This window comes from Rathayibacter sp. AY1F3 (genome assembly GCF_002931975.1).
Lineage (GTDB): Bacteria > Actinomycetota > Actinomycetes > Actinomycetales > Microbacteriaceae > Rathayibacter.
On the sequence record NZ_PSVF01000021.1, the window covers coordinates 1 to 53,095 of the forward strand.

The following is a 53,095-nucleotide window of genomic DNA, read 5'->3' on the forward strand; positions in this document are numbered from 1 at the left end:
GACGTCGGCGCGGGCGCGGGCGCGGGTGGCTTCGCGGTCGGCCTCGACGCTGCGGCCCATCGCGTTGTGGGCCTTCTCGATCGCGTTGCGGTGCCGCGTCTCGGAGTGGTGGCCGATCTTGATCGGCTCGCCACCCTCCGGGAGCCGATCGAACGCGCGGCGCGCGGCCGCGTCGGCGGTATCGGCGTCCGCGGCGCGCCGGTCGGCCTTCGCATCGAGCGCGTCGACGCGGGCGGCCTGGCGCTCGATCTTGTCCGCCTCGGCCTCGGCCGTGGGCCGGAACGTCTCGGCGGCGTCGATCGTGACGACGTGCCCGGCCTCGCGCAGCGCGGTCGCGGCGCGGTTGATGGTCCACCACTTCGGCAGGCGATCGCGGGACTGCGGGACGTACCAGGCGCCGATGGAGCGGCCCCAGCGCCAGCCGGACGCCTTCAGGATCTCGGCGGTGCCGTCGCCGCGGCTGGTGCCCTCGATGATCGTTCCGGCTTCGGGGGTGTGGGTGATGGTGAGCATGTCGGTTCTCCTTCTCGGTTCGGGGGTTCAGTCGTTGTCGCGGTAGTCGGCGGGCGTCTCGCTGCGGTCGTGCAGCGCGTAGGCGGCCGGGTACAGGTCGAGCGCTCGCGCGACGTCGACCGGAACGATGACGTAGGCGCCGGAGGCCATGTAGCCGACGCGATCCGCGGGCACCGGGTCGACGGGCTCGAAGTGCTGCAGCGTCACTCCGGAAAGCCCCGCGCGGCCCTGGCGGGTGACCAGGTGCACGGCGGGGGTCTGCTCGGTCACCGGGTCGCGGCCACCGGCGCCGACGATGACCACCTGACGGGCGGTCCGGCTGATGCCCTCCGCTCCGGGTCCGTGGTTCTCGCTTTTGATGACTTCGGTACGGGTGCCGCGCTGCTGGCTCATGGTGTCTCTCCCTCTGGCTGATCGTTTTTCTTTGCCTCTCCGGCGGGAATGACCGTTTGAGTGGAGGCGGCGGAGTGACGCCGATCACGGGCGAAATAAGCCCGGAGGGCGCGTCCGGGATCGGTGGCACGCAGCCGGTGGAGCGAAATAGGTTGAGACCGCGGAGAGGTGAAGAAAACCCGAAGGATGGGCCGCTGTGCGGCCTCCTCACGGCGTCGCGGAGCGACGCTGCGCGAGGACCCTCGCGCCCCCGGAACGGGTGTCTACGCCGCGCTGAGCGGGGTACAGGGGATGACAGAGCGCCCGGCCTGCGAAACGTGCCGGGTGTGGTGGGGCTGGGCTAGCGGCCGAGGCCTCCGAGTTCGGGGCCGCGGGCCGGCTTCCGGGTCGTGGGGAAGCTCTGAGCGGCTGCGGCGCGTGTCTGCACGAGGGCCGTGTCGACCAAGGGGCGCCCGAACGCGGTGCGGGACTGGTCGACGTCGAGAGTGCGCGGCTGTCCTTCGCCGGGGGTGTTGAACCGGCGGAACCGCATCACGGTCGCTGCGGTTTCCGCGAGCTGTTCAGCGGCGAACTCGGGGAGGGAGCGGCCCTCGGGGCCGGCGTAGACGTTGCGGGCGTACTCGCTGGGCACCCATCGGCCGCCGAGCTCGTCGGCGCCGGCGAGGGCGCGTTCGTAGGACTGCTGCCACCGTCCGGCGATGCGCGCTTCGGACAGCTCGAATGGGACCTCGACGTCGATCACTTCGACGCTGTAGCCGGCGGCCGCGAACTGTTGCCCCAGCTCGACTGCCTTGTCGGGCGAGGAGAGCACGGTGTCGATGACGACGTTCTGACCTTCTCGCATCGCTACCTGGCGCAGCTCCGTCGCAAGGAGGGAGGATTCTTCGTGCACGAGGGAGGCCAGCTCGAGCGGGAAGAACTTCTCCCCCGCCGCCTCGGCGGCGCGGACCTCCGGCGGCAGGATGGCGCGGTCGTAGCTGCCGTCCTTGATCGCTTCGGTGAGTAACGCCCGCTTGAACTCGTCGGCGTCGACGGTGAGCCAGGCGCTGCGGTCGGAGCCGAGCACGTCTGCGAGGACGGTCGACTTCCCGGCTCCGGGCGGGCCGGCGAGGATGATCGCCTTTCGCTCGTGACGCACGTCAGGGAACTGTGCGCGGTACTCGGCTAGGAGGCGGTCGTGGAGCAGCTGGCGTGCAGCGCGCGGCTCGAATACCCCGTCAGGGTCCCGGCGGAACCAGTCGCGATTGTTGACCGTCGCGCGCTCGCTCGCCGGGCTCAGTGGGCCTCCCGCTCGCGCCCACGCGCGCACCGTTTCGCGGTGCGTGGCGATCGCTGACGAGTCCTCCCCCGTCACCGACCTTGCTCGCAGTAGCGGTCCAGGATCTCGTCGTAGGTGTCTGCCTCGATCAGGTGCTCACTGAGCGCACGCCGGACCTCCGCGAACTCCCCCGGGTCCAAGGTGGTCCAGTCGTAGCCGTCGCTGGGCGATCCGGGGCGATACGGCCAGCGGCCAAGCTCATCGATGACCTGCTCCCGCGTCAGCTCTCCCGCGTCGTAGCGCTGGGCAATCTCGTAGGGCGTCGCGCCGGAGAATCCGGGGCGCACGTCGGGAACCGCGGCCGCGGACTTCAGGGCGCTGTTGACGGAGGGTTGAGAGATACCGATCTGACTGGCGAGCTGCTTTTGCGTGGTGTCCTGGGCCACGGCGCGCAGCGCGCGAAGGTAGGACACGCGAGTCACGACCTGCAAGCTGCGCAGCCGGCGAACGGTGTCCCCATCGGGCTTCTCAGCGATTGACATGGCAACCACCTCCTATAGAACATTCTATCTCAGCGCGAGAGCCGCCGACAGTGGTTACCGTGCGTGCGCTGTTGCCAGCTCTCCCCAGTGCGTTGTCGCGCGCAGTGACAGCGCTTCGCGTTTCATCGTCCATACCGGTCCTTTGCGGATGCCGGCGAGGCCGAGCCCGACCGCGGAGCGGCCGTGACGCTTCGTCACGGCGTCGATCGTGGCGCCGATGCCCTTGGTGTCGAAGTCGTTGTCGAACACGTCGAGCAGGGCGTGAGAGCCCTTCGCGGACAGGTTGGTGAGGATCACGCCGGCGCGCACGTAGCGCGCGCCTTCGCGCAGTCTGGGCACGAGGGTGCCGGTGGCGGCCTTGACGATAGTCACCGGATCGTCGGTGGGGACGGGGAAGCCGGCCATGCCGCCGGCGGACTCGTAGGGCGCGTCGGCGTAGGGCGACGTCGACGCGAACACGCTCATCGTCTTGGTGACCGACCCCTGCGCTCGGAGGCGGTGCGCGGCGCGCTGCGCGTAGACGGAGAGCACCTGTTCCATGTCCGCGATCGTCGTCACGGGTGAGGAGAACGAGCGCGAGAAGATCAGCTGGTCCCGAACCGTGCGTGCGGCCTCGAGCGGGATGCAGTCGATTCCGCGCAGCTCGTAGACGGAGCGCTGCAAGACGACGGAGAACTTCTTGCGGATGAGCGCGGGGTCCGCGTCGCGGAGGTCGCGGATCGTGTGGATGTTCAGCTCTGCGAGGCGCTTGGCGGTGCGGCCAGCGACGCCCCACAGCTCGGTGACGTGCTGGGAGGCCATGAGGCCGTCCATCTGCTCGGGTGTGTACCAATCGGTGTCGCACACTCCCCCGAGGCTCGGGTGCTTCTTCGCCCCGCCCTTGTTGACGAACTTCGCGAGAGTCTTGCTCGGCCCGAAGCCGACGCACACCGGCAGGCCGACGTTCTTCGCGACGGCCGCGCGCATTGCTCGGCCGATCTTCTCCCGCTCCGTCACATCGCCGTCGACTCCGACGAAGCTCTCATCGATCGAGTACACCTCCTGCCAGGCGGAGTACCGGCCCAGCAGCTCCATGACGCGCGCGGACAGCTCGCCGTACAGCTCGTAGTTGCTCGAGCGGGCGATGACCTCCGGGAGTCGGCCGGCTCTGATCAGAGGTTCGATCTTGAACCAGGGGGTGCCGTTCTCGATGCCGAGCTGCTTCACCTCGTCGGAGCGGGCGACCACGCAGCCGTCGTTGTTCGACAGGACGACGACGGGCCGCCCGCTCAGCTTGGGATCGAACAGGCGCTCGCACGACACGTAGAAGGAATTGACGTCGATGAGGCCGATGCGGCGCTCAGAGCGCACGGTGGAGCCGGTGCAGGCAGACGGTGACGACGCCCCACACCTGGAGGTCGCTCAGCTCGGGGACGACGATCGGGGGATAGTCGGGGTTCTCGGCACGCAGCACCACTCCCCCGCGGTGCAGTTCGAGCCGCTTGACGGTCAGCTCGCCGTCGAGAATCGCGATGACGACGCTGCCGTGGGTCGGTGTGATCGAGCGGTCGACCACGAGCTCGTCGCCGTCGCTGATGCCGGCGCCGGTCATGCTCTCGCCGGACACGCGGACGATGAACGTCGAGGTCTTGTCGCGGATCAGGTGGTCGTTGAGGTCAAGAGAGCCGTCGAAGTAGTCCTGCGCCGGCGACGGGAAGCCTGCGGCCACCGCGTCGCCGGTGACGAGGAAGGCGATGGAGACGGCCTCCTCGGCCGGTGTGGCTATGCGGTCCACGACGGTGACGCTCATGCCACCCTCCCTCGCTTAGTCGAACGTGTGTTCGAATGCGTTCGAGTGTATGTCGACTCCACCGACATGCGATCACGGCCCAGGCGGCGGGCGGCTCGACAGGTTTCGGTCGGGCGTGTCCTACCCAGATACCTATATAGGTATCTGGGTAGATTGCTATCTGTGTAGGTATCAAGATAGGTTGCGACCATGCAGACGATGATGATCTACAGCGAGAGCGGTGGTGCGACCAAGAGCACCACCGCCGTCTCCCTGGCGACAGTGGCGGCGGAGGACGGCAAGCGCGTCATCCTGATCGACCTCGACCCGCGCGGGGCGACGACCAAGTGGCTCGACGCGCAGCCCGTCGACGTCGGCCTCGACGTCGGCGCGATCCTCGGCAACCAGGACCCGCGGGGGTGGGCGGACGAGCTGGCCGTGCCGTCACCGTTCCACGAGAACCTTCGAGTCATCCCGTCCGACCGCAGCGTGAGTGCCCGCGAGACGGACGACCCGGGGGAGGTCGGGCATCGTCTGGCCGACTCGCTCGAGGGAGTGCCTGCCGACCTGGTGATCATCGACTGCCCGAACCGCCAGGGCGGCTCACTGATCTTCAACGCTCTGACGGCGGCCGAATCGGTGATCTACGCGGCCACGCCGACCGCGGACGGCGTAGACGGGTTCCTGGGGGCACAGGAGAGCGTGATGCGCTACAACGCCACCAGCGGCCGCCAGGCGGTCGCTGAGGCCGGCATCATCGTCGGCGGCTACAAGGAGACGGTAACGCCGCGCGAGGCGACCCACAGCATCGAGCAGATGCGGGGGACGGGCCTTCTGCTGACGCCGCTCATTCCACATCGGACGATCGTGGGGGAGGTCCGGTACTCGCACGACTGGTACGGCCGCTTCCGCAAGGGAGCCCCCGTCGCCCAGGCATACCGAGAACTCGCACGAAAGGTGATCCGATGACCAACGAGGACCGCCCCCAGAGCCTTCCCGCTCGACGGGCACAGCCGGCGCCGGACCGGCGCGACCCGATCGACTCGAAGCCGCGCCCGGCGCCGGCTCCTGCTGTGGCCGCACCGGCGACGTCGGCCCCGGCGCGAACGGGTGCCACGGCTCCTCGTTCTCGGCCGCGGAAGGCGCCTACGGAGGTTCTGCACGCCGATATCGAGGCGGAGCTGTCGTACTACGTCGAGGACCTGCGCGTCGCAACAGGACGAACCAAGCGCGACATTGTGGAGTCGGCGCTGCGCGAGTACCGCGATCGCAACCCGCTGGCCTAGCCAGCCGCGTGGTACTAGATAGCCAGATACCTATATAGGTATCTGGCTATCTTGCTTTTGACGGGGCGTCAGAGCGTGGCTGCGCACCAGGTTGTGACGGCCTTCTCGAAGACAGCCGGGTCAGCGTTCCATTCGAGGGCGTGAGCGGAGGGCCGGGCGGGCACGAGAGGAGCCTGCTCGTGCGTCTGGCTGAACGCACGGGAGTCGCTGAACGGGGTGGTGCGGTCACCTTCGGAGTGGATCAGGAGTGCGGGCACGGGGACTTGCACTGACGCTCGGGTCCAGTCGAGAGCGTGGAAGTCCAACGGAACCGGCGACCCGAGGAGGCGGCTGAGGATCGGCGTCGCGAGGGCGGCTATGGCCGCGGAGGCGATGACGCGGGGGACGCCGGCATTGGCGGCGCTGTAGAGCACGCTGCTGCGCCAGCTGAGGACGGGGGAGACGAGGATCAGCCCGGCGATCTGCGAGCGGTGCGCCGAGCTCGTAGCGAGGCGCAGAGCGATCGACGCTCCGCTCGACCAGCCCACGAGCAGGACGCGGCGGGCTCCGCGCTCGAGCGCGAGAGCGATCGCGGCGTCGACGTCGGGCCACTCCGTCTGCCCCAGGGTGAAGGCATCCAGCGGCGCAGGCGGGCCTTCTCCGTCGCCTCGGAACGAGGGGACCAGTGAGGTGTACCCGGTCCTTCTGAGGGCGTGAACGGAGCGGAAAGCGCCGTCTCGTCCGGACAGGCTGCCGTGAACGTGGATCGCCCAGGTGCTCGCGGCGTCTCCGTCGCCGGGGAACAACCACGCGGGCGCGTCGCCCAGCTCAGTTGCGACCGGAACCTCCCGGGCCTCGGGGTCAAGTTCTTTCGCCGTGGCAAACACGTTGCCGATTGGTCGGCTGACGGAGCCGGCGGCGGGGGAGGGGCTGCCGGGAGGGACGGTCAGCGTTCGCTCGATGCCGTCCGCTCCGGTGCGCAGAATCGGGCCGAGAACAGCGTGCCGAGATTCGTCGTCGTAGAGCAGCCCGAGGGTACCGTCCTGCTTGGTGATCGGCGTGGGCGCGAGCACGATGCGATCGGGCGCCGGAACGGCGGCGATTGGTGTCGGCTTGCTGCGCTGGGGTCGGATGACGCGGCCGGCCACGGTCGCGACGATCCCGACGCCGGCGGCACCGACGACGGCGGCGGGGATCGCGATCCAGAGGGCTCCCACGAGGGCTACGCGGCCTTCCCGATGCCGTTGCCGCCGATGACCCGAGGGGTGAATGCCCGGTCGGGTGAGATGAGCGCCCGCAGGCGCTCGAGCGCAGCACACGCGGCGGGAGTGAGGTCGATGTCCCCTCGAACCTGAGCGTTCTTGGTGCTCACGAGCACCTGCTGAGCGTGAGCGATGAGTCGGCGCTCTCCGAGATAGGTGGTGATGGTCGGCCGCTCAATGAGGTTGTGGCGGAGGGCGTAGCGCGACGCGCGAGCGACGACGAGGCGGTGGCGGATGGGGAGAACGATCGCGGTCCATCCGATGCCCAGCATGATGATGAGCAGCCCGAGGAAGAAGGGGATTTCTGCAGCGTTCCATGCGGAGTAGCGGAAGGCGTCTCCGCCGTATCCGAAGTGCGAGGCGGTAAGGAAGCCGATTTCGATCAGGCATCCCACGGTTGTCACGGCGAAGCCGGTGGTGAACACGACCTGCACTCCGCGCCAGTTGCGGCGGGCGTTGATGATCGAGGAGACGGACAACCACACGAGAGTCGCCATGTAGGCCGATCCGTAGAGCCACACGGCCGTCTGGTCGAGGCGATCGATGATGAAGTCCTTGCTCGTGTCTCCGCGGTCGCGGATGAGCAGGAACGGGACGATGTAAGAGCCGAACATGAGGGCGAGGCCCCACCGGCTGCCGATGCGGCCTTCGCCGCCGGCGCGACGTCCGAGAGCTTCACGGAAGAACCAGAATGCGGACGTGGCCGCGAGGTCGCGGACGAGGGTGATCACGTTGGATCCACCCAACAGGGTGTCGTAGGTGTCGAACGGGACTGGCCAGCCGTAGGTGGAGAGGGCGACGATGCCGCTGACGGTGGCCCAGAACGCGGGGCGACCGGCGGGTGACGCGATGGCACGGGGCGCGCGCACCATCACCAGGGCGATGAGGAGCGCGAGGCATACCTGCTGGATCATCCGAAATACGTTTCTTCGCTCGTCCTATTGAGTGTTTGGATGCGGCGGACCATGGCGAAGGCTACTTCTTCGATTGCAATCTCCGCCTTGGCTTCCACACTGTCCGGATCGTCGGTAGGCGCGCAGGGGTGCGTGGCGCCGGCCCTGCGGTCGGGGTGCACCAGGCGCGGGATCTGCTCGCTGAACCAGGCGTCGGGAGCGTAGACGAAGAGGATGTGAGCGAGCTCGTGGCAGGCGTTCTGGCTTTGGTAGTGCAGCTCGTCGCTCTCTCGGCAGACGACGGTGCCGAACTCGGCCGTGTCGATCCACAAGCCGGTGACCGTTTTGAGGGCAGTGCTGGCGGAGGCGATCAAGTAGATGGGCTTGCCGTAGACCTTCTCGACAGCCGCTTGCAGGTCATCCCACGTCGCGGCCGCGGGAAGGGCGAGCTGCGCTACGAACTCGTCGGCGGCTTGGACGATGGAGCCGCTGCGACCCTGGCCGTTGCGGCGGAGCATCCGCCACCGGCCGCGGCCTCGTTCCGTGGAGTCTGACGCCATAGGTGGACTCCGTTCGCCTGGCCGGGACAAGCTCATCCACTTTAGACGGCATTGCGCGCAGGGCGAAGCTGCGAGCCCGGCGGGGCGGAGCGTGCGCTAGCGGCGCAGCTCGGTGACGATTTCGGAGACGACGGCAGCGATGCCGCGCAGCTCGGCGGGCTCAATCGTGCCGAGGGAGCGCGCAGCGACGCGCTCGATGCCGAGGGTGCGCATGGCACCGTCGAATCCCAGCCGCGCCTCCACGGCTTCGACCAGCTCGGGATCGTCGCGAAGGAGGTAGTCAGGGTCGATGTCGAGTGCTTCGGCCACGGCGAAGAGTACGTCGACTCTCGGCGCGGAGGGGAGTTGCCCGGTCATGAGCAGGCCCCATTCTTGGCGGTCGATCGAGGCCCCGCTGAGGAGAAGGATCTCGGAGATTTTGGTGCGGGAAGAGGTCGCATCGAGGCCACGTGAGTTGAAAACGAGCGAGAGACGGCGCGCCAGTTCGGCGGGCCGGAGTGCGCTGGATTCTTCACCCGTGGTGTTTCCGTCTACGACGTAGCCAACCAACTCCTTGAAGGCTACGCGCCCGCGAAGTTGCTTCACGAGTGCATCCAGGTCGGCGTTGGTGGCGTGCACGAGGGCAAGAAGTACCGGTACCGGCATATCTCGCTCGCCCTTGATGTAGCGGAGGACGGTCCGATAGGGGAGGCCGGCTCTTTCGGCCGCGGCCTTCACATTGAAACCGGCTTCGTAGATGGCGCTCTTGACGGCCTCGCCTATTGCGGCATTGACGTTCGTTGAGTCCACCTCCACACCACGATTCTAGGTCGGCGGGTGTCGCCTGCCGTCAGTGTAGACAGGCAGTGTCCCATTTGGGCAACTGGCGAGTGTCCAAACGGGCATTTCTGGTCTAGGTTGGTGCTCACGGCGATGAAGGGGACCACCGGCATGAAGCACACACGGCAGCGCAACAGCGTTCAGCTCGGCGCGGTCGCCGTCGCAGTCGGGCTCGCCTTGGCGGGTTGCTCGAGCAGCGAACCGGCGGTGCAAACGTCCTCAGGCTCGACTCCTTCTGTATCGGCCACGCCCTCCGTTGAGGCATCCGCTGAGGAGACGCCCGATGCCGAGTCGGTGCCGCACGACCACGACGCCGAAGCTGACCCGGATGCCGAAACCGACTCGACGGCTCTCGCGACCCGCGCAGTGACACTGTTCTGTCGTCCGTCCCTCGACTACGACACGTGGATCGCTGAGCTGTACCCGGTGCTGTCGCAGGCTGCGGCGGTTGCTTACGAAACCGTCGACCCGGCGAACGTGCCCTGCACGGGCGTCACCGGTACCGCGCAGATTCGGGACACCGACGGTGCCTACACCGCGCGCGTCCTGGTCCCCACGGATGCCGGCGACTACTCGGTGTACGTGCACCGCCCCCTCGACACCTCTCCGTGGGCTGTCGAGCAGATCACCCCCTTGGCATCGGAGTAACCCGGTGGCGAAGGGGGGAGTGGGGGTGCTGGCAGCGATCATGGTGCCCGTCGTCGCGATCGCGATGCTCCTGTGGGTGCTGTTCTTCGGCGGCTCGGCCGCTGCGGCATGTCTGCCGGGCGGGGGACCGGTCAACGTGGCCGCGATCCCGGCAGATGCTCGAGTCGGTGGCTACGGCCACGATCAGCTCGTCAACGCGGGCCTGATCGTCAACGCCGGGGCCGCGAAGGGCCTCGGCGCGGACGGGCAGACGCTCGGCGTGCAGACGGCGATCGGTGAGTCCTCGCTGGTGAACATCAACTACGGGGACGGGGCGATCAACCCGGACGGCTCGGTCGCTGACTCGATCGGCCTGTTCCAGCAGCAGTCGAGCTGGGGCACCGTCGAGCAGCGCATGGACCCCACGACCTCCGCGGGCTTCTTCTACGACCGCCTCGTGGCAGTCGAGGGCTGGCAGACGATGGAGCCCTCCATCGCGATCAACAAAGTCCAGCGCAACGCCGACCCGAACCACTACACGAAGTACCGCGCCGACGCCGTGGCGATCATGGCCTACCTCGCCGGCCTCGGCAGCACCCCGGCCGCGACGACCGGGGCCGCAGTGCCCGTGTCGACGTCGACAGCCACGCCGCCCCCCGTGGCCGCCGGATGCGCGGCTATCTCCGGCGATGCGCAAGCTCTCGCGCAGGGCCTCGTGAAGGCGATGGATGAGGGGCGTCTGCGCTTCCTCGAGGACCGCTACGCGCAGCAGGTCCGCGACGTCGCCGCGGGCACCGCGTCGGCAGACTGCGGCCTCGACGTCCGCATCCTCCAGATCATCACCATTGCGCTGAACACGTTCGACACGGTGGGCGTCTCCGACCTCAACCGCAAGTGCACGAACGAGACCGGGCTAGGGGCGGGCACCGCCTCCTCCCACTACATCGACGGCGGCGGTCACGCGGTGGACTTCACCGCATTCAACGGCACCGCCACTACGGGCTGCGACGCGAACGCCTTGCAGCTGCTCAGCGTCCTCGACCCCCAGGTGCCGAACGGCTCGCGGGCCGGCCAGATCCAGTGCCGCTCGACCCACTACACGAACATCGGCGGGTTCTACGACACCCCGAACCACCTGCACTTCGACATGGGCTTCACCGACGCCCCTCTCACCCTCGCCGGATAACCGGACCTTCTCGGCGCCCCAACCGGCGGCACCGATAACCCCGCACCACCAACCAAGAAAACGGAGCACACCATGTCTGTTCTCGCTCTCTCCTCCGAGCTGATCACCGCCGCCGGCGCCCTCGCCGGTGTCGTGCCCGACCCGGGCCCCGGCGGCATGCCCCCCGGGTTCGAGGCCTTCACCACCGTCATGGGCTGGGCCAAGTGGGTCGGCCTCGGCGTCGCCGTCGTCGGCCTGATCATCCTCGGCGTCACCATGACCGTCTCCGCCCGCCGCGGCGAAGGCGGAGAAATCGGCGGCTGGCTCGGCCGCCTGCTCGTCGGCGTGATCATCGTGTCCGCCGCGTTCACGATCGTTGGCTTCCTGATGGGCGCGTAGCGTCCCGGGGAAACCAACCGATCAACGAAAGGCACGACGTCATGAGCGACACGGGATCCCGCAGCCCCTTCACCAGTCGAGGATTCATCTTCGGAGCGATCATCTTCGGAGTCCTCGTACTGGCGGCGATTCTGCTCGCTGTCACGTCCCTCGGCGGTGGTGGCGGGCAGCAGAGCGCGCCCGCCACCACCGCGACGCCGACGAGCGCGGCGACGCCCGAGGCCGACGCGGACGCCGCAAGCGTCTGCGGACTTCCCGGGTACGAAGAGAGCGGCACCCTCACCGCCGCCCCCGTGACCGAATGGACCATCGTCGGCACGATGGCCGCTCCCGGAGGCGCCGACGTCGGCCCGGGTGTGACCGACAGCGACGGGCTCCGCCGCTGCTACGCGCACACGGTGGAGGGTGCCCTGTTCGCCACGGCGAACATCTGGGCGATGGGTACCAACGGAAGCCTTGGCGACTCCATCACCGACAAGCTCTCGGTCCCCGGGCCTGGCCGCGATGCGGCAATGGCTCGCCAGAGCTCCAACACAAGCAACGGACTGAGCGCTCAGATCATCGGTTTCAAGACGCTGGCCTACACCGGCGACGCCGCGACGATCGATATCGCGTTCCGCCTGAACACGGGAGTACAGATGAGTATCGCAACGGAGCTGCGCTGGTCGGAGGGCGACTGGAAAGTCCAGCTCACCGACGACGGTCAGAGCTCCTACCGCCCGGTCACCCTGCAGAGCCTGGGTGGCTACGTGCCATGGGCGGGTGTTGAGTGAACCCCGCCGCCGCTACGGACGCCCCCTGCGACTTCTGGGACCTCGGATGCCAGGCCGGTCAGGGCCTCGGTGAAATCGTCTCTCAGGCATCGAACGATGCCTTGCAGCAATTCGTGAACAACATCCTCGAGGGCTACGGCAAAGCGATTGTCTCGCTAGGCACCCTCTGGGTGAACGTCCCCTCCCCGGTGACCGTGGTCGACAGGGGAGGCGGCGTCAACGGCGGCGGAACCCCGCCGCTGCCTGAGGCATTCGAGACGATCCTCGGTTACGTGACGTGGGTCGCCGCGGGCCTCGCCGTCATGTCGCTCATCATCGCTGGCGTGATGATGAGCAGCCGTCGTCGCCACGGCGACGGCGAGGCGCACATGGGCCGCATCGGCGTCATCATCCTCGCCGTGTTCCTGCTCTCCTCGGCATCCGCGCTCGTAGCTGGGTTCCTCCCGCTGGCGATGCACCTCAATGAATCCTCGAGCGTGGTCGGCTGGGTGCAGGGGCAGCTCGAGTGGTACGCCGGCGGCCTTGCAATCCTCTCGATCCTCGTCGCCGCGGGCCGCATGGTCTGGACGCAGCGCGCGGGCGAGCTGCGCACCCTCGCCCGCTCCGTGCTGACGCTGATCGCTGTCGCCGGGGCCGGCCTCGTCGTAATCCGTCTCGCCACGCAGGCGGGTGACGCCTTCTCCATCTGGATCCTCAACAACTCCACCAACTGCGACGTCACCAACGGTGAGAGCAACTGCTTCGGCACCAACATTTTCGCGATGATCAGCCTCACCGCGACCGCGCCCATCGGCCTGATCGGTCTGTTCTTCCTCGGCATGCTCGCCGTCCTGATGACCTATATCCAGATCGCTCTGATGATCTTCCGCGGCGCGATGCTCGTCGTCCTCGCCGGCATCTTCCCCATCGCCGCGGCCGCGACGAACACCGAAATCGGTCAGCAGTGGTTCAAGAAGGCGATGGCCTGGACTCTCGCCTTCATCCTCTACAAGCCCGCCGCCGCGATCGTCTACGCGATCGCGTTCCGGATGACCGGCACCGACCTGTTCAAGTCGGACGGCACTGGCCTCTTCCAGATTGTCACGGGCCTCGCACTGATGCTGATCGCGCTCATTGCCCTACCTGCGCTGATGCGCTTCCTCGTTCCTGCTATCGCCTCGGTTGGTGGCGGCGGCGGCGCAGGTCTCCTGCTCGGCGCAGCAGCGGTGAGCGGGGCCGGAGACATTGCCACCGGTGCGATCCGGGCTAGCAACGGGGGCGGAAAGTCCGGAGGCGGAGGCGGCGGCTCGTCGACGAACGGACCGACCGGAAGTAACTCCTCTCCGGGATCGCCAGCGTCGTCATCCGGGATGGGTGCCGCGGGTGCGGCGCCTACCGGCGGTGCGGGAGCTGCAACAAGCGGAGCGGGTGCCGGAGCGGGTGCCGGAGCGGGTGCCGGAGCGGCAGCCGGAGGCGGAGCGGCAGCCGGAGGCGGAGCGGCCGCAGGTGGCGTGGCCGCCGCTGGGCCGATCGGCGCCGGTGTCGCCGTCGCGATGAAGGCCGCCGAAGGCGCCAAGCACGCGGCGGGAGCCGTGAAGTCGGCCACCGACGACGCCACGGGCAGCAATCAGAACGGGAGCTAGACCATGACCACTACCGCACCTGAGCCGGTCAAGGCTCGCACCTACGGCAACTGGCGAAAGCCCCAGACCGCCGGCCTCGGCGGGCTCGGGCAGCTCGCCACCCTCGTGATGTTCGTGGGCATCTTGTCCTCGATCGTCGCGTCCATGTTCGCCGGCCTCGGGCCGGCACTCATCGTCGCTGGGATCTTCGGCGGCATCCTCCTGACCGTCTCGGTCAAGGACAAGCACGGGCAATCAGCCCTGGGAAGGACGGTGGTCCGCGTGAACTGGTGGCGCACCAAGAGCAAGGGAGCGAACATCTACCGCTCCGGCCCGATCGGCCGCGCGAAGTGGGGGACGTTCCAGCTGCCTGGCCTGGCCGCACCCTCGCAGCTCACCGAGCACGAGGACTCCCACGGCCGCCGGTTCGCGCTGATCAGCACCCCCATGACGAAGCACTTCACCGTGGTCCTGGCGACGGAGCCGGACGGCGCCGCGCTGGTGGATCAGGAGCAGATCAACAACCAGGTCGCGGAGTACGGCATCTGGCTCGCCAACCTCGGAGACGAGCCCGGTATCGAAGCCGCCTCCGTCACTGTCGAGACGGCTCCGGACACCGGCACCCGGCTGCGCGGGGAGGTCGAAGGGTCGATGGACCCCGACGCCCCGCTATTCGCTCGAGCGATGCTCGCTGAGGTCGTGGACAGCTACCCGGTCGGCTCCGCGACCATCCGCGCGTACATCGCGCTCACCTTCACGGCCACGGCTCGGATCGGCGGAAAGCGCCGCAACGCCAAGGAAGTGGCTGCGGATCTTTCCGCGCGCATTCCCGGCCTGACGAACTCGCTCGCAGCGACCGGCGCCGGTGCTGCTCGGCCTCTGAACGCGCAGGAGCTGTGCGAGGTCATCCGCACCGCCTACGACCCCGACGCTGCGGTGCTGATCGACCAGGCCCGCGCTGCGGGCGAGACAGCCGACCTCTCCTGGACCGACGTCGGCCCCGCCGCGGCCGAAGCCCACTGGGACTCCTATCGGCACGATGGAGCCGTGTCGACGTCGTGGACGATGACCGCCCCGCCGCGCGGCGTCGTGCAGGCCGGCATCCTCGCCCGTCTGCTCGCCCCGCATCGCGACATCGCCCGCAAGCGCGTCACCCTGCTCTACCGCCCCATCGACCCCGCCCGCGCCGCAGCGCTCGTGGAAGCGGACCTCAACGCTGCACAGTTCAACTCCTCGGCCTCGACCAAGCCGACCGCGCGCTCGACGCTCTCGACGCGCTCGGCGCAGGCGACAGCCGCGGAGGAAGCCTCCGGCGCCGGGCTGATGAACTTCGGCCTGATCGTCACCGCCACGACGATGCAGCGCACGCAGGAGCCCGAAGCGCGTGCCGCCGTCGACTCCCTCACCTCCGCCGCACGGCTGCGGATGCGACCGGCCTACGGATCGCAGGACTCCGCCTTCGCCGCCGCGCTCCCGCTCGGCCTGGTCCTCCCGCGGCACCTGCGCATCCCCAACGAGGTCCGAGAAGCGCTGTGACCTCGATGAGCGCGCAGGGGACGGCACCGGGCGAGTGTCCGGTGCCGTCTCCGCTTAAGTCCCACCGCCCCGCCCCGATCACTGCCGGAGGTTCCCAGTGAGCATCATCAGCACCAAGTTCTTCTCTCGCCACCGCGACGAGACGCCCGATGACGTCTCCACGGATGCCGACGAGCTGCCCACCGGCGCCGGCGGAGTCGATGAGGAGCAGGAAGCTCTCGACGTCGACGTGTTCGACACGGCCGTGCCCACGGGTGCGGTCGGTGCTCCGTCGACGGCGGAGGCCGCGTCGGCGTCGACGTACAGCCGTGCCGGCTCCCGCCGAGCCCGCAAAGAGGAGGAGGAGGCTGCTGCGGCTCGCGCTGCGGCATCACCGCTGGCGCGGGAGAAGCCCTCGAAGCGGTCGCGGAAGAAGCGGGCGATCCCGCACCAGGGCGGCAAGCAGAAGGTCGAGAAGAACGTCGCGCCGATCCGGCCGATGCGCCCGACCTCGACGGGGTGGCTGGGACGTGGCGGCGGGCAGGCCGTCTCGATCCAGCCCGCCGATGAGTTCCGCGCAACGACCGTGCAGGTGTGCGGGCTGTACCCGTTCTCGGTCGGCACCGGAACTCCCATGATCGGCGTGCCGCTGGGGAAGAACCTCGCCACCGGGGCGTCGGTGCTGTGCGATCCGATCAGCTGGTTCCAGCGGGCGCAGCTCATCTCGAATCCGTCGATGTTTGTCCTCGGTAAGCCGGGCCTCGGGAAGTCCTCGCTCACCCGCCGCATGGCGACCGGGCTCGCCGGATACGGCACCCTCCCGCTGGTCCTCGGTGACTTGAAGCCCGACTACGTGGACCTGATCCGCGCCCTCGACGGCCAGGTCATCACCCTCGGCCGCGGCCGCGGCTACCTCAACATCCTCGACCCGGGCGAGGCGACGGTCGCCGCGCAGCGACTCCGCGACGACGCCGACCAGGCCCTCGAGCGCGCCTCCGAGCTCGACGCTCGCGGCGAGAACTCGGCGGAGGAGCGCAAGCACGCGGTGAAGTCGCAGCGCCTCGCGTCGCAGGTGCTCGCGGACGCTCACGGCCGCCGGCACACGATGATCGCGGCGTTGCTGACGATCCTCCGCTCCGAGCCGCCGAGCGACCGGGAAGAGACGATCATCGACCGGGCGCTGAAGTACCTGGACGAGACGCACGAGGGCATCCCCGTCCTCGCGGATCTTCTGGCCGTGATCCAGGCAGCGCCCGACGAGATTCGCCAGGTCGCCCTCGACCGCGGCGACCTCGCCCGCTACAAGGCGATCACCGAGAACCTCGAAGCCTCCCTCATCGGCCTCACGACCGGCGGCCGGCTGGGCGAAATCTTCTCCCGCCAGACCACCACCCCGATGCGCCGGGATCGCCCTGTCGTCTACGACGTGTCCTCGATCGATGACTCCGAAGGCGATCTGCAGGCCAGCATCCTGCTCGCCTGCTGGTCCGCCGGCTTCGGAACGGTCAACGTCGCCTCCGCCCTCGCAGAAGCGGGGCTGGAACCGCGCCGGCACTACTTCGTGATCCTCGATGAGCTGTGGCGGGCGCTGCGCGCGGGCAAGGGCATGGTCGATCGCGTCGACGCGCTCACCCGCCTGAACCGTGCCCGCGGTGTCGGCCTGGCGATGATCAGCCACACGATGAGCGACCTGCTGGCCCTGTCCTCGCAGGAGGATCAGATGAAGGCCAAGGGCTTCGTGGAGCGCTCCGGCATGGTGATCTGCGGCGGGCTCCCCGGCGCGGAAATGCCGCTGCTGACCTCCGCAGTGCCGATGTCGAACGCGGAACAAGCGATGCTGACGAGCTGGCAGGACCCGCCCGCGTGGGACCCGGTATCGGGACATGAGTCGGAGCCTCCCGGGCGCGGCCGGTTCCTGATCAAGGTGGGCGGCCGGCCCGGTATTCCGATCCGGGTGCAGCTGACCAGCGCCGAGCTCGACGTCAACGACACCAACAAGCTCTGGCACACCACCTCCCGTGCCGGACGCGCGAACGAGCCGCTGGCGACCGATCCGGTCGTGGTGGAGATCCTGCCGTGAACCTCTGGCTGGGCTTCGTCGGAGTCGTGATTTTCGGCCTCGGCAGCCTGTGCCACGTCGTCGTGCAGGGCACCGACGTTTGGACGCAACGCACGTTGACCCGGCCACACGCGCTCTCGATCGCCGGCTGGCTGTTCACCGCAGCCGGCGCGGCGACCGTCGCCGCCGTGATGATTCCCGCGCTGCCATGACCTGCCCCTCGACCCTCGCGTTCGAGGGCTACCTGTGGTCCTGCGTCACCAGCTCGCCCTGGCATGAGTTCCACGCCGCGGACCTTCCGATCGAGTTCGTAGAACGCGGTCTTGCCCTCGTGCACTGGGGCACCACGCAACAGGCACCCGACGACGACCCGACCCCGCGGTGGGTCGGCCCGATCTACACGACCGAGAGGACGAACTGATGAGCATGACCAACAACCGCCGCAGAGAGCCGGGGAAGGCCGGCGGCGGGTTCGGGATAGCGATCGCGGCCGGCGGTGCACTCGTGGTGATCCTGGGGCTGTACATTGCGATTCGCGTCGGATCACAGGCGGACGGGGTCAACCCCGACATGAGCACCGACCCCTCGAACTTCGTCAGCGTCGTGGTCGACGTGTTCCGCGGCCGCCTCGTCTGGCCTGCGACTGCGACGTGGATTGCGGGCGGCATCGGCGCCGTTCTCGTCGTGCTGGTCGTGTTCTTCCTGCTGATCAAGTCCAGCGGCGGCAAGCACCGCACCCCGCTCGACTGGGCTGCCCGCCACATGGCGACGCCGAACGAGCTGCGTCAGATGCGCGGCAAGGAGGCCAAGCAGAAGTCGGCGCGTCTCGGTGTGCCCGACTCCTTCGGCGTCCCTGTGGGGGCGCTGCTGACGGACGGCCGTCCGCTCTACGCCTCGTTCGAGGACATGACGCTGCTGCTCGCCGGTCCCCGTGTGGGCAAGTCGACGTCGTTCGTCATCCCGGCAATCGCCAATGCGCCGGGCGCGGTCGTCACGACGTCGAACAAGCCGGACGTGCTCTATGCGACGCGGGACCTGCGTGCGCAGGCCGGCAACGTCTGGGTGTTCGATCCGCAGCGGGTCGCCGTCGAGCCGGCGTCCTGGTGGTGGAATCCGTTGTCCTACGTCACCGACGACACCAAGGCGGCCAAGCTCGCGCAGCACTTCGCGTCGGGGTCGAGCGAGCTCGGCGCACGAACCGATGCGCACTTCGAGCCCTCCGGCCGCGAACTGCTCGCGGGCTTCCTTCTGGCGGCGGCGATCGACGGCCGCCCGATCACCGACGTCTACGAGTGGACGACGACCCCGGGCGACGAGACGGCCGGCGACATCCTCGCAGCGAGTGAATGGACCCTGATGGCACGCAGCGTGCAGGGCTCCTCCCGCCTCGAGCACAGGGAGCGCGGATCGGTCTACTCGACAGCCCGCCGCATGGCGTCCTGCTTGAAGGACTCCGGCACCCGGCAGTGGGTGAACCGGCAGGGCGAGAACGACCCGCGCCCGGAGTTCGATCCGGCCGCGTTCGTGCGCTCGACCGGGACGCTCTACAGCCTGTCCAAGGAGGGCGCCGGCAGCGCCGGCCCTCTCGTCCTCGCCCTGACCGCCGCGACGGTTGAGGCGGCAGAGGAGCTGGCAGCGGTGTCGCCCGGCGGCCGGATGCAGACGCCGATGCTCGGCGTGCTCGATGAGGCCGCGAACGTCTGCCGCTGGCGGGACCTCCCCGACCTCTACAGCCACTACGGCTCCCGGGGCATCCCGATCATGTCGGTGTTCCAGTCCTGGTCGCAGGGCATCGGGGTATTCGGCAAGGAGGGCATGTTGAAGCTCTGGTCGGCCGCGAACGTGAAGCTCTACGCCGGCGGAATCTCCGAGCCGGAGTTCCTGGGCATGGTGTCCGATCTGATCGGCACCTACGACCGCGAGACGACCTCCGCGAGCATGAACAAGGGCGTGCGCTCGACCACCACCGCGTTGAAGCGAGAGAAGATCCTCGACGTCGCGGAGCTGGCGACGCTCCCGATCCCGCGGAAGGGACGCAAGACCGGTCGAGCGATCATGATGTCCTCCGGCTCCCGTGCAGCGATGCTGCGCACGGTGCCGTGGTTCGACGGCCCCAAGGAGTTCGTCGCGGGTATCAACGCATCGATCGCGCGGAACCAGCCCGGCGGCGCTGCACCGGCAGCACCAGCACCGGCGCCGGTCGCTGACCGGCCGCTCGCCCCGGTGGAGGGATCATGAGCGACATCTACGGCGGCGTGGACGACGACGACCTCACCCCGGGACCCTACGAGGGCGCAGAGGAGGAGCCGACGACGTTCTTTGGGTCAGCGGATGAGTTCGTGCGCAAGCAGCTGATCGGCACCTACCGGCGCCGCGTCATCCGGGGTGGCTCCGGCAGCGGACTGCGCTGGAAAGCCGCCTGGTGGTCGAGCGCGGAGGCGCAGCAGCGCATCGAGGCCCTGTGGCGAGCGTGGGAGGCCGCCAGAGCCGACGAGAAAGCCGGGATGAGCACCTGGTGGATCAACCACTGCGATCCGCACATGACCGCTCTGCTCTCCCCAGACGGGCCGTTCGCGGACTCGCAGGACGAGAACCGGGTCGGGGAACCTCTGCCCTACGAGCGTCCCGTCGAGGGCCTGTTCGAGCCCGACCGTCAGCCGCCGCTCTACACCGAGCGGACGACCGAGGGAGAGCCTGCGGGCACCAACGCCTGAACGGCAAAGAAGAAGGGGAGCACCAGTCGGTGCTCCCCTTCTTCGCGCGTGGTGGCGGTTACCTGCTGAGGTCCCCACGGTCGGCGCCCTGGCCGCGGCCGCGGGTGCGCCGCGTCGACGGGACGGTGCTCGTGGCCGCCTTCGAGGTCACCGCGGAGCTGGCCGGGGTCGCGTGGGCGCTGTCAGCGCTCATCCGCGCTTCGATCAGGTGCGGCGGGACTCCCTTGGACTCCATCGCGTGAACGGTGGCCTGTCGACGCTCCGAGCTGTCGTAGGCCACCTCGCCCGCCTCGCGCGCCGCTGACGCACGAGGATCGGACGCCGGGGTCGTGGGGTCGCCTGAGGTGCCGTTGGCGCTCTGAGCGGCGTCCTGGCGCTCGGCGGGGGCGGTGTCGCGGTAGAGCTGCGCCTGCGCCCGGGCGTCGGCTGCTAGCTCGCGCAGCTCGTCCGGGCTCGCGTGCTCGGTGCCGCCGGCGGCGGCATCGCGGTCGTAGTCGTTGGCGCGCGCTTCCAGCTCGGCAGCCATGACGGCCTGGCCGTTGTCGACGTCGGCCGCGCCGGGAACCTCTCGAGCTGCTGCGTCGGATCGGGCGTCGTTGGCGCGGTCGAGCCGGTCCGCCTCAGCGATGAGCACCTGCGCCTCGGTCAGTTCGGTGCCGGCACGCGCGCGCTCGGGAGCAACAGCGTCCTTCCACTCCTCGACCAGTGCAGCACGAGCGGCTGCGACGGTCGCGGGGTCCGGCGTGGACACCTGGCCGGCGTCGTTCCAGTCGATCGACGTCTGGACGCGGTATCCCTGGAACCCGGCGGGGTCCGTGTCCCGCTTCCACTCCTCGGCCACCGACAGCTCGACAGTCGCGACGTCGCCGGCGAGAGCGGCGCGGTAGTCGGTGATGAGGGCGCGCTGCGCGCCGGTGTCCGGCTCCGTGCGGTCCCCGACCTGCATGGTGAGACGGTCCTCGTCGTGGCGGTGGTAGTGCTCCGGCGCAGACGTGGCCGCCCATTCCTTCGCCAGATCCAGCTCGGACTTTCCGCGGGTGGCGGCGTCGCGCAGGACGGCAGTGTCGACGCCGTAGCGCTCCATCACCTCGCGCTGCACGACGGCCGCGGCACGCTCCGCGATGGGGTCCTGGCCCTTCCACGCCTGAGCCGTCTCCGCGACGCGGGCGACGTCCTGGATGCTCGCGCGATCCCACCACTCCGGCTGGTCCACGACCTGCAACGTTGCTCGTGCGACACCCCGCTCGGCGTCGAACCGCGCAGCGAGCTCGCGCGCCTGAGCTGCCGATCGAGCCTGCGCGTCGCGCGCCAACTCCTCCCGCAGGCGGGCGAACTTCTCGCCCATCTGCATCGCGATCGTCAGTGCTACTCGAACGTTCTGACCGACCTCCTGGCCGACCTCATCGTCACTCATGACTTCCTCCCCCTATGGCTGTCGTGCCTGGTTATCGGTCGAGTCCGCCGCGGTCGTGACCGGGCTGCTCGCGGGCGTCTCGGGCGCGCTTGGCGAGGAGCGCGTCGGCGCTCTCCTGCTCGCGCGGCGTGAGCTTGGTCGGCACCGGGCTCCCGGTCGGGAACGACGCGGCGACCGCCTCGCGCGACTGCCGCAGCTCGGGCGGCAGAGCGGCCCGCTGGGCCTCCCACGCCTCGGCCTTGTTCGCGGTGTCCTGCTTCGTGTAGCTGTCTCGCACTGCGGTCAACTGACCGCGGAGTGTCTGCGACAGCTCGCTCATCCGACGTGCGTCTCCGGCGGCCTTGTGCGCCGAAGCGATCGCGTGAGTCATGCGGGCGAGCTGGTGCAGCAGCAGCAGCTCAGCGGCCGCGTTCTTCTTCTTGCCGGCGGCGGCCAGGATCAGCGCAGTGGTGTGCGCGCTCGAGGGCATCGCTGCGGGTCGCGGTCGCGTCTCGTGGGCGCGCAGGTGTGCCGACCGCGCGAGCGATCGCGCAGCGTCCGCGAGCGGTCCGGGGGTGGGTTCCATGCGCCTCGACCACGCGGCGTAGGCGCCGGCCGTCTCACGCGCCACGTGTGCCCACGTCGACCGGTCGGACGGGTCGACGGAGTTGATGTACTGGTGCAACCGGTCCATGTCGGCGGCGTACTTCGCGAACAGATCGGGCGAGGGCTCGGCAACCTCGCGGCCCGGGTTCACCGGCTGATAGCGCCACGGGTTCTTCGACGTCGCGCGCCATTCCTCGGCCGCTTCTGTCGCCTTCAACGGCTCGTCCGGCCACCCCTCGCGCAGTCGCGGGAGGGTCAGGTCGCGCGCGAGGGTCCCGCCGCCGTGCCAGCGCACGGGCTCGTCCTTCTCGGGGCGCAGCGCCACGCTGTAGCCCTGCACGACGTCGTTGCGGCCCACCGCGAAACGCGGGCGCACCAGCAGCCCCTCTTGACGCATCCGACGCACGAACTCGCCCTCATCGACGCTGGACGATGCAGCAGCGCGGACGCTGCGCTCGAGGCGGCGCACGTCGGGCTCAACCGCGTTGCGTGTGCGGGCCGCCTCGCGGGCTCCGGGGACGATCCCGCGCTCTCCGAGCTCACGCCCCTCGGGGTGCAGCTGCGTCAGACCGTGATCGCGTTCCAGCTCACGGCTGACCTTCTGAGCGAGCCGCTTGTCGTAGGGGATGTGCGCCTTCGTCCCGTCCTCGCGCACGAGGGAGACGGCGATGTGGATGTGGTCGTTGCCGTTCTTCGACGCGCCATGACGAACCGCGACCCATCGCGCGTTCGCCTTCCCGATGTCGTCGCCGGCGAACCCCATGCGCTGCACGAAATCGGTGGCGATCGCTCCCCACTTCTCATCCGTCAGCGTGCCCTCTTCGGCACTGAGAGAGAGCGAGCAGTGCCACACGTGCGCGTCCTGCTTCACGACGGCCTGCTTGCCCGTCGACGGATCCAGGATCGGCTCTCCCGTCGCACGGTCGAACTGCTTCACGGACCGCATGACCTTCGTGCCGTACACCTCGGCCGGCTCGTCAAGATCGCGTGCGATCGCGAGAGCTGCGTCGCGGTCCAGCACCTCGTAGCCGTACAGCGCCATGATCGCGGAGTCGCCAGCGACCAGGTGCTGCTCGGTGTGCTCGTTCGAGCGACCGGGGCCAGCGAGATAGGTCATCAGCCCGCCCATCTGCGAGCCGTAGGTGACGTTAGGAATCACTTGCCGGCCACCGCACGGCACGCTGCGCTGATTTGCGGGACAAGTGCCGCGAACTGCGCTCGAAACTCCTCGACCTGTGCGGGGAACTGCCCCTCGGTGTTCGCGAACCGCGCGAGCTGGTTGAGGTTACGAGCCATGCCGCCAAGGTCAGCGCGAACCTGCATCAGCTCGGCCACTGCGCTCTTCCACTCGGCGTCCGTGCGGACCTGCGCGTTCATCGCAGACTCGAACAAGAGTCGCGGAACCGTGATGTCGCCGGCCACAACTGCGCGAGCCTGCAACGCCGCATCTTCTTCGGCGGTGACGTACACGCGGTAGTACTTCTCGCGTGCCCCCTCGGGTGCGTTCTCGCGCCTTTTCCGAGCGAACAACCGTCGAGGAGTCGACTCCGACACTCGAACCACCCGCCCTTCCCTTGCCAGCGCAGCGAACCCGCCACCCGGCGGGGACCACACCTCTAGTGTGCACCCGGAGCCAGCGCAGCGCCAGCCCGGCAAGCCATTTACCAGCGGTAAACGGACAGCTTGCTCCACAAACCGCTCTGCCCGAGCGTAGCGATGGTGCAGCAAAGCGGCTCCACGAACGGGCACCCGTCGCGGGAAGGAACAGCCTCCGGATGGGCGACGCTGCGGCGCCTTCCGGATGCCCATTTGGGCATGTAGCCTGATCCCATGAGCGACAACACGAGGAACCCAGAGGACGCCGCCGACGCCGCACGCCGGCTGCTCGAAGCGAGTGTCGAGAAGAGAGTCGCTGCGGTGCGCACGATCGTCACCGCCGCGAACGACACTGACACTGCACGCGCGGCTCTCACTGACGCGCAAAGTCGGCACACGAGGGCGTGGGCCGATGCGCTCGCTACCGGGTGGTCCGAGAAGGAACTCCGCGCAGCCGGAGTGCCGCGGCCCGACCAGTCCCGCGGCCGTGCACCTCGTTCGCGTCGCTCACCGGGGAGCGACAGCGCTCCCGGCGACTCGACGGAAAACAGCGCTACGGAATCGACTGACGACGCAGCCTGAGCGACCGGACGATCGCCTTCGTCGGTCCCGCAAGCCCCCACCGCGGTAGGACGGAACACGTAACGTCGACCGTGACGCAGCGACCCCCTCGCTCGCGTCGGAGCCCCCCGCTCGAGCACAGCTCGCGGGGGCTTCTTCGTTCCCGGGCTGATCGCGCCGGCTGCGGTCCGGCCGTCCATCCGACGCTTCACTCTTGCCTACGCTGATCACCCGTCAAGAGCGCTCCGCGTCCCTTCGGGATGCCCCTGCGGGGCACTCCTGACGGCTGCCCATCTCCGGCATCGCGCCGCTTATCGGATGGATGGCCTCGGTGCGTGCTCAGCCCCGTGATCGTAGCTCCGCGGTACGGATCGCAAGTTCCTCGCGAGCCTCGGCGGCGGCGCGCTTGCGTGCCGCCTCGCGCTCCCGAGCTGCCCGCTCGTACTCGTGCTGATCGCGCTTCATCTGAGCGATCACCCGATCCACTTGGTCCTGGTCGATGTTCGCCAGCCGTGCAGCCTCCGCGGCTCGCTCGGCGGCGCGTCGCTGCTGGTCAGCGGCCCGCTCCGCCGCAGCGTCACGACGAGCCTGGTCGAACCGCGAGTGCTCGGTGATGACCTGGCGGATCGCCCAGCCGTAGAACCCGAGAGCGTTGCGACTGGTGAACGTGTCCGGCACGCGGCGACCGTCCCGCGTCAGCCAGGCAGTGATAGCGAACATCAGCCCCTCGACGCTCCACTCGGAGACGTCGATCCCTGACCGCTCGAGCATCCCAACCACGTGACCGACGTGCACACCGCGAGCAAGCCAAGGGATGCGCTGAGCCAGCGCAGCGGCGAAGCGTTGAAGTTCAATGGGTCTCGGAACCGCCGGCCGACCGATCGAGCTGCGCCGTGTGTTACTTCCTCGTCCGGGCCGCCGCGAAGCGGCTTCCAAGCGCGGTCCACCGCGCGTTGGTGGGATCTTCATAACTGGAGCTGTAGGAGGAACGTCGCGCCTACGGGGTAGGTGGACATTCTCCACAGATCGGGTGATCCGGCCGCCCTGCGAGACGCGGGACGGAACCGGAGCCGGCGCCGCGCACGCGGCGCGTAGGGCAGCCGCACGGGGCATCACGAGCGCCCGCGTGGAAGCCATGCGGAGCTGGCGGCCACCGTGCGCGAGCTGCGCGGCAACGCGCTCACCTCCGCACAGGTAACGGCCCTCGATGACGACTGCGGCGAGGCCCAACAGCAGCAGGATCTCTCGGGCGCGCTGCACGGTCCTCTTGCACATGCCCAGGCGATCCGCGACCGTCTGGTGCGCTGTCGTGACGCCGCGTCCCGTACCGACGTCGGCCGAGCGCATGTCCTCCTGAGCGACGAGCAGCAGCGTGTGCGGTGCGACCTTCACAGCCGCTCGCACGGCTTCGCCCTCGGGCGTTGCCAGGGCGTCCAACACGGCGTCGAACCACGCGCTACCGGACGTCCAGCACGGCAGCGGCGCGTAGGCGCCCGGTGCCGGCTCGGGGCTCCACGAGCCCGACCGCGATTTGTTCGGCCGCGACGCGGCCGCCTGTGACGTCTCGGATGCAAGCTCGACCGACCGCTCCCCTGAAAAAAGGGTGGGTCGGGAGTGCACGGAGACGAACTCCGCTGTTACGATGTGGTCATTCCTTCCGGGTACGTTCCGGCGGGTACACCGAAGGCCCGGCTGGTAACCGGTTCTTCGGTGGGACTGCTTCACACCTCTGAGTCGCCAAACTGTGCGAGGTGGGAAGCCAAGGCTTCTAGGCCCGTCGCGAGAGCGACGGGCCTAATGCGTTAACGGGTGTCGATGGGCAGCTCCTCATCGGAAAGAAGGGTCGGCTGCGACGGCCACCACGAGGGAACACCCTCGTCGGTCAGCTCGCTTTGCACGTGCTCGACCAGGCGCTCGAAGAACACCGCCGACGACACGTTGGCGTGCGACGCCATGTCGTTGAAGCGATCGCGCGCCTGCTTCTCGACGGTCCAGGCAACGTTGGTGGGTTCCACCATCGTTCCTCGGGGACGCCGCGTCGTAGCCATGTGATTAACGTAGAGCTGTGGCTGTGATTAGCGCGACGCGACACGCCGCTTTAGATGCCCATTTGGTCACTCGCGGCTGAGGGCTACTCCGCTGCGGGAAGCGGGAGCGTGACGTCCACCGCGCGGAACTCCGAGACGGTCGCCCGCTCGACTGCTCGGTAGACCGTCGAGCGCGTCACACCGAACTGCTCCGACAGCTCCGCGACGGTGTAGTTCCCGGAGCGGTACTCCGCGACCAGGTGCGCCTCGATCTTCGGGGAGAGCTTCGGCGCGCGGCCGCGCAGCCGGCCCTTCGCCTTGGCGACCCGCATGCCCTCCTTCGTGCGCGCGCGGATCAGGTCGCCCTCGAACTCCGCGATCATCGCCAGCACGTTGAACAGCAGCCGCCCGATCGGGTCGTTCGGGTCGTGCAGCGACCCGCCGATGTTCAGGCGCACTCCCCTGCGCGTGAGCTCGTCCACGATGTCGCGCGCATCGGTGATCGAACGGGCGAGGCGGTCGAGCTTCGTCACGAACAGAGTCGAGCCAGCGTCGCACGCGGCCAGGGCCTCGCGCAGCGCGGGCCGCTCGCGGTTGCTGCCGGTGAGGCCGGCGTCGACGTAGATCCGCTCCGCCGGCACACCGGCCGCGAGCAGCGCGTCACGCTGCGCCTGCGCGTCCTGCTTGTCCGTCGAGACGCGGGCGTATCCGATCAGCTCAGCCATTGGACCAGTATCCCGTTTGACCCCCCCCTACCGAACAAATCACCGGACGGGTCTAACGGGACACTCAGCACCGCGGATTTTCGCGGCGCTCGATGTCGCGTCTGCGTGTACCGGTCACCGATCCCCTTACGGGACAGACTCTCGACTGATTCCATCGTCGCGTCGTCAATTCGGGGTCCTGCCGGACATGTACAGAGTGAAGGCCACTCGAGCGCACAGGAGCAGATCATGACCACCGAACCTCACGACGCGGGCAGCGATCGGGCGATGAACGCGCTCCTGGACGAATCGGCGCCGCCGACCCCACTGGCGGAAGCCGTCTCCGACTCCTCTCTTCGAGAGATGATTCGCGGAGCGGAGTGGAACGCGCGACGCGGCAGGCGACAGTCGACGCCTCGTGCGCTCGTGATCGGGACCGTCGTCGCTCTCACGCTGGGCGGCACGGGTGCAGCAGCGGCAGCGACGCTCTCGGGGTGGGAGCCGTGGGTGGCGAATCCGGATTCCGTTGTCCACTTCACCCTGCCCAGCGGAAGAGAATGCGAGCTCCGAAGCGTCGCCAAGGAAGGCGACCCGGAGGACATTAAGGAGATGCAGGACGTGCTTCGCACCACCGACGTGCTCGCCCTCGCGGACGTCGACGGCGAGCTTGCTCGGATCGTCGCCCGGGACGTGACCGTCCGCGGCGACGACGGCGACACCGTGGTGCCCGCGACCGAGTTGTACTCCGAAGATGAGCTGTACCGCCAAGCCGTGGGGGGCGCGATCATCAACGTCGTCTGGGACGAGCTCGAAGATCGAGGAGTGGTCGATCCCGTCACCGGATCGGATCTCTCCTTCGGAAGCCAGGACGACTGCGCAAAATTCACCCAGGCAGACCTCACACAGTGAGCCGCCGCGACACCCGAGCCGATCGCGTGGTCACGATCCTCGACGCCACAGCCCGTGACCTTCTGAACTACCTCGAACGCCGAGTCGGCGCCGACGACGCTCCCGACGCGCTCTCCGAGACAATGACGATCGCGTGGCGCCGATCGTCATCCATGCCCCTGCCGGACGAGGACGCCCGCCTCTGGCTGTTCGGGGTCGCGCGGAACGTCGTCCTGAACACCAGCAGGACACGCCGGCGCCAAGATCTCCTCGCCGAGAAGCTCCGCGGCACCATCGACCCCACCGTCGTGATCGCAGAACCCTCCGACATCGCCCTCGACGTACGGGCAGCTCTGGACAAGCTCGCTCCAGAGCTCGCAGAGCTCGTGCGACTGGTGCACTGGGACGGCTTCTCTCTCAGCGAGGCAGCTCAGATCGTCTCCGTCCCGCCGTCAACGGCGCGCAGTCGGTATCAGAAGGCGAAGCGCGAGCTCGGTGACCTGCTGTCCCCGCAGCCCTCGGAACGAGCACTTAGGTCTGCAGAGAAACGCTGGGTCTGACGCGCTAGCCCATCGGCTATCGAGACAAGTTCCGGCAGCGGCGGGGGTGTCGGACCACGCGGCCGTTGGCGAGAACCGCACATTGCGAGCCGTATTTCCTGAGTCCGACGACCCACGTCTGAGCGATCCGTCCGACCAGGCTGTGACCATGACTGAATCGCCCATCACTCGATCAACTCTTCTCCACCAGTCGCTTGCAGGCGGCATGGACGTGTCCCACGTCGAGGTGCGCCGAATCTCAATCGCAGCTGGCACGAAGGGCGGTGCTCACGTTCACAACGGCCCTGTCTTCGGAGCCATCGAAAGGGGGTCGGTCACATTCCAGATCGGTGAGGAGGCACAAACCACCCTTCGCGCCGGCGACGTCTTCTACGAGCCTGCCGGGGTCATCGTCTCCAAGTTCGACACCACGAGCGAAGACGTCGTGTTCATCGGCTACTTCCTCCTGGCGGACGGGGCAGCACCCGAGATCGAGTTCACTGCGCAGGACTGACCGCTAGCCCGTCCCCGTACGGGCGGCCTCCCGCGACGGATCGCACGCGCACATAACGCTGGTCGAGCGGTCGGAACGTGGAATCCTCGTCCCATGATCGTGAGCGACGGACAGGCCTGCGCCCCACAGAACCTCGACGTGCTCACCGACCGACTCCGACTGTGCCGGCCCGCCGAAACCGACCTCCACGAGCTGTCCCGCCTCTACACCGACCCACGGATCGCGGAAGAAGATCCGCTCCTCCTCCATCTCTCCGCCGATCAGACCCGGGCCGTCATCGCATACCGAAGGACCCAGTGGACACAAGACGGACTCAGCAGCTGGGTGATCCGCCGGCGCGACTCCCCCACCGACAACCATGATCTGATCGGAATGGGCGGATGCACCCTCCTCTCCGACGCGGCCTGGAACGTGGCGTTCACCCTCCACCCCGACCACTGGGGAAAGGGCTACGCGCAGGAAGTCGCCCTCACCGGCATCGAACTCGCCCACTTACTCCGACCGGAACTGCCCGTCACCGCGGTCGTCGCAGAACGCAACGCACGCTCCCGCCGCACGATTGAGCGACTCGGCCTCCAGCGGAGGTGGGAAGGTCCGGATGCGCACAGCCCGGACCCGACCGCTCGAATCGTCCTCTACGCCGACCGCCAGCTCTCCATCGAACAGGTCCGCCGACTCACCAGCTGAATCCGGCCGCAGCACGACCTCATCAGCCGGCCAGGGATTCCTCACGGGACCGTCAATGGTGATGCGGCGATGAGTGAGCACGTTCGTGCCTGCGTCAAGACAGTGGATCTGTCGCGGTGGAGCATCCCCTGCTAGGACGCTGCCTGCTCTCCAGCAGCTGCGCGGCGAGCGGCGTCTGCCTGGTGGCGATAGAGCGACGCGCGACTCCACCCAACGAGACGAGCAGCATCCTCAGCAGTGCGACCACGCGCTCGCGCGTCCGCGGCGATCGCGAGCTTGTCCGCAACCACCGCAGGATCCGACAGGGGCCGGCCGAAGCGCGTTCCGCTCGCACGTGCGGCGGCGATGCCGGCGTTGACGCGTTCAACGATGAGCTCCCGCTCGTACTCCGCGAGCGTGGCGAGCATGTTCAGCATCAGCCGGCCCGTCGACGTCGACGGATCGATGCCGTCGGAGATCGACCGGACCTGCACGCCGCGGTCACGCAACAGGTTCACCGTGTTCAGCACGTCGATCAGCGACCGGCCGAGACGATCGACCCGCCAGACGACGACGGTGTCCCCGCCCTCGGCGTACTCGAGCAGCTTCTTCATCCCGCGACGCTCGATGGCGGTCTTGCTGCCAGACGTCACGTCCGCGAACACGTCCCGCTTCTGAACGCCAGCCGCAACGAGCGCGTCGACCTGCAACTGCGCATCCTGACTCGACGTACTCACACGCGTATAACCGAGAAGTCTCACGAGCTCAGTTTGACTCGGAAAGCCCCTCCAAGCACCCTCCTGAGACGAAGCACTAGGAGACAAGTTGTTGAGACAGTGAGGCCTCCGCCGTTCCGGCCGAGGCCAACTTCGGAACGGCTCTCAACGGGCTGTCTCAAAAAGCTAATGTTTTTCGAGGCGATGGAAGACGGAGCTCTCCCCTCGGCGGAGGAGGGGCGTTTTCGAGTTACGCCTGAGGGCGTCGGCTTCGCTGGAGGAGGGCCTTACGTCGTGCCGGCTCCTTGCTGGGCAGGAAGATGACGAGGAAGTCCTCGATCTTCTTCACCGTGAATCGGAGTCCGAAGTAGCTCGTGAGGCACACGAGCGCGACGTTGGGGTCCACCTCCTTCAGCAGCATCTCGAGCAGCGAGTTCAGCAATGTGACCTCCGCGGGGTGAACGCGCGAGCGCGTTCTGATGACACCGTGCCGGGTGGCTCGGTGAGCTGGTGCTGCGGACGTCTCGAGGACGTCGGCAGAGAGGAGAGGGCCGGAAGAGCGGTGACTGCTCAGATTCTGGCCGGGCACGAAAAAAGCCGGCTCGAGGCCGGCCTTCGGGGGGCGATTGGTCGGTCGCCCATTCTTACGGTAGGGGGCCTCACGCCGGAGGCGTCAAGCGCCAATTCTCAACGGAGGGTGCGGAGGACCGTCGGCGTCCAGCGGCCGACCCCGGGAACGAAAAAGGCCGGCACAAGGGCCGGCCTGATTTTTGGTACGAAGAACTTGGGTCCAGTATGCGGCTCTTCTGCGGGCAACGCAAGAGGCGCGGCTGGAGAAGCTTCAGGGCTGGCGCGCGTCGAGTATGTCCTGCATTTGGAGGATCTCGGGGCGCTGCGAGATCGAGATGACTTTCGCGAAGGTGAGGACCATCGGGTCCGAACCTCGTTGCGTCACAACGTCGGACATCGGTGCCGCGACCCTCGCAGTCACGACCGCCGTCGCGCTCTACTTCATACGCCGAGCACGCAGCGGCTGACGCGCACGGAGGGGCGGCGGCGACCCTGTCGCCCCTCCGTATCATGCTGTGTAAGAATCTGCTTATGGATGCAGATAAGAAGGTGTGCGGACGAGAGCCCGACAGTCAGTACGTGGAGCTCGCGGTCGAGGTGTTCTCGATGCTCGCCGACGCCACCCGCGTGCGCTTGATCCTCGCGCTGCGCGAGGGCGAGCGGTCGGTGAACGAGCTGGCAGAGACGGTCGAGAAATCTCCCGCCGCCGCGTCACAGCACCTCGCGAAGCTGCGCCTGTCGCGGATGGTCACCACCCGCCAGGACGGCACCCGAGTGTTCTACCGCCTCGCGGACGAGCACGCGAGCCGGCTCGTGTCCGACGCGATCTTCCAGGCCGAGCACACCCTCGGCGGCACGCCCCGTCACCACCACGCACAGACCGAGGCGACCCCGTGAGCACCCCGACACCGCACCACTCGCACCCCCACCACCACGGCGAGCACGAGCACGAGCACGATGGGCATCAGCGCCACGCCTCAGAGGCCGGGCACGGCCACGATCACGGGCCGCACGGTCACTCCCACGGCCCGGAGGGGCACTCGCACCCGACCGGGTTCAAAGGCTTCCTCTACGGCTTGTTCGTCCCGCACTCGCACGACGCATCCGACTCGATCGACGATGCGCTCGAAGCGAACAAGGAGGGCATCCGGGCACTGAAGATCAGCCTCGTCATCCTCCTCGTCACCACCGTCCTGCAACTGATCGTCGTAACGATCTCCAGCTCCGTCGCACTGTTCGCGGACACGATCCACAACTTCTCCGACGCCCTCACCGCGGTGCCCCTGTGGATCGCGTTCATCCTCGGCCGCCGGCCCGCGACCCGCCGATACACCTACGGCCTCGGCCGCGCAGAAGACCTCGCCGGACTGTTCATCGTCCTCGTTGTCGCCCTCTCCGCGATCGTCGCAGCCTGGCAGTCCATCGACCGCCTCCTCCACCCCCGACCGCTCGAAAACCTCGGCTGGGTGATCGCCGCCGGCATCATCGGATTCGCCGGCAACGAAGCCGTCGCCATCTACCGCATCCGCGTCGGGCAGAAGATCGGGTCCGCCGCCCTCGTCGCCGACGGAATCCACGCCCGCACCGACGGATTCACCTCCCTCGCCGTCGTCGTCGGCGCCATCGGCGTCATGCTCGGGTTCCCCCTCGCAGACCCCATCGTCGGCCTGGTCATCTCCGCCGCGATCCTCGTCCTGCTCTGGGGCACCGTCCGCTCCATCGGCCGCCGCCTCATGGACGGCATCGAACCCGACCTCGTCGACAAAGCCGACCACGCCCTCCGACACACCCCCGGCGTCCTCGACGTTCCGCAGCTCCAGCTGCGCTGGGTCGGCCACCGCCTCCAAGGAGCCGCGACCATCACCGTCCGCGACGGCACCCTCGCCGGCGCCACCGCGATCATCGACGAAGCGCAGCACCGCCTCGGCCATGCCCTCCCCAACCTGGACGAGATCCACATCCGCCCGCGCGCAGCAGAGCATGAGCCCCACTAACGCTCGGAACGCATCGACCGGCGACATCTATCGCCGTCAGAACACCGCCACCGAATGGCGAGATCCACAACACTCAGCGCCGCGGGTTTTCGCGGCGCTCGGTGTCGCGTCTGCGTGTACCGGTGAACGATCCTCTTACGGGACGGGATCGGCGACCGCTGTCTGGACACTCGAGCAGCCCGATCAGATGAGCCAGCCGCGTGTCAGCGCCGACGAAACGCCTTGAAGAGCGCGAAAGCGAGAACCCCGCCACCGATCACCAGCACCAGCCATTGGCGGTCCGGCGGCGGAGTGATTGTGCACACTCCAGTCCCGTCGACGTAATCGGTGCAGGTACCCGTCTGGACGGTGATTAGCAGCAGGAACATCGCCGCGACGGCGAACAACGCCACGTTGACCCAACCCCATCGAACCGTGCGCTTCGCCCGCTCGCTCATGACGCGACACTAGACGGCATCGCGGCAACAACCTAGAGGGAGCCATGGACCGGTGAACGATCCCCATACGGGACCAGTAGCATGGCGTCGCGAGCACCTGCGCTGGTACGCTCCCCACCATTCGACCTACTCGAGGGGCAGCACGATGCAGACGCTTCGCAACACCGTGTTTACCGTGACGGTCGCAGGGATCGTCGCCGGCTTCCTTGCTGTGGGTGCGGTGGCTACCGGGATCACCAGCGAGAAGCCTGCCGCGGGAAACCCCGAGCCGGTTGCCTACTCCGAGCCGAGCTGGACCGACACCAGCACGCTCATCATCGGCGGTTACGAGACACCTTCTCCTGAAATGATCGCGACCACTCCCCCGCTCTCCGAAGAGTGACGACGGCACCTGCCGACGATCCGGCTCGCTGCGAGCCGGGGGCATTCTCGTGACGTGGGAGCAATGGACGTTCTCGCTCGGAGCGATCCCCGTGTGGCTCATCGTCCTCAGGAACGTGCTGTGGAGATTCGGCTGCACGAACTCCGGGAGCAAGATCCTTTTCGCCTTCGGCCTCGGAGCGTGCCTGCTGTGCATCGCCCTCGCTGTGATCTGGCAGGTCCACGCCGCGAACGCCGACTGGGCTCCACCCCGGGACGACCAGAACGAAGTTGGCGGCCTCATCCTCTGGACTCTCTACTGGAATGCGGTGGCTGGCTTCTTCACCGCACTCGGCATCCGAGTCACCGACATCCTGATCATCGAACGGACGCGGCGGATCTCCGCCACCGTCGCCCCTGACGCAGCGTGAGGAGCAGGACATCTGGTAAGCGATCCCCCAGCGAAACAGTCGGGGGGCGCCAATGCTGTCGACTCGAGAACGCGTCACTCGCGCGCCTAGGGCGCGTACTCCTGTGACCAGTAATCGGCCCGGACCTCGAGGAGGGGTCCGTCGATAGCGGAACTCACCGTGATGGTGCGCGGGTCCCAGAGTGTTCCTGCGATGCGCGCTTGCGGCGTCGTTCCGAGCTCGCTCGACAGCTGCTCGGGAGTCATCGCGTCGGGCGGGCGCACCGAGAGCAGCCGCCAGCACCCACCGGAGGCGCACTCGACAGTCTCACTGACGAGCTCGCTCCCGTCTGGAAGGTCGACGGCCGAAGCCGCCGGCACGTCCCCCTCGGTCCTGAATACGGCCAGACCGGCGTAGTGCACGAGAGCACAGAGGGCGGCTGCAGCCGCGATCGTCGTTCCCGCGATGACGAAAGGGCGTCCGCGCTTTCGGGGCTCATCCATAGGCCCGGACACTAGCAAGCTGCTGTAGCCCCTAGCTGACCTCTGCGGAGGAAATCGCGAGCACTCCATCCGGTCGCCCCAACCGCACGACCAAGGGAAGAGCGGGGACGTCGCTTACCCTGAGCTGGTGGGGACATTCTCGAAGGCGCGAAAAACGGTCGCGATCGCAGCATGCCTGATCGTCGTCACGGGATGCACGCCACAGCCTGAACCGCCGGCTCCGCCTCCGGTGTCCACAGACAGCAGCTCCGACGCCGCACTGACCGGTGACCTTGGCGTGGCAACGTTCACGGGCAGCAATGGGACGGCCGGCACCATCCGTTTGAGTGCGGCTGACGGCCGGCTGGCTCTGGCATCAGACGAGCTAGAGATTCCCGCCGCGACCACATCTTCCTCAGGTTTCGTCGCGGTCATGGCGGCGCTGAGTCCGGTCGATGCGACGACCACCTGTTTCGACGTCGACTTCCCGATGCGTCTCGCGGATGGGGAGTCAGGGAAGCCCTACAAGGCGTGGCGGAACCTCGCAGAGTTCCGCGGCGATCCAACAGCGATCGATCAGCTCGTCATCACCACCAAACCGCAGAACGATTCCGACTGCTCGATGAAGATCATTGCTGTCGCTGACGTCCAATGGAGCGTGAAGCCTCAACGCAGCGATCTCGTAGCCAAGGACGCCGGCCCACGTGCAGCAGCGCGTGGCGAGACGACATCGACGGACGGAACGCCGACGTCGTACACGGTCGCCCGCAATGACCTCGCAGAGGACGTCGCGGCACGATTCGGCATGACGGCCGATGACCTGTTCTACCTCAACCCGTTCCGCTTCCCTTCAGACGAGATTCTGCGCGTCGGTGAGAAACTGAACCTCGCCGTCGCTACGCGATGACCTCCCGGCGGGGCACTCGCACGCGCGATGGCCTAAGCGGCTCGACCGGTCACAGGAGCGACCGAGGACCCCGGAGCTGACCCCGCCCGAACTCGCTCTCCACCGTGGAGCCGCTGCGTCAGAGGGCAGCCAAAGAGGTCGTGGGGGTCCCGGTGGGCGATCCCCTTACGGGACGCCCTCTAACCCGTTCCCGTACGGGACGATGCGAGCGCTAGTCTCCTCGCCGTGATCATTGATCTAGAGCCCGGCGACGCGCGGTGGGCGGCCGCTCTTCTCGTCCTCCGCGAGCTGCGCCCCCATCTCACTGACGAACTGCTCGAGCTGGTACTGCGAGAAGGCGCGCCCCAAGGTCTCCGCTTCACCGCCCTACTGCAAGACGATCGCTGCGTGGCTGTCGCCGGCTGGCGAGTAGTCGTCAACACGAGCGCCATCAGGAAGCTCTACGTCGATGACCTCTCCACCGCCGCCGCCGAGCGATCCCACGGTCACGGCGCGGCACTCCTAGCCGCCCTAGCGGAGCGAGGCCGGGAACTGGGGTGCAGCGCGATCGAGCTCGACTCCGGCGTGCAACGCTTCGAGGCGCATCGCTTCTACCTACGCGAACGGATGGACATCACCGCCCATCACTTCGCTCGACGGCTCGACCAGTAAGTGCAACGGGCTGCCTCCCCGCACCGTTCAGCAGGGGACCGCCACCGGACGCCGGATGTCAGTAGGTAGTTTCACCGTCCGGACGACGATCCCGTTACGGGAGGTTCGACCGGCGCTGCCCTCCGGATCTCTACCGAAGGCCGAGTGCGGGACATCAACGGTTTGATGACGTTTGCGGCGCTCGTGATGAGAGCAGGAGCGCGCAATGCTTCACTGACCTGCATGAGGCAGGGACGGACAGCAGGGCTGACATCCATTGTCGTCGCGGCAGGCATGGTCTTCAGCGTTAGCGGCTGCGCCGGCGTGACTTCGAGCTCGGCCGGATCCTGCGCCGCAAAGGCGGTCGAGCTTCAAGAGTCGACCTTGCAACCAGACGGAGTGGTCCGGCTCAGCGCCGACTTCATCTGGGAGACGTGTGAAGACACCGGAGGCACGAGCCGCGCAGCTTCGGACGTCACGGTGACCATCACCCCTTCCGCGAGCGGCGAAGAGATACTCCTCGGCCGACCGATACCGAAGGGCGAACGATCCACTGTCAACGAGTCCTTCGACCTCCCCGCCGACCTGCCCACCGGCCCCGCTGTTCTTGCCCTACGCTCACACAGCGGTGACCCGATCGAGATCGAACTTTCTCTCGAGATCACAGCACCGCCAGCCACCTGAGACGGGCCACGAATCGGCACCTCGCCAGCCGTTCAACCGATCAACCATCTCTGCACGACGACCAGGACGGTCATAGATCAACCGCTCCCGCCCGCGAAGCAGTATGTCGCTCCCAAGAGGGGCATACCTCTTCGTCTGTCACCTACGCCGGAAGGCTTGGTAGAGCGCACCCACAAGGATCAGGGGACCGATCACAAGGAGGACCCATGTTCTCGGGTCTTCGTTGGCGCGAGTGCACACGCCTGGCGCGTTCACGTAGTCCATACAGCTCCCTGATAGGTCGCTTGAGAGAAGAAACCCCGCCACGAGGACGATGACCGCGAGAGCAATCCAGCGCCACCTGACGCGACGCTTCACTGGTTCACCCGCGACCAGAACGTTTGTCGGAATGAGGGGTGATGGTAGAAGGAGTTCGCACTTGAAACGCCGCGACCTCCTCGAGCATCGAACCCGACTGCAAAGATCGGGGCTCCTGCCGACGCGAACGAGAGCAGTCGAGTTTGATTCTGAGTCATCCGCTCCCTGCCTCTCTTATCCAGTCGAAGCTCCTCGATCGTCGTCACCGCACACCAGGACTGTCAATGAAGACGTTTTCGCTCAGCGGCGTCCACGTCTCTTCGACTCTCCCGCCGTCCGGGACGACATGGAGAGTGTTCCGGTCGACCGTGGAGTCGAACCCGCCGACGCCGCAGCTTTGGTTCCATGTGTCCTCGTCAGCGAAGCTCGTCAGGCACGTCGTCTCCGGATCGCTCGTGCGCGCCAGGAACAGCGACCGGTCGCCGACTCGGCCGACGAGCCGGGAGCTGGTCTCGTCCATTTTGGACGAGGAGGCCCGCGGGGGCAGCGTCGGGAACGTATCGGCGTCGGTCGCCGCCCGGTCGAGGTCCGCGAAAGTGAGCGGCGGCCGCTCGGCGGTGGTGAAGCACCCGCTCAGCGAGGCCGCGCCCGCGGCAGCGATGGCCGTGATGGCGAGGGTTCGAGCGGTCACCCTTGCGATGCTGCGCGGTCGACTTGTCCAGGTCACGAGGTCAGCCTAGGAAGCGCGGGGCCAGGACGCGCCCTTTCCGGAAACTAGGGTGAGGGGATGTTCCCCGAGCTTGGCACCGCGTTCCTCGCGGGCGCGCTCGCTCTGCTCTCCCCCTGCGCTGCACCGATCCTCCCCGGCATCGTCGGCGCGCTCACCTCGACAGGGGACGGACGGGCTCGACCGTCTCGACAGGTGTGGTCGATCCTCGCGTTCGCGGTCGGGGCCGCTCTCGTGCTGATCGGATCCGTGGCGCTGCTGCTCGCGCTCGGCGCGAACGTGAACCTCGCCCGGCCGCCGTACACGTTCATCGCCGGCGGACTACTCATCGCCGCCGGCCTCTACTCCCTCGGCTTCCTCCGGATCCCCTGGATCACGAAGACCTCCACCCCAGTCGGCTCGGCCGCGAAAGCACTGCTGCTCGGAATCAGCTGCGCCGCCGTCTGGTACCCCTGCCTCGGCCCATCCCTCGCCATCGCCTACGGCCTCGCCTCCAACATCGACACCGTGGGACTCGGCGTCGCGCTGGGGTTCGTCTACTTCCTCGGCATGCTCACCCCGCTGTTCCTACTCGGACTCGTCCTCGCCCGCGCAGCACGCTCACGCCGCTGGCTGCGCCGCATCGGCGCCTACGCCAACAAGGCCGTCGCCGTGCTCCTCATCGTCATCGGCGTCCTCGTCATCACCGGGCTCTGGAACTCTGTGTCGCTGTGGATCGTGGACAACTCGAGCTGGTTCCCCACCCTCTGACCCTCAGGTGGGATCGCCGCGCTCCAGGCCTGGAATGGTTTCGCTGAACGATCGTTCATCAGAGCGAGTGGGGGCGCGGCGGTGGCCTTCGCTTCGACCATGTGGATCTAGCTCAGGTTCTCCTTCGAGTCCTATGGTGAGCGCATGAAGCGACTCGCTAAGTCAGGCCCGTTGGTTGGATGGACAATCGCATCGCTCGGCGCTGCTGGTGCCGCCGCGTTCCTGGTGCATTGGAGCTCGTGCTTCAGTGGCCTGAACGAGGGTTGCTACAGCGCCACACAGTCGGACTTCACGTGGATCGCCACGACGATCCTCTGGGCCATCGCCTTCCCGCTCGTGATACTCGGCGCCCTCGTGCTCTCGCCGGGACGACCCGTCACACTGATTGGTGTCGGGCTCCTCCTGGTCATCAACCCCCTCACCGACCCTGGAGCGTTCTTTCTCCCGTGGGATGTCGCGGACACTTTGCCCTTCACCGGCGTCGCCACGTCGCTGGCTGCTGTGACTGCAGGTCTCCTCCTGGCCAGATCTTCCCACCGAGCCCGTCGGCCCGATCACAGCCGAGTCGGGAAGCCAGCGCCCGCTGACGTCGCCTACTGACCTTCGATCGGCTTTGCGTCGTCCCGTTAGGGGATCCCCATACGGAACGGGCAGCCTCGCGCTCTTCGCTCCGTTGATGAGAGCCGGTGCTCTGGAGTTCAGGCGAAGTAGGGTGAGCGAAACGCGACGGGGGACGCCATGGGCCACAAACGATCGACCTACGGATTCAAGATCGGTGCGGCCTCGGTCGCGCTCATGGCCCTTCCTCTTCTCGGCGGGTGCGCGCAGGACACCACCGTCTACGACGACCCGACCGTGTACTCGGACTACGACAGGGCGCAGCAGGAGCAGGACGCACTCCCCTCGCTCGGCAGCGTCGGAGACAAGCTCGATCCCGACTCGATCCGGTTCGCCGGGTCCGTCGAGGGCCTCGACTTCTACTTGGCCTTACCTCGCGAGGGAGCCGGACACTGCGTCATCGTCAACGAGGGCGACGAACCGGTCAGCGGCTGCGGCGAGAAGCTGTCAAAGCAGAACGACTGGACGGTACAGATCCACCCCGACGACGCCGTACCGGACGACGCCACCGGCGACGGCTGGACCCAGCTCGGCAAGAACCTGTCGGTCCGCGCAAGCTGACAGCGGGAGGGCTCTCTCGCTGAACCACGGCACCCGGCGGAGGTCGGCCCGGCGACTTGGTGATCCGCAGAACGATCCCCATATGGGACGGAGCTGAGCGGGTAGCGTCACCGGCATGACCTCGGGTTCGCGTCACCGCATTCGAGTTGCTGCCGCGCTCACAACCGGAGCGGCGCTGCTCACCGCCGCCGGCTGCGCGCCGGCGGTGCAGACGTCGGGATGCCCGGGCTGGGCGTATTTTGGATCCGCGGAAGCCCGCTACGAAGTCGCCGAAGCGGTCATCACGACTGCCTCCCCTCGCGCCTCGGGAACTCAGAGCGTCTTCAGCGTCGCAGCATCCGCATACATGGTCACCGTGGATGAGACAGAGAAGGGACCGTTCATTGCAGGAGAGACAATCCGCGTCGTGTCGATGCCTGATGCGTGCAGCGGCACCGACCTCTACCCGGACGGAGACCCGATGGACACCGACCAGCCCCTCCGCCTGTACCTCAGTTCCGGGAACGGATTCTGGGCGACGCTGACTCCGCTCGAGGGCGCTGAACCGATCGAGGAATAGCCCGCCAGTCGATTCCCTTACGGGACGATGCGCAACGTCACTGCGTGACAGAGTTGAGCCGTGGAGCGCTGGTTGAACGACGATCCCACGCTCCGACCGCTCATCGAACGCGGGTTCACTCGTTCAGGTGACTCGGTTGTACTTCGGGCCTACGCCGCCTCTCGCCTCCGGACGGCTCCGCCGTCCGATGCTTGGGGAGTGGAGTGGTGGGTGAATAGCATCCACTTACGCTCGAACCTTCCGGCCGCCAACGTATCGTGGCGGGAGCAGGTGGTCGCACAAGGATTGTTCCTGATCGACGGGCTGCTCCCCCGAATGGTTCGACTCTCGGCGGGCCGTGCGGCTCAAGCCGTCCTGTCGCTTCAGTCGTCGCCAATCTCTGTCGACCCCGAAGCCGACTTCGCATCAGGGTCTGTCCATTTCACGCTCGTCCGCAGCGCAGTGGAAGACGCTCGAGCAGTGGAAGACGCTCGAGCAGTTCAAACGCGGTCGATACAGCCCGTCATGGTTGTCACCCTCGACTCGATCGACGCCTCGACTAGAGACAGCGACGCCTCCTGACGCGGGCCCAGGATCGGAATCCTTCGCCTACTGGGCGGACCGGCCTGCCCCTGCGACCGAAGCGCTGAACGATCCCAATCCGGGACGCGAAGCGCGGCTGCGATGATCAGTCCATGCATCGAACAGTAGGCATAGTGGTCAGCCGGTGACACCACCGCAATCAGACGCGAGAACGGTTCGCGCGAGGATCCGTCTCCGTCCAACCAGCGACGGCGGCCGAAAGGCGCCCATCGGTCTCGACGGAAGGTACCGACCTCATGTCGTCGTCGTCGGCGGCGACGGAACGCATCTCGGCGTGATCGTGCGCAGCAGCGAGGCTACTGAAGTCGATCCCGGCGAGACGAGCGAAGTGACCCTTCAGCTTCTGTACGACATCGACTACAGCTCCCTCAGCGCCGGAGCGGCCTTCACTATCGTTGAAGGCCCCAAAGCCATAGGTGACGGACAAGTCCTCTGAAGCAGTCGCCTCGGTAGGCCGCCATGCTCTGAAGACACGATCGAGCGCGTCGCCCGCAGAACTGCGCCGCAGCGTCCGCTGCGATGCTCGGCCGCACCGCGTGACGACCCGGTGATCAATCCCCATACGGGCCAGCCTCGAGCACCCCGATAGTTACAGTGGGCGCATGAAAGCAGAGCTGCACGATCCGCGCGACCAAACCTTGCAGGTCGACGGTCCGACGTACCGCGTCCACTTCTGGTCCGAAGACGGCACGTCGAACCAAGAGTGGGAGCTTTCAGAAACCGACCTTGACGAGGTGCTGGCCTGGATCCCGAAGCGAGCTCACGGCCGGCCCCATAGCCTCTGGGTAGTTACCCGCAGCGACCAGGACGTCTGCCTCATCCGTCTTCGCGGCATCGACCTAGACGCGGCCGAGAGTTACTGGCCAAGCTGGGCGGCACGCACCTACTCAGCCGAACCCAAGTGAAGCGCTGACCGATCCCCTTGCGGGACGCGCGTGGTGGGTGGTGTCCGCCCTACTCTGACGGGTTGGAACTGCGGACCGCGAAGACGCTCGGCATCCTCGCGATGGTGGTCGGGACCCCAGTCGCCCTTCTCACACACACGATCGGCTGGGTTCAGACCGGCTGGGAACCGGGCGCCGTGCAGTGCCAGAAGAGCGAGTACCCCGACGGGATCGATCTCTACTCCAGCCGCGTGTCGGGCGAGAAGATCCTCTACCCGCTCGGCCTGTCCTGCACCTACGCAGCCAGCGAGACCTCACCAGGCATCACCATCCGTCACTACAGGTGGGACGCCACCGCCCTCTTCACCGCAGCCGCCGCACTCGCTCTCGCGGGAACCGTCGTCGCGCTCAGAGCCGAACGCAAGCAGGAGCTCATCACCGAGTCGCCGGAAGACCGAGCGACGACATAGCGCAGCGCCCCCTCTGCCGCTCAACGATCCCCTTACGGAACACATGATCGTGGAGTGCTGAACGTTCTGATTCATGGCGTGTTCACCGACGTGCCGGACCATGATGCTCATGGAAACACGAGAACTGGCATGGGGGATTCTGGCGTGGCCGGCCGTTGCGGTCCTCGCGCTGCTGCGAACAGCGGGCAGCTGGGATGTATCGGGCGGGTCCGCAGCAGGGCTCATCGCGGGCACGGCAGCTGCGTTCACTGTCGCGGGCGCACTCCTGTGGCTTCCCTCGAGTCTCTGGCTCGACCGGCGGACACGCCGCTTCCCGCGTGTCGGGCAGGCGGCCGCGTTCCTGGGTCTGGGACTCGTGATCGGCGCCGCCGCCTCCACCGCACTGGTACTCGCGTCGGGAAACGCGACCTGGCCCTCCTCCGCGGGCCTCATCACGGAATACGCAGTCACGGCAGGCATCGCCTCCCTCCTCGGCCGGCTCCTCGCCACCACCCTTCGCGCGAAGAAGCTGCCGATCGTTCCGACGGCGGCGAATCGCGTGAACCGCTGAACGATCCCCCTACGGGACGGCACAAGTCTTCGCACTCGAGGGGACTTGGCCAAGGGTGCAGCGATTTGCAGCGCTGCGGACACTTCTTGGTATGAGCGTCACTGATGAGCAGGACTGGGCTCGCGTCGTAGCGGGTGAGGGTGAGGCGTTCGGTCGCATCTTCGACCGGCACCGCGACCGCGTCCGCCGGCACGCGCTCGGGCTCGCTCCGACTCCTGGGGAGGCGGAGGACGTGGTGTCGTTGACGTTCCTCGAGGCGTGGCGCAAGCGCGAGCGGATCCCATACGGGACGGCCCGGGCCTAGTTCAAGCGTCGCGGAGCATCGACCGAACAGCCTCGAGCGTGAACCCCATCGCCACGGCGAGCTCGTCCTCGTTGGCACCGAGAAGAACAGCGGAGCGCGCAGCAGAAACGACCCTCTCCCTCCCACTGGATCCCGAGGGCTGGCTGCGAAGAAGTGCACTCTCCTCCGACGCGCGCACGAGCGCTGCCTCCGCTTCACTGCACAGAAGCCTCGGCGGCTCGTTGAGATCGATACGCTACCCACGCGCGGACGGCTCAGTGGCTTCATCCATGTCCCGAAGCTACCCAACGTCGACGTCGAGCACCGCCGCCGCACCCCGACAGCCTCGAGCGCTGCGGCAAGCTCGACATCCGGCAACATGCGCTGATCCTCCCGGACGCCCGGCCAGCGATCCCCATATGGGACGCGACGCTGGGAACGTCGAGGAGGATGGCTGTTATGCCAGTCGTCTTCGATGGAACCGTGTGGACGCACTACTCCCAGCTGCAACTCACAACCGGCGCTGCGTCGGTTGAGGATCCTCGTGATGCGTTCGACGGACAAGAGAATGGGCTGTGCGGAGCGAGCTTGCCCGGCGCCCTCTTCATGCGGACAGGTATCCACACCGGGTACGTACAGGTTCGAGTCAGCACGTTGGACACAGCGCCTGAGCTCGGCTTGTGGGAGGAGATCGTCGAGGCGAGCTTCCAGCCCGAAGGACCGGATGCGGTGCTTAGCGGATGGTCTGGGGACTCCGCCGCGTCGTTCCAGCTCACGGCGTCCGCCTATCGGGCCCGGTGGTGCGCTTCCGGCATGGAAGAGGGCCGGCGACAAGATGTCGCCGACGAAGCGCATCCGGCGCCTGACCGGTACGCGCTGTATCTGTGGCCGGCGCCTGCCTCGGCGGACGCGGTAGTGCGGCGAACCTCGGCAATTGCCGCGTACTGGCACAACGACGCCTCTCCGCGCAGCTAGCTTCACCAGGGCGATCGCTCGTTCGGTGAACGATCTCCAGCAGCGATGCGGGTGAGAGCGGCACACCTAGACTCCTGCGCATGACTGCTTCGTCATCCGTGGACGTGTCGCGGCGCCGACGTCGTCCGGCTCGTCGCCGCCTGTCCTTCTTCGGCGTCTTGGGTGAGCTGCTGATGACCGTAGGGGTGCTCGTTCTGCTGTTCCTCGCCTGGCAGCTGTGGTGGAACGATGCGGTGATCGCAGGGCGGCAGGAAGATCAAGCGGCCGAGCTGCGCCAGAGCTGGGGCGATGACGCGCCGTCCGCGGAGGCGCCGTCCGAGCCGACCGCTGAGCCGGCCGTCCCCGGTGACCCGGTGATCGCGCCGGTCGCAGCTCTGGACACCACGTTCGGCAACCTCTACATCCCCCGGTACGGCGAGGGGTGGGTGCGCACGATCGCTGAGGGCGTCGACGCGGAGAACGTGCTCGACGTGGGCAGCATCGGCCACTACCCGGGAACGCAGATGCCCGGCGAAATGGGGAACTTCGCGATCGCGGCGCACCGCTCCGCCGCCGGCGGAGGAATGCACCTCATCGATGAGCTGCAACTAGGTGACGCGATCTACATCGAGACCGCCGACGGCTGGTACACCTATCGGTTCCGGAACCTCGAATACGTGCAGCCCTCCGAAGTGCAGGTCATCGATCCGGTCCCCTGGACGAGCGACGTCGTTCCGACGGATCGTCTGATCACGATGACGAGCTGCAATCCGCTGCTGTCGACCGCGGAGCGGATCATCGCCTACGGCGTCTTCGAGTCGTGGCAGCCCCGCTCCGCAGGAGCGCCCGCCGAACTCGCCTCTTCCCTCGCGACCTGACGTCCGGCGTCGGCGCTGGCACCGCGACGAGGGCGGCGAGCCGGTTTCATGCTGCGGCAGACGTTTGCGGGTCGGGTGGACATGTACAGGATGAACCCGCTTTCGAAGGAGCCCGTCATGACTGCCGCCCCTGACCGAGACCCCCTGGACGTCCTGCTGAATGAGTCCAGCCCCCGCACATCGACAGTGACGGACGACGTCGCCGCCGAGCTGGCCGAGCTGCAACAGCTCGCGGCGGCAGAGGCCCGCGTCAGCCGCCACCGCTGGGCCCGTCCTGCGGTCGCCGGAGTCGCTTCGCTGGTACTACTCGGTGGCATGGCGACAGCGGCCGCCGCGGCGACGGGCGCGTGGTCGCCGTGGGCGGAGACGCCGGACGCCTCGATCACCTATTCGCTGCCCAGCGGTGTCCAATGCGAGGAGCGCATGGGAGACGTTCAAGGGACCGATCCGGCGGCCGTCGCCGTAGTCGAGAACTTCTACCAGACGACCGACATCGACGCTCTCCTCAGCGACGGTGCGCTCGAGGAGACCGTCGCGCAACTGCGCACCGAGGACCAATCCTTCATCAACGCTGACGGATCCCGCACGTCGGCCGGCTACGGCACCGAGTTCTACAACGCCGACCGGGAGTACTCGACCGCCGTCGGGCGCATCATCAGCAACGCTCTCGACGCCGAACTTGCTGCGCAGGACGTCGCCGTCGACGCCGCGAACCTCAGCATCGCCGGCGAGGCCCACTGCCCCGGAGCGACCTGGTGACCCGCCAGAAGTCCGATGAGGCGGAGCGACTCAGTGAGGCTCTGCGCGTCGCCTCGCCCGACCTGCTCAAGTACCTGCAACGCCGCCTCCCTCTCGAGGACGCCGCCGACGCGCTCGGGGACGTCATGCTCACCGCATGGCGCCGTGTCGGCGCCCTCCCCCGCACCGCGGAGGAGTCGAGGATGTGGCTCTTCGGCATCGCCCGGAACGTCCTCTCGAACAGCACCCGCACTTCGAACAGACGAACCGACCTCTCCGGCCGGCTCCGCGGCGTCCTCGCGACCGCTCCCACCGAAGGACGCCCCGCCGACGAAGGAGTCGACGTGCGCGACGCGATCGCCAGGCTCGCGCCAGAACAGGCCGAGCTCGTCCGCCTCATCCACTGGGACGGCTTCTCCATCACCGAAGCCGGACAACTCCTCGGCTTCCCCGCGTCCACCGCACGCACCCGCTATCAACGAGCACGAGAAGACCTGCGGTCAACCCTGGCGGCATCACCAGCACGCGACGACGACGCCAAGCCTCTTCGAGCGGTCCGCTGAAAGCGTCCCGCTGATCGATCCTCCTACGGGGCGAGGCGGTCGCGGGGTGGAACACTCTGCGGTAGCTTCACGACCGGGGGTGGTCATGGTGGAAGTGCTTAAGGGCGTGAGCCTGCTCGCGTCGGGTGTCGTGATCGCCTTCCTCTGCTCGGTGTCGGGGTTTCAGGCCGGCGTTCGTGCGGACCTGGATCAGACCGGGGGCCAACTCAGCCCGGTCCTGCTCGTGGGCTTTCTGATCGGACTCGTCGTGTCAGCCGTCGGCGCGATCGTGCTCTACCGGTGCTACGAGCGTGCCCGCGGCGTTCGCTAGCTGCTAGCCGTAATCCGCAGCCGGGGCGTCACGCGCTGTGGACACGCGGCCTGTGGCGATGCGGTCGAGAAACGGAGACTTCGCTGACGCCTCACGCGACAGACCGACGGGGGCCGCCGGTGCCGCCCTGCTCTGGGCCGCGACGCACAGCGCGGGCGAGAGCAGCACCCGCCCGCTCACCGGCCACTGAATGACCCCTGTGCGGAACGACGAACGGGCGGGCGCCCCCTAAAATCAGCGCTCGTGCGGTTTCGCCCGAATATCCAGCTCCGTTTCGGCATACTCCTGCCCGCAGCTCTGATCTGCGTGCCGGCAGCGACAGTATGGAAGCCCGGCCTCGCGCTGGACGAGCAGCTGGTCTTCATCGTCATCTTCGCGGTCGTCATACCGCTCGCTGCGCGGTGGGTTGTTTTCAGCGGCGTCAGCCTGCGAGAGAACGACCTCACCGTCCACGGGGTCTGGTGGTCCCGACGCGTCCCTCGCGACCAGACCATCCGAGTGCGCCAAAAAGCCGGCTCGATGGTCCTGCACTGGCGCGACCGTCACGGCCGCATCCGGCACACACCGATGATCGCCTTCACGTCCGCATCCAACGATCCCTCATGGGCCGCAAGTCACAACACTCACGTAGCTCGAGCGGTCAACGACTGGATTGCCGGCGGAGACGGGCGCGGCGCGGGTCGCAGAGTCAAGGACAACTAGAACCTTGCGTGCCGGTGAACCATCCCCATATGGGACGCCGTTCTACCTTGCGTTGCGCAACCGCAGACGATCGACGGTGACGCCGACCGCGACGGTGACTGCGGCGGCGACCAAGCCCCATCCGAGCCCGAGCGTGAATGTTCCCCTGCTCGGGTCAGCCCAGTTCTCGATCTCCGGGCGTCTGGCGAAAGCAGCAGCGTTGAGCTGGGTTGCCACGAAGGCGACAACAAGAGTCACCAGCGCAAACACCACCAGCGAAGCCAGAACCCACATCAGGAGCTGCCGACGTCGACTCCGCGCGTTCCCCGGAACAGTCATGTGCTGAGCGTACGAACTGAACCGCCGCGGCGCACTAGCCGCAGTGCAAAACATTAACGATCAACCGGCCATCCTCCGTCTCGCACCGAAGGAGCAAAGCGTCCGGTGGTCGATCCCCATACGGGAGGCTGCCTGCCGACGAGAGATCCGGCTCAACCGTCTCGACGACGCACTCTAGACACTCGTATACGAACTCCAGCTCCGCGCTTCGCTGGCATTTTGCTGGGCACGCTCGAGTCGGAGCAGCGTGGTCTCTCCTACGATCAGGTCACACCCGAGCCCTCGGGTGCCTGAGAGGTTGGTCGATCGGAATGCGGCGGAAGTCAGTGGCGGTCACAGCGCTGGTGGTCCTGGCGGTAGCAGCGCCGATCACGGCCTGGAGCGTCCTCTGGGAGAACACGATCTCGTCAGCGCGGTGCACAGTGGCGGAAGTCATCGACATCCACGCCCGCTACACCCCGAAGTTCGAGGTCGAGACGACTGACTGCGGGACCCTTTTTCTCTCGGGTGGAAACGGGGCGTCAGATCGATGGGTGATGGAGCAGGCGCAGGCACTGACCCCCGGGGCCAGCTACGACTTCGTACTGAAGGGGTGGAGCTGGTGGATCTATCAGCGTTCCATCGTGTCGATCGCATCAGCGTGATGGTGACGCTCGCTGCCGAAGTTAATCCGGCTGACGTCTACCGCTCCTGAGAGCGTCCTGCGGAACCATCCCCTTACGGGATGCTGGTGGGATGGATGAAACCATGCTGGATGTTGTGACGGGGATCGCTCTGCCGGCGGCCGCGATCGTGATTTCGACGCTGGTCGCCGTTGGTCTAGCAGCGTCAGAGCGGAAAGCCGCGGCCACCGCTCGGGTAGAGGAACGAATCGACGCCGCCTTCGTTCGCGCTCTCACTGCTCTCGCGATCCTGAACACGATCAACCTGCGAGCGGAGTCGGTTGCGGAGCCGCTGCGAGAACTTCGCGTGAGCCTCACCCTTCTAGAAGCACTGAGCACACACGCGGACGGCAACCTCCTAGGCGAATGGTTTGAAGCCGAACGGGTGGCAGGAAACGAGCAAGTGGCCGAGTCGATGCGCCGGCTCCAACTGGTGCCGTCTCCGCTGCGCACGGATGCCGACGTAGAACGCGCTCTGGCCGCGGGCGGTCCCGTGAACACCTGGGCGCGCGACTTCGCGAACCGCCTCCGCGACTGGCACCGTCGAGGCGCGTCCGACGACGAGATGAGGGCGCACATCGCGTCAGCCAGGGCGCTGCACCCCGGGACGAGCGCGGTCTAGATCACACGGCAACGCGGACGTCTCGTCGTGGACACGTCCAGCCTGCGGTGAGAGGGTGAGGGCATGTCGAAGCCTCGGACCAAGCTGGCGCGTGCCGCGCTGATCAGCAACGGCATGGTCTGGTTCGGGTTGTCGCTGATGCTCTTCTCCATCGCCGGCGAGCAGACCTATGCGGCCTTCAACGGCACGTGGTTGAACGTGCTCGGCTGGTCGTTGATCGTCCTCGTCGCCGCGGGTCTGGCGGTGGTCGGTGTGATCGAGAACCGGAACATCCGGGCGGGGAAGAAGTTCAAGCCGCGTCCTCGCAGCTGACTCCCGCTCGAGCGCGCGGCCGTTCCACGTGCTCGGGTGGGGGGTCGAGGGGGCTCTCCCCCTCGTGGGCCGGCGCCGCCGGTCCGCCGCCCTCTAGGCGCCCACGTCGGCCTCGGGTGCGACGATGGGAGCATGTGGGAACTGGCACACCGGACGCGCGCTGAATCGGCATCGACGGTGGTGCAGAGCAACGCGGCGACGTCGGCCGCGGCGATCGCGGAAGTGCGCGCGGCGATGCCGGAGGATCACGTCATCCTCTACGTGCTCCGGATCGGCTGAGCGGTCGCGCTACTCCGCTGCGGGCGCAGCGCTGCGGCGCGGTGCGCGCTGCGTGGTCGTCGTGACGACGGCGGTCGCGCGTGTCAGGTTGGGGCCGATCGCATCAGCTTCGAGGACGCGGCCGGTGCGGCGGTTCTCACCCTCACCCCAAGAGACGGTGCGCTCGTAGCCGACGACGATCACGGCGTCTCCCTTGTGGAGGGAGGCCAGCACGTGCTCGCCCAGCTCGAACTTCGCTTCCACGAAGTGAGTCGTGGGCGCCTCGTGCGGGGTCCATTCGCCGCCGCGGTATTCGCCGGTGTTCTCGATGACGCGCAGCTTCACGATCTGCACGCGGCCCGCCTGCACGGCCTCGGGGTCGGTGGCGAGGTTCCCGGTGATCGTCCTGGTGCTCATCTGTCGTCTCCTGCTCGTGCGGTTCGTGGGTCCCGTCGCCGTCGACGGGCTCGGGGTCGCGGGCTCGGCCGCGGGGGTGTCTGCGGGCTCCTCGGTGGGCAGCTCGATCCCCCAGGATGCGAGCGCTTCGCGCCGGGTGATTTCCACGGGCGGCTCGGACAGCGCTCTGCGCTGTTCGAGCTCGGCGCGGGTGACGTGCTGCCCGGGTATGCGGCGTTCGTCGCCGTAGGCGGCGCGGTAGAGCCGGTCGGCGTCGTTCTCCAGCCGGTCCACCTCGGCCTGCCGGTCCGCGAATCCGGCGAGGTAGCCGGCCCGGAACTCATCACTCGGGATCTCGCCGCTCATGCGGCGTGCTTGTCGATGAGGTCGGGGCGGAATCCCGACCAGTGGTCCTGATCGCTGGCGACGACGACGGGGGCGGCGGAGTAGCCCAGCTCCTCCATGACGTACTCGAGCGCGGCGGGGTTGGTGGTGAGGTCCACGACGTCGTACTCGATGCCTTTCGCGTCGAGGGCTCGGTAGGTCGCGGTGCACTGCACGCACGACGGCTTCGAGTAGACGGTGAGCATCAGTCGGCCCACCCGTCCGACTCGTCGCCGCGGTGTGGGTCGTGCTCGTCGTTGAGTCGGGTCCAGGCGTGCAGCTCGGCCCACTTCTGGGCGGCGTCGTGGTGTCCTGCCTCGGTGAGGAGGTCGATGATCGGCGTCGCGCGCGCGCAGGTGAGCGTCGGGGCGATCGCTTCCGCGACGGCGGGGTCCGAGAGCGTGGCCGCGAACGTCGCCACGGCCGCCTGGTAGATCGCCACCGCGTCGGGGGTGGCCTGCTGCTCGCTCATCGCTCCGATCCTCCCTCAGCGTGGTGCCGATCGCCCTCGTCGTCGTCCGTGGCGTGCTCCGCGATCCACAGGTCCGCGGCCTCGTCACGTCCGAATGCTCGCAGGAGTCCGGCCAGCGCGTCGACCTCGGCACAGCTGAGTCGGACGGCCAGGTCGTCGGCGGTGTCCCCGTGGGAGAACACGGAGGCGAACTCGGCAACCGCGTCGAGGAGGGTCGGCTCCTCCGCCGCGGGGCTGGTGGTGATGGTGTCTGACATGGCGTTTCCTCCTCGATGGTGGTGCGGGCTACTGCTGGGTGCGGGTGAGGGTGTCCACGAACATGACGCCCTCGGTTCCGGGGATCGTGGCGGTGTGCGCGAGCGCCCAGCCGTTGCGTGCGTGGGCGGCAAGGTCCTCGTCGCGCTCCGCGATCTTGCGGAACTGGGTGCGCATCCCCTCCTCGGTGGCGGCCGGGACGAAGGTGCTGACGGTCGTGATCTGCTGCATTTCTCTTCCTCTTCCTCATCGTTTTTTTGCCGTGATTCTCAATCAGGTTTGTCAAGCCAGCGGGGGTGGTCTGGCTCGGTCGTTCTTCCTTCTCTCCCAGCGTTTTTTTGCCTGGAAGGCACGTAGTGCCGAGCAGGGTCGGAGGCGGGAGCGCAACCCGGGGGGGCGGCGGAGGAGAGGTTCTCGGCGCGATGTGAGGGAGCGCAGCGACCGCGTGCCGAGAACGTCGGAGGAGCCGGCCGCGCAGCGGCTTGCGTGGACGCCGGAGGCCCGTACGCTGCCGAAGGCTTCCAGGTAAAATGCGCGCAGCGCACAACGCCGCGTCGACCGGAGGTCGGCGGCCGCTGGCTCGTCGGCGTTCGCGGGCCGCGATGCTCGGGAGCAGATCGGAAAGGTGGTGTCTTCGGGCTGGAGGGGCTCAGCGAGAGGATGATCGGAGCATGATGATCGAGGTTCTCCACATCGACGACTGCCCCAACTGGAAGGACGTCGGCCCTCGCCTGGACGAGGCGCTGGCAGCCATCGGCCACTCCGGCGTGCCCGTCACCTATCGGCTCCTGGCGACACCGGAAGACGCGGCCGGCGTCGCCTTCGCCGGTTCCCCGACCATCACTCTCGACGGGGAGGACCTGTTTCCCTCTGACGGTCGAACCACGGACCTGGCGTGTCGGATCTACTTCACGCCGACCGGGTTGGCGGGCCTTCCGACCACGGAGCAACTCAGGGAAGCGATCTCTTCGCGTGGACGCTGATTCCTCTGTTACCTGCTCCTGCTGCGGGCGGGCACGGCGCCGGCGTCAGGTTCACGCACTCAACGGCGGCGCCGCGTACGTGTGCCGCCGATGTGGGCTTTGGATAGCGCTGCGTCCAGGCAACGACTTTCCGCGCGGCGCCTCGAGATCGCCGCACTGAGACGCCGGTGCAGGCGTCGGGTTGTAGCGAGTCTGGTCTCGAATGATTGCCCAGATGACGTTGATGCGCCGGCGCGCGAGAGCGATCAGCGCCTGCTTATGTGACTTGCCTTCCTGGCGTTTGCGTTCGTAGAACGAGCGCGACACCGGGCAGGTTCTCGCGGCGATGAACGCCGCTTGGAAGCAGGCGTTCAACAGCCGCCGGTCGTATCGGCGAGGCCGGTGATGGTTGCCGGAAATCCTCCCGGAGTCGCGAGGAACGGGCGCGAGACCGGCGAAGCTGGCCAGACGATCGGGGGTCTCGAACGCGGCAAGATCGGCGCCGGTCGCGGCGAGGAAGTCCGCGGCGAGCCGTCGCCCGAATCCCGGAACCGACTCCAACAGATCCGCGGAGGTATTGCCCTCGAGTGCGGCGTCGATCTCAGCCTCGAGCTCCGCAAGCTCGTCTCGGATGCGAAGCAAGTCGTGCGCGGACCGGCTCACGAGCCGAGCAGCGGCCGCCTCACCGATGACGACCGAACTCTGCTCACTGGCCGCCTCTACCGCGACTTTCGCGACGGCGGCAGATTTCCAGCACCCCTGCCCCTTCAACCACGACGCCAGCCGGCTCTCCCCCATCCGCCGGATCGCGGACGGCGTCGCGTACTGGGTGAGCAGCACCAGAGGGCCCCTGGTCGTCGCGTAGTTGAACGCACCCTCGAGCGACGGAAAGTAGTGGACCAAGATGGCGCGCAGCCGGTTCACGGCGCGCGTGCGGTCGTGCACCAAGTCCTCACGGCGCGCCGAAAGCAGGCGCAACTCCGCTGTGACCTCGTCGGCCTGACGCATCAGCGACACGTCCCGGCGGGTCCGCGCCTGGTCGGCGATGATGACCGCGTCCTTCGCGTCCGTCTTCGCCTCGCCGCGGTAGGCGCCCGAGGCGTGGTGCACAACGCGGCCTGAGATGTAGAACAGCGGCTGCGCATGGGCGCTGAGCAGCGTCTGCAGCAGTCCCGTCCCGCCGTGGTTGAGGTCCGTCGCCCAGGCGACGTCGGTGCC

General features: G+C 67.7%; 72 protein-coding genes (1 of these 72 cut by a window edge). 44 read left to right on the forward strand and 28 right to left on the reverse strand.

Annotated features, from left to right (window positions below; translation table 11 throughout):
- The 6 genes from C5C39_RS12480 to C5C39_RS12505 all read right to left on the reverse strand — a co-directional run.
- Positions 1-513, reverse strand: a 513-nt coding sequence (locus tag C5C39_RS12480) for a DUF3560 domain-containing protein (protein ID WP_146083930.1), incomplete at its 3' end; no start/stop codon positions are given.
- A gap of 27 nt (positions 514-540) precedes the next feature.
- Positions 541-906: a hypothetical protein gene (locus C5C39_RS12485; RefSeq protein ID WP_104353508.1), complete on the reverse strand. Its 366-nt coding sequence runs from the start codon at positions 904-906 to the stop codon at positions 541-543.
- 340 nt (positions 907-1,246) lie between these two features.
- Positions 1,247-2,044 (reverse strand): zeta toxin family protein, encoded by a 798-nt coding sequence (locus C5C39_RS12490; RefSeq protein WP_258075834.1) that lies wholly within the window; start codon positions 2,042-2,044, stop codon positions 1,247-1,249.
- Positions 2,045-2,256: 212 nt separating this feature from the next.
- The gene (locus C5C39_RS12495) at positions 2,257-2,706 is read right to left on the reverse strand and encodes a hypothetical protein (RefSeq protein ID WP_104353509.1); all 450 of its coding nucleotides are present in this window, start codon (positions 2,704-2,706) and stop codon (positions 2,257-2,259) included.
- 54 nt (positions 2,707-2,760) lie between these two features.
- Positions 2,761-4,056, reverse strand: a complete 1,296-nt coding sequence (locus C5C39_RS12500) for a Y-family DNA polymerase (RefSeq protein ID WP_104353510.1) — start codon at positions 4,054-4,056, stop codon at positions 2,761-2,763.
- Complete coding sequence (locus C5C39_RS12505; RefSeq protein WP_104277457.1) at positions 4,046-4,495, reverse strand: LexA family transcriptional regulator; 450 nt, start codon at positions 4,493-4,495, stop codon at positions 4,046-4,048. The genes C5C39_RS12500 and C5C39_RS12505 overlap by 11 nt, the downstream gene beginning before the upstream one ends.
- 189 nt (positions 4,496-4,684) lie before the next feature.
- Between C5C39_RS12505 and C5C39_RS12510 the strand changes: the two genes are divergently transcribed.
- Both C5C39_RS12510 and C5C39_RS17275 read left to right on the forward strand, forming a co-directional pair.
- The gene (locus tag C5C39_RS12510; protein ID WP_104277458.1) at positions 4,685-5,443 is read left to right on the forward strand and encodes a ParA family protein; all 759 of its coding nucleotides are present in this window, start codon (positions 4,685-4,687) and stop codon (positions 5,441-5,443) included.
- Positions 5,440-5,760 carry a hypothetical protein gene (locus C5C39_RS17275; protein WP_146083931.1) on the forward strand — a complete coding sequence of 107 codons (321 nt, stop codon included), beginning with the start codon at positions 5,440-5,442 and terminating at the stop codon, positions 5,758-5,760. The genes C5C39_RS12510 and C5C39_RS17275 overlap by 4 nt, the downstream gene beginning before the upstream one ends.
- 68 nt (positions 5,761-5,828) lie before the next feature.
- On the opposite strand, the gene C5C39_RS12515 is transcribed toward C5C39_RS17275, so the two are convergent.
- The 4 genes from C5C39_RS12515 to C5C39_RS12530 form a co-directional block, all read right to left on the reverse strand.
- Positions 5,829-6,956 carry a S9 family peptidase gene (locus C5C39_RS12515; RefSeq protein ID WP_159424214.1) on the reverse strand — a complete coding sequence of 376 codons (1,128 nt, stop codon included), beginning with the start codon at positions 6,954-6,956 and terminating at the stop codon, positions 5,829-5,831.
- Between the two features lie 5 nt (positions 6,957-6,961).
- Complete coding sequence (locus C5C39_RS12520; protein WP_104353512.1) at positions 6,962-7,915, reverse strand: hypothetical protein; 954 nt, start codon at positions 7,913-7,915, stop codon at positions 6,962-6,964.
- Positions 7,912-8,454, reverse strand: coding sequence for a hypothetical protein (locus tag C5C39_RS12525; RefSeq protein ID WP_181136378.1), 543 nt, complete (start codon positions 8,452-8,454; stop codon positions 7,912-7,914). Before C5C39_RS12525 ends, C5C39_RS12520 begins: the two co-directional genes overlap by 4 nt.
- 96 nt (positions 8,455-8,550) lie before the next feature.
- The gene (locus C5C39_RS12530; protein ID WP_219813338.1) at positions 8,551-9,243 is read right to left on the reverse strand and encodes a helix-turn-helix transcriptional regulator; all 693 of its coding nucleotides are present in this window, start codon (positions 9,241-9,243) and stop codon (positions 8,551-8,553) included.
- Positions 9,244-9,366: 123 nt separating this feature from the next.
- Here C5C39_RS12530 and C5C39_RS12535 point away from each other — a divergent pair, with 123 nt between their 5' ends.
- The 11 genes from C5C39_RS12535 to C5C39_RS12590 all read left to right on the forward strand — a co-directional run bounded on the left by C5C39_RS12535 (position 9,367) and on the right by C5C39_RS12590 (position 20,126).
- Positions 9,367-9,921 carry a hypothetical protein gene (locus C5C39_RS12535; RefSeq protein WP_146082606.1) on the forward strand — a complete coding sequence of 185 codons (555 nt, stop codon included), beginning with the start codon at positions 9,367-9,369 and terminating at the stop codon, positions 9,919-9,921.
- Positions 9,922-9,925: 4 nt separating this feature from the next.
- Positions 9,926-11,086: a hypothetical protein gene (locus C5C39_RS12540; RefSeq protein WP_104353514.1), complete on the forward strand. Its 1,161-nt coding sequence runs from the start codon at positions 9,926-9,928 to the stop codon at positions 11,084-11,086.
- Between the two features lie 72 nt (positions 11,087-11,158).
- Positions 11,159-11,464 (forward strand): hypothetical protein, encoded by a 306-nt coding sequence (locus tag C5C39_RS12545; RefSeq protein WP_104277465.1) that lies wholly within the window; start codon positions 11,159-11,161, stop codon positions 11,462-11,464.
- A gap of 41 nt (positions 11,465-11,505) precedes the next feature.
- A complete protein-coding gene (locus C5C39_RS12550) occupies positions 11,506-12,237 on the forward strand; it encodes a hypothetical protein (RefSeq protein ID WP_104277466.1) in 732 nt (243 codons plus the stop codon).
- Positions 12,234-13,859, forward strand: a complete 1,626-nt coding sequence (locus C5C39_RS17280) for a hypothetical protein (protein WP_146083932.1) — start codon at positions 12,234-12,236, stop codon at positions 13,857-13,859. The genes C5C39_RS12550 and C5C39_RS17280 overlap by 4 nt, the downstream gene beginning before the upstream one ends.
- Before the next feature lie 3 nt (positions 13,860-13,862).
- A complete protein-coding gene (locus C5C39_RS12565; RefSeq protein WP_181065741.1) occupies positions 13,863-15,374 on the forward strand; it encodes an SCO6880 family protein in 1,512 nt (503 codons plus the stop codon).
- Between the two features lie 478 nt (positions 15,375-15,852).
- The gene (locus C5C39_RS12570; RefSeq protein WP_243502574.1) at positions 15,853-17,433 is read left to right on the forward strand and encodes an ATP/GTP-binding protein; all 1,581 of its coding nucleotides are present in this window, start codon (positions 15,853-15,855) and stop codon (positions 17,431-17,433) included.
- Positions 17,430-17,624, forward strand: a complete 195-nt coding sequence (locus C5C39_RS12575; protein ID WP_104277468.1) for a hypothetical protein — start codon at positions 17,430-17,432, stop codon at positions 17,622-17,624. Before C5C39_RS12570 ends, C5C39_RS12575 begins: the two co-directional genes overlap by 4 nt.
- On the forward strand, positions 17,621-17,833 hold the full coding sequence (locus C5C39_RS12580; protein ID WP_104277469.1) for a hypothetical protein: 213 nt from the start codon (positions 17,621-17,623) through the stop codon (positions 17,831-17,833). The genes C5C39_RS12575 and C5C39_RS12580 overlap by 4 nt, the downstream gene beginning before the upstream one ends.
- Complete coding sequence (locus tag C5C39_RS12585; protein WP_104326968.1) at positions 17,833-19,650, forward strand: type IV secretory system conjugative DNA transfer family protein; 1,818 nt, start codon at positions 17,833-17,835, stop codon at positions 19,648-19,650. Before C5C39_RS12580 ends, C5C39_RS12585 begins: the two co-directional genes overlap by 1 nt.
- Positions 19,647-20,126 (forward strand): DUF4913 domain-containing protein, encoded by a 480-nt coding sequence (locus tag C5C39_RS12590; RefSeq protein WP_104277471.1) that lies wholly within the window; start codon positions 19,647-19,649, stop codon positions 20,124-20,126. Before C5C39_RS12585 ends, C5C39_RS12590 begins: the two co-directional genes overlap by 4 nt.
- A 58-nt stretch (positions 20,127-20,184) precedes the next feature.
- Here the strand turns inward: C5C39_RS12590 and C5C39_RS12595 are convergent, their stop codons facing one another.
- The 6 genes from C5C39_RS12595 to C5C39_RS12620 form a co-directional block, all read right to left on the reverse strand.
- A complete protein-coding gene (locus tag C5C39_RS12595) occupies positions 20,185-21,540 on the reverse strand; it encodes a hypothetical protein (RefSeq protein ID WP_104353516.1) in 1,356 nt (451 codons plus the stop codon).
- A 31-nt stretch (positions 21,541-21,571) separates the two neighbouring features.
- A complete protein-coding gene (locus C5C39_RS12600) occupies positions 21,572-23,254 on the reverse strand; it encodes a relaxase/mobilization nuclease domain-containing protein (protein WP_104353517.1) in 1,683 nt (560 codons plus the stop codon).
- A gap of 26 nt (positions 23,255-23,280) precedes the next feature.
- The gene (gene mobC / locus C5C39_RS17985; RefSeq protein WP_104326971.1) at positions 23,281-23,934 is read right to left on the reverse strand and encodes a plasmid mobilization relaxosome protein MobC; all 654 of its coding nucleotides are present in this window, start codon (positions 23,932-23,934) and stop codon (positions 23,281-23,283) included.
- A 687-nt stretch (positions 23,935-24,621) separates the two neighbouring features.
- Complete coding sequence (locus C5C39_RS12610; RefSeq protein ID WP_104353518.1) at positions 24,622-25,053, reverse strand: hypothetical protein; 432 nt, start codon at positions 25,051-25,053, stop codon at positions 24,622-24,624.
- A gap of 1,031 nt (positions 25,054-26,084) precedes the next feature.
- Positions 26,085-26,300, reverse strand: coding sequence for a hypothetical protein (locus C5C39_RS12615; RefSeq protein WP_104277476.1), 216 nt, complete (start codon positions 26,298-26,300; stop codon positions 26,085-26,087).
- Between the two features lie 113 nt (positions 26,301-26,413).
- On the reverse strand, positions 26,414-27,034 hold the full coding sequence (locus tag C5C39_RS12620) for a recombinase family protein (RefSeq protein ID WP_104305026.1): 621 nt from the start codon (positions 27,032-27,034) through the stop codon (positions 26,414-26,416).
- A 228-nt stretch (positions 27,035-27,262) separates the two neighbouring features.
- Here C5C39_RS12620 and C5C39_RS12625 point away from each other — a divergent pair, with 228 nt between their 5' ends.
- The 4 genes from C5C39_RS12625 to C5C39_RS12640 all read left to right on the forward strand — a co-directional run bounded on the left by C5C39_RS12625 (position 27,263) and on the right by C5C39_RS12640 (position 29,641).
- Entirely contained in the window at positions 27,263-27,922 is a 660-nt protein-coding gene (locus tag C5C39_RS12625) for a hypothetical protein (RefSeq protein WP_104353519.1), read from the forward strand.
- A 26-nt stretch (positions 27,923-27,948) separates the two neighbouring features.
- Positions 27,949-28,461 carry an RNA polymerase sigma factor gene (locus C5C39_RS12630; protein ID WP_146078957.1) on the forward strand — a complete coding sequence of 171 codons (513 nt, stop codon included), beginning with the start codon at positions 27,949-27,951 and terminating at the stop codon, positions 28,459-28,461.
- Between the two features lie 148 nt (positions 28,462-28,609).
- Positions 28,610-28,954: a cupin domain-containing protein gene (locus C5C39_RS12635; RefSeq protein ID WP_146076923.1), complete on the forward strand. Its 345-nt coding sequence runs from the start codon at positions 28,610-28,612 to the stop codon at positions 28,952-28,954.
- 93 nt (positions 28,955-29,047) lie between these two features.
- Complete coding sequence (locus C5C39_RS12640) at positions 29,048-29,641, forward strand: GNAT family N-acetyltransferase (RefSeq protein WP_104353520.1); 594 nt, start codon at positions 29,048-29,050, stop codon at positions 29,639-29,641.
- A gap of 131 nt (positions 29,642-29,772) precedes the next feature.
- On the opposite strand, the gene C5C39_RS12645 is transcribed toward C5C39_RS12640, so the two are convergent.
- Both C5C39_RS12645 and C5C39_RS12650 read right to left on the reverse strand, forming a co-directional pair.
- On the reverse strand, positions 29,773-30,381 hold the full coding sequence (locus tag C5C39_RS12645) for a recombinase family protein (protein ID WP_104309918.1): 609 nt from the start codon (positions 30,379-30,381) through the stop codon (positions 29,773-29,775).
- Positions 30,382-30,586: 205 nt separating this feature from the next.
- Complete coding sequence (locus C5C39_RS12650; protein WP_104353521.1) at positions 30,587-30,778, reverse strand: hypothetical protein; 192 nt, start codon at positions 30,776-30,778, stop codon at positions 30,587-30,589.
- Between the two features lie 659 nt (positions 30,779-31,437).
- On the opposite strand from C5C39_RS12650, the gene C5C39_RS12660 reads away from it, so the two are divergent.
- Together C5C39_RS12660 and C5C39_RS12665 are read left to right on the forward strand one after the other, a co-directional pair.
- Entirely contained in the window at positions 31,438-31,803 is a 366-nt protein-coding gene (locus C5C39_RS12660) for a metalloregulator ArsR/SmtB family transcription factor (protein WP_104353523.1), read from the forward strand.
- 179 nt (positions 31,804-31,982) lie between these two features.
- Positions 31,983-32,900: a cation diffusion facilitator family transporter gene (locus C5C39_RS12665; RefSeq protein ID WP_374953696.1), complete on the forward strand. Its 918-nt coding sequence runs from the start codon at positions 31,983-31,985 to the stop codon at positions 32,898-32,900.
- Between the two features lie 203 nt (positions 32,901-33,103).
- Here C5C39_RS12665 and C5C39_RS12670 read toward each other — a convergent pair whose 3' ends face one another.
- Complete coding sequence (locus C5C39_RS12670) at positions 33,104-33,337, reverse strand: hypothetical protein (RefSeq protein ID WP_133672028.1); 234 nt, start codon at positions 33,335-33,337, stop codon at positions 33,104-33,106.
- Positions 33,338-33,482: 145 nt separating this feature from the next.
- Here C5C39_RS12670 and C5C39_RS12675 point away from each other — a divergent pair, with 145 nt between their 5' ends.
- Both C5C39_RS12675 and C5C39_RS12680 read left to right on the forward strand, forming a co-directional pair.
- On the forward strand, positions 33,483-33,719 hold the full coding sequence (locus C5C39_RS12675) for a hypothetical protein (protein WP_104234417.1): 237 nt from the start codon (positions 33,483-33,485) through the stop codon (positions 33,717-33,719).
- Positions 33,720-33,810: 91 nt separating this feature from the next.
- Positions 33,811-34,128, forward strand: a complete 318-nt coding sequence (locus C5C39_RS12680) for a hypothetical protein (protein WP_146080962.1) — start codon at positions 33,811-33,813, stop codon at positions 34,126-34,128.
- 86 nt (positions 34,129-34,214) lie between these two features.
- Here the strand turns inward: C5C39_RS12680 and C5C39_RS12685 are convergent, their stop codons facing one another.
- A complete protein-coding gene (locus C5C39_RS12685) occupies positions 34,215-34,610 on the reverse strand; it encodes a hypothetical protein (protein ID WP_146079336.1) in 396 nt (131 codons plus the stop codon).
- Between the two features lie 127 nt (positions 34,611-34,737).
- On the opposite strand from C5C39_RS12685, the gene C5C39_RS12690 reads away from it, so the two are divergent.
- From C5C39_RS12690 to C5C39_RS17285, 3 genes are all read left to right on the forward strand, one after another.
- Entirely contained in the window at positions 34,738-35,496 is a 759-nt protein-coding gene (locus C5C39_RS12690; protein WP_146079335.1) for a LysM domain-containing protein, read from the forward strand.
- Positions 35,497-35,721: 225 nt separating this feature from the next.
- Positions 35,722-36,147 (forward strand): GNAT family N-acetyltransferase, encoded by a 426-nt coding sequence (locus C5C39_RS12695; protein ID WP_104234413.1) that lies wholly within the window; start codon positions 35,722-35,724, stop codon positions 36,145-36,147.
- Between the two features lie 144 nt (positions 36,148-36,291).
- Positions 36,292-36,810, forward strand: coding sequence for a hypothetical protein (locus C5C39_RS17285; RefSeq protein ID WP_146079334.1), 519 nt, complete (start codon positions 36,292-36,294; stop codon positions 36,808-36,810).
- 559 nt (positions 36,811-37,369) lie between these two features.
- Here the strand turns inward: C5C39_RS17285 and C5C39_RS12700 are convergent.
- The gene (locus tag C5C39_RS12700; protein WP_104234412.1) at positions 37,370-37,798 is read right to left on the reverse strand and encodes a hypothetical protein; all 429 of its coding nucleotides are present in this window, start codon (positions 37,796-37,798) and stop codon (positions 37,370-37,372) included.
- A gap of 96 nt (positions 37,799-37,894) precedes the next feature.
- On the opposite strand from C5C39_RS12700, the gene C5C39_RS12705 reads away from it, so the two are divergent.
- The 15 genes from C5C39_RS12705 (at position 37,895) to C5C39_RS12760 (ending at position 47,236) form a co-directional block, all read left to right on the forward strand.
- Positions 37,895-38,584 (forward strand): cytochrome c biogenesis CcdA family protein, encoded by a 690-nt coding sequence (locus C5C39_RS12705; RefSeq protein WP_104234411.1) that lies wholly within the window; start codon positions 37,895-37,897, stop codon positions 38,582-38,584.
- 144 nt (positions 38,585-38,728) lie between these two features.
- On the forward strand, positions 38,729-39,184 hold the full coding sequence (locus C5C39_RS17290; RefSeq protein ID WP_146079385.1) for a hypothetical protein: 456 nt from the start codon (positions 38,729-38,731) through the stop codon (positions 39,182-39,184).
- Positions 39,185-39,322: 138 nt separating this feature from the next.
- The gene (locus C5C39_RS12710) at positions 39,323-39,763 is read left to right on the forward strand and encodes a hypothetical protein (RefSeq protein ID WP_104234410.1); all 441 of its coding nucleotides are present in this window, start codon (positions 39,323-39,325) and stop codon (positions 39,761-39,763) included.
- 115 nt (positions 39,764-39,878) lie between these two features.
- Complete coding sequence (locus C5C39_RS17295; RefSeq protein WP_146076925.1) at positions 39,879-40,322, forward strand: hypothetical protein; 444 nt, start codon at positions 39,879-39,881, stop codon at positions 40,320-40,322.
- 856 nt (positions 40,323-41,178) lie between these two features.
- The gene (locus C5C39_RS17560) at positions 41,179-41,340 is read left to right on the forward strand and encodes a hypothetical protein (protein WP_181027273.1); all 162 of its coding nucleotides are present in this window, start codon (positions 41,179-41,181) and stop codon (positions 41,338-41,340) included.
- Between the two features lie 166 nt (positions 41,341-41,506).
- Positions 41,507-41,809: a hypothetical protein gene (locus tag C5C39_RS12715; RefSeq protein ID WP_104234409.1), complete on the forward strand. Its 303-nt coding sequence runs from the start codon at positions 41,507-41,509 to the stop codon at positions 41,807-41,809.
- 62 nt (positions 41,810-41,871) lie between these two features.
- Positions 41,872-42,258, forward strand: a complete 387-nt coding sequence (locus C5C39_RS12720) for a hypothetical protein (RefSeq protein ID WP_104234408.1) — start codon at positions 41,872-41,874, stop codon at positions 42,256-42,258.
- Positions 42,259-42,358: 100 nt separating this feature from the next.
- On the forward strand, positions 42,359-42,808 hold the full coding sequence (locus C5C39_RS17300) for a hypothetical protein (protein WP_146079377.1): 450 nt from the start codon (positions 42,359-42,361) through the stop codon (positions 42,806-42,808).
- Between the two features lie 91 nt (positions 42,809-42,899).
- On the forward strand, positions 42,900-43,112 hold the full coding sequence (locus C5C39_RS12730; RefSeq protein ID WP_104234406.1) for a sigma factor: 213 nt from the start codon (positions 42,900-42,902) through the stop codon (positions 43,110-43,112).
- Positions 43,113-43,550: 438 nt separating this feature from the next.
- Positions 43,551-44,066 (forward strand): hypothetical protein, encoded by a 516-nt coding sequence (locus tag C5C39_RS12735; protein ID WP_104234405.1) that lies wholly within the window; start codon positions 43,551-43,553, stop codon positions 44,064-44,066.
- A gap of 80 nt (positions 44,067-44,146) precedes the next feature.
- Positions 44,147-44,923 (forward strand): class E sortase, encoded by a 777-nt coding sequence (locus tag C5C39_RS12740; RefSeq protein WP_104234404.1) that lies wholly within the window; start codon positions 44,147-44,149, stop codon positions 44,921-44,923.
- A gap of 117 nt (positions 44,924-45,040) precedes the next feature.
- Positions 45,041-45,682 (forward strand): hypothetical protein, encoded by a 642-nt coding sequence (locus C5C39_RS12745; RefSeq protein ID WP_146083935.1) that lies wholly within the window; start codon positions 45,041-45,043, stop codon positions 45,680-45,682.
- Positions 45,679-46,224, forward strand: a complete 546-nt coding sequence (locus tag C5C39_RS12750) for an RNA polymerase sigma factor (protein WP_104336190.1) — start codon at positions 45,679-45,681, stop codon at positions 46,222-46,224. The genes C5C39_RS12745 and C5C39_RS12750 overlap by 4 nt, the downstream gene beginning before the upstream one ends.
- A gap of 85 nt (positions 46,225-46,309) precedes the next feature.
- Positions 46,310-46,534: a hypothetical protein gene (locus C5C39_RS12755; protein WP_146079300.1), complete on the forward strand. Its 225-nt coding sequence runs from the start codon at positions 46,310-46,312 to the stop codon at positions 46,532-46,534.
- 243 nt (positions 46,535-46,777) lie between these two features.
- Positions 46,778-47,236 carry a hypothetical protein gene (locus C5C39_RS12760; RefSeq protein ID WP_104353527.1) on the forward strand — a complete coding sequence of 153 codons (459 nt, stop codon included), beginning with the start codon at positions 46,778-46,780 and terminating at the stop codon, positions 47,234-47,236.
- Positions 47,237-47,278: 42 nt separating this feature from the next.
- Here C5C39_RS12760 and C5C39_RS12765 read toward each other — a convergent pair whose 3' ends face one another.
- Positions 47,279-47,554, reverse strand: coding sequence for a hypothetical protein (locus C5C39_RS12765; protein ID WP_146083936.1), 276 nt, complete (start codon positions 47,552-47,554; stop codon positions 47,279-47,281).
- Between the two features lie 326 nt (positions 47,555-47,880).
- Here C5C39_RS12765 and C5C39_RS12770 point away from each other — a divergent pair, with 326 nt between their 5' ends.
- The 4 genes from C5C39_RS12770 to C5C39_RS17565 all read left to right on the forward strand — a co-directional run bounded on the left by C5C39_RS12770 (position 47,881) and on the right by C5C39_RS17565 (position 49,429).
- Entirely contained in the window at positions 47,881-48,198 is a 318-nt protein-coding gene (locus C5C39_RS12770) for a hypothetical protein (protein ID WP_146083937.1), read from the forward strand.
- 91 nt (positions 48,199-48,289) lie between these two features.
- Complete coding sequence (locus C5C39_RS12775; RefSeq protein WP_104353530.1) at positions 48,290-48,838, forward strand: hypothetical protein; 549 nt, start codon at positions 48,290-48,292, stop codon at positions 48,836-48,838.
- 63 nt (positions 48,839-48,901) lie between these two features.
- Positions 48,902-49,150, forward strand: coding sequence for a hypothetical protein (locus C5C39_RS12780; protein WP_104353531.1), 249 nt, complete (start codon positions 48,902-48,904; stop codon positions 49,148-49,150).
- 132 nt (positions 49,151-49,282) lie between these two features.
- A complete protein-coding gene (locus C5C39_RS17565) occupies positions 49,283-49,429 on the forward strand; it encodes a hypothetical protein (RefSeq protein WP_181136379.1) in 147 nt (48 codons plus the stop codon).
- Positions 49,430-49,438: 9 nt separating this feature from the next.
- Here C5C39_RS17565 and C5C39_RS17570 read toward each other — a convergent pair whose 3' ends face one another.
- From C5C39_RS17570 to C5C39_RS12810, 5 genes are read right to left on the reverse strand one after another with little or no spacing between them, the layout of a single operon-like run.
- On the reverse strand, positions 49,439-50,170 hold the full coding sequence (locus C5C39_RS17570; protein ID WP_181136380.1) for a single-stranded DNA-binding protein: 732 nt from the start codon (positions 50,168-50,170) through the stop codon (positions 49,439-49,441).
- A complete protein-coding gene (gene nrdH / locus C5C39_RS12795) occupies positions 50,167-50,397 on the reverse strand; it encodes a glutaredoxin-like protein NrdH (RefSeq protein WP_104268997.1) in 231 nt (76 codons plus the stop codon). The genes C5C39_RS17570 and nrdH overlap by 4 nt, the downstream gene beginning before the upstream one ends.
- The gene (locus C5C39_RS12800) at positions 50,394-50,660 is read right to left on the reverse strand and encodes a hypothetical protein (RefSeq protein ID WP_104353533.1); all 267 of its coding nucleotides are present in this window, start codon (positions 50,658-50,660) and stop codon (positions 50,394-50,396) included. Before C5C39_RS12800 ends, nrdH begins: the two co-directional genes overlap by 4 nt.
- The gene (locus tag C5C39_RS12805; RefSeq protein WP_216848815.1) at positions 50,657-50,917 is read right to left on the reverse strand and encodes a hypothetical protein; all 261 of its coding nucleotides are present in this window, start codon (positions 50,915-50,917) and stop codon (positions 50,657-50,659) included. The genes C5C39_RS12800 and C5C39_RS12805 overlap by 4 nt, the downstream gene beginning before the upstream one ends.
- 28 nt (positions 50,918-50,945) lie before the next feature.
- Positions 50,946-51,146, reverse strand: coding sequence for a hypothetical protein (locus tag C5C39_RS12810; protein ID WP_104277728.1), 201 nt, complete (start codon positions 51,144-51,146; stop codon positions 50,946-50,948).
- Positions 51,147-51,586: 440 nt separating this feature from the next.
- Here C5C39_RS12810 and C5C39_RS12815 point away from each other — a divergent pair, with 440 nt between their 5' ends.
- Positions 51,587-51,898 (forward strand): thioredoxin family protein, encoded by a 312-nt coding sequence (locus C5C39_RS12815; RefSeq protein WP_104353534.1) that lies wholly within the window; start codon positions 51,587-51,589, stop codon positions 51,896-51,898.
- Between the two features lie 51 nt (positions 51,899-51,949).
- Here the strand turns inward: C5C39_RS12815 and C5C39_RS12820 are convergent, their stop codons facing one another.
- Positions 51,950-53,095 carry the 3' portion of an IS110 family transposase gene (locus C5C39_RS12820; protein ID WP_258075835.1) on the reverse strand. It continues 153 nt past the right edge of the window, so only the last 1,146 of its 1,299 coding nucleotides appear in the window; its start codon lies beyond the right edge, outside the window — the gene reads right to left on this strand; its stop codon occupies positions 51,950-51,952.

Bases quoted from the DNA above. Each gene is read 5' to 3' on its own strand.
- C5C39_RS12485 (WP_104353508.1), bottom strand. From the start codon at position 906: ATGAGCCAGCAGCGCGGCACCCGTACCGAAGTCATCAAAAGCGAGAAC.
- C5C39_RS12495 (WP_104353509.1), bottom strand. From the start codon at position 2,706: ATGTCAATCGCTGAGAAGCCCGATGGGGACACCGTTCGCCGGCTGCGC.
- C5C39_RS12505 (WP_104277457.1), bottom strand. From the start codon at position 4,495: ATGAGCGTCACCGTCGTGGACCGCATAGCCACACCGGCCGAGGAGGCC.
- C5C39_RS12510 (WP_104277458.1), top strand. From the start codon at position 4,685: ATGCAGACGATGATGATCTACAGCGAGAGCGGTGGTGCGACCAAGAGC.
- C5C39_RS17275 (WP_146083931.1), top strand. From the start codon at position 5,440: ATGACCAACGAGGACCGCCCCCAGAGCCTTCCCGCTCGACGGGCACAG.
- C5C39_RS12520 (WP_104353512.1), bottom strand. From the start codon at position 7,915: ATGATCCAGCAGGTATGCCTCGCGCTCCTCATCGCCCTGGTGATGGTG.
- C5C39_RS12525 (WP_181136378.1), bottom strand. From the start codon at position 8,454: ATGGCGTCAGACTCCACGGAACGAGGCCGCGGCCGGTGGCGGATGCTC.
- C5C39_RS12535 (WP_146082606.1), top strand. From the start codon at position 9,367: ATGAAGGGGACCACCGGCATGAAGCACACACGGCAGCGCAACAGCGTT.
- C5C39_RS12545 (WP_104277465.1), top strand. From the start codon at position 11,159: ATGTCTGTTCTCGCTCTCTCCTCCGAGCTGATCACCGCCGCCGGCGCC.
- C5C39_RS12550 (WP_104277466.1), top strand. From the start codon at position 11,506: ATGAGCGACACGGGATCCCGCAGCCCCTTCACCAGTCGAGGATTCATC.
- C5C39_RS12565 (WP_181065741.1), top strand. From the start codon at position 13,863: ATGACCACTACCGCACCTGAGCCGGTCAAGGCTCGCACCTACGGCAAC.
- C5C39_RS12570 (WP_243502574.1), top strand. From the start codon at position 15,853: ATGCGCCCGACCTCGACGGGGTGGCTGGGACGTGGCGGCGGGCAGGCC.
- C5C39_RS12580 (WP_104277469.1), top strand. From the start codon at position 17,621: ATGACCTGCCCCTCGACCCTCGCGTTCGAGGGCTACCTGTGGTCCTGC.
- C5C39_RS12585 (WP_104326968.1), top strand. From the start codon at position 17,833: ATGAGCATGACCAACAACCGCCGCAGAGAGCCGGGGAAGGCCGGCGGC.
- C5C39_RS12590 (WP_104277471.1), top strand. From the start codon at position 19,647: ATGAGCGACATCTACGGCGGCGTGGACGACGACGACCTCACCCCGGGA.
- C5C39_RS12595 (WP_104353516.1), bottom strand. From the start codon at position 21,540: ATGAGTGACGATGAGGTCGGCCAGGAGGTCGGTCAGAACGTTCGAGTA.
- C5C39_RS12600 (WP_104353517.1), bottom strand. From the start codon at position 23,254: ATGGGCGGGCTGATGACCTATCTCGCTGGCCCCGGTCGCTCGAACGAG.
- mobC (WP_104326971.1), bottom strand. From the start codon at position 23,934: ATGGGCATCCGGAAGGCGCCGCAGCGTCGCCCATCCGGAGGCTGTTCC.
- C5C39_RS12610 (WP_104353518.1), bottom strand. From the start codon at position 25,053: ATGCTCGAGCGGTCAGGGATCGACGTCTCCGAGTGGAGCGTCGAGGGG.
- C5C39_RS12615 (WP_104277476.1), bottom strand. From the start codon at position 26,300: ATGGTGGAACCCACCAACGTTGCCTGGACCGTCGAGAAGCAGGCGCGC.
- C5C39_RS12620 (WP_104305026.1), bottom strand. From the start codon at position 27,034: ATGGCTGAGCTGATCGGATACGCCCGCGTCTCGACGGACAAGCAGGAC.
- C5C39_RS12625 (WP_104353519.1), top strand. From the start codon at position 27,263: ATGACCACCGAACCTCACGACGCGGGCAGCGATCGGGCGATGAACGCG.
- C5C39_RS12635 (WP_146076923.1), top strand. From the start codon at position 28,610: ATGACTGAATCGCCCATCACTCGATCAACTCTTCTCCACCAGTCGCTT.
- C5C39_RS12640 (WP_104353520.1), top strand. From the start codon at position 29,048: ATGATCGTGAGCGACGGACAGGCCTGCGCCCCACAGAACCTCGACGTG.
- C5C39_RS12660 (WP_104353523.1), top strand. From the start codon at position 31,438: ATGGATGCAGATAAGAAGGTGTGCGGACGAGAGCCCGACAGTCAGTAC.
- C5C39_RS12670 (WP_133672028.1), bottom strand. From the start codon at position 33,337: ATGAGCGAGCGGGCGAAGCGCACGGTTCGATGGGGTTGGGTCAACGTG.
- C5C39_RS12675 (WP_104234417.1), top strand. From the start codon at position 33,483: ATGCAGACGCTTCGCAACACCGTGTTTACCGTGACGGTCGCAGGGATC.
- C5C39_RS12685 (WP_146079336.1), bottom strand. From the start codon at position 34,610: ATGGATGAGCCCCGAAAGCGCGGACGCCCTTTCGTCATCGCGGGAACG.
- C5C39_RS12705 (WP_104234411.1), top strand. From the start codon at position 37,895: ATGTTCCCCGAGCTTGGCACCGCGTTCCTCGCGGGCGCGCTCGCTCTG.
- C5C39_RS17290 (WP_146079385.1), top strand. From the start codon at position 38,729: ATGAAGCGACTCGCTAAGTCAGGCCCGTTGGTTGGATGGACAATCGCA.
- C5C39_RS12710 (WP_104234410.1), top strand. From the start codon at position 39,323: ATGGGCCACAAACGATCGACCTACGGATTCAAGATCGGTGCGGCCTCG.
- C5C39_RS17295 (WP_146076925.1), top strand. From the start codon at position 39,879: ATGACCTCGGGTTCGCGTCACCGCATTCGAGTTGCTGCCGCGCTCACA.
- C5C39_RS12715 (WP_104234409.1), top strand. From the start codon at position 41,507: ATGAAAGCAGAGCTGCACGATCCGCGCGACCAAACCTTGCAGGTCGAC.
- C5C39_RS17300 (WP_146079377.1), top strand. From the start codon at position 42,359: ATGATGCTCATGGAAACACGAGAACTGGCATGGGGGATTCTGGCGTGG.
- C5C39_RS12730 (WP_104234406.1), top strand. From the start codon at position 42,900: ATGAGCGTCACTGATGAGCAGGACTGGGCTCGCGTCGTAGCGGGTGAG.
- C5C39_RS12735 (WP_104234405.1), top strand. From the start codon at position 43,551: ATGCCAGTCGTCTTCGATGGAACCGTGTGGACGCACTACTCCCAGCTG.
- C5C39_RS12740 (WP_104234404.1), top strand. From the start codon at position 44,147: ATGACTGCTTCGTCATCCGTGGACGTGTCGCGGCGCCGACGTCGTCCG.
- C5C39_RS12745 (WP_146083935.1), top strand. From the start codon at position 45,041: ATGACTGCCGCCCCTGACCGAGACCCCCTGGACGTCCTGCTGAATGAG.
- C5C39_RS12755 (WP_146079300.1), top strand. From the start codon at position 46,310: ATGGTGGAAGTGCTTAAGGGCGTGAGCCTGCTCGCGTCGGGTGTCGTG.
- C5C39_RS12765 (WP_146083936.1), bottom strand. From the start codon at position 47,554: ATGACTGTTCCGGGGAACGCGCGGAGTCGACGTCGGCAGCTCCTGATG.
- C5C39_RS12775 (WP_104353530.1), top strand. From the start codon at position 48,290: ATGGATGAAACCATGCTGGATGTTGTGACGGGGATCGCTCTGCCGGCG.
- C5C39_RS12780 (WP_104353531.1), top strand. From the start codon at position 48,902: ATGTCGAAGCCTCGGACCAAGCTGGCGCGTGCCGCGCTGATCAGCAAC.
- C5C39_RS17565 (WP_181136379.1), top strand. From the start codon at position 49,283: ATGTGGGAACTGGCACACCGGACGCGCGCTGAATCGGCATCGACGGTG.
- C5C39_RS17570 (WP_181136380.1), bottom strand. From the start codon at position 50,170: ATGAGCGGCGAGATCCCGAGTGATGAGTTCCGGGCCGGCTACCTCGCC.
- C5C39_RS12800 (WP_104353533.1), bottom strand. From the start codon at position 50,660: ATGAGCGAGCAGCAGGCCACCCCCGACGCGGTGGCGATCTACCAGGCG.
- C5C39_RS12805 (WP_216848815.1), bottom strand. From the start codon at position 50,917: ATGTCAGACACCATCACCACCAGCCCCGCGGCGGAGGAGCCGACCCTC.
- C5C39_RS12810 (WP_104277728.1), bottom strand. From the start codon at position 51,146: ATGCAGCAGATCACGACCGTCAGCACCTTCGTCCCGGCCGCCACCGAG.
- C5C39_RS12815 (WP_104353534.1), top strand. From the start codon at position 51,587: ATGATGATCGAGGTTCTCCACATCGACGACTGCCCCAACTGGAAGGAC.